Origin of the sequence: Clostridium sp. M62/1, from assembly GCF_020736365.1 — a bacterium.
GTDB classification, from domain to species: domain Bacteria; phylum Bacillota; class Clostridia; order Lachnospirales; family Lachnospiraceae; genus Otoolea; species Otoolea saccharolyticum_A.
In genome coordinates this window covers 3,829,579-3,885,647 of sequence record NZ_CP085988.1, presented here as the reverse complement: position 1 = coordinate 3,885,647, position 56,069 = coordinate 3,829,579, and the positions used below count along the sequence as shown (strand labels likewise).

The following is a 56,069-nucleotide window of genomic DNA, read 5'->3' as shown; positions in this document are numbered from 1 at the left end:
CGCGCCCGGTGCTTTCCGGACTCCGCCACACTATGACGGCAGAAGGAAACGGAGCTGCGTCCTCGCCGTTTCCGTCCTCGTCGGTGAATTTCAGGCGGCCGCGGAGGAATCTCACCTCGCTGGCCTTGCCGAAGATCCAGTCGTGAAAATATGCCGTGTCAGTCCGCGAAGGAATGAGCATAACCACGGTGGTGCCGGGCTTCCGGCTTTCTTCGTAGCCTTTGCGTACCCAGTCGGCGATTGCTCGGCCGTATGGCGGATTGCAAAACACGCAATACCCCCCCCAGTCTTGCTTTAGGCCGTCGTCGTCCGGCGTGAAGTGTTTCGCGCACTTGGCGCTTTTGTCGGTGCTGGCCGGATCCAGTTCAAAATGAAACTCGCGATCCAGTTCCGCGAAAAAATCCGGCGGAGTGCACCAGCACATGTTTTTACTGCTCAGCAGTGCGTCGTTCATTGGCTTGATCTCCTTTCTGTGATTTGTAGAGCCCGCAGCCGTTCCCGTTGTTCATACACGGATCCGGGGAGGCCATGTGGTGCATACAAATTTTTAACGGTTCGCCCGTCTGTTTGTTTATGAGCTTTCCGCTCAGCATGGCGCAGGCTTTTGAAATTACAAAAGGCCCGACTCTGCGGAGCTCGCAGTATTCGCATTTCATGGCGTGCCTCCTTCCTCGGTGTAGTCGATCTCCACACCTTCCAGCAGTTTGAGGATCCCGGCGATATATTGCACGCGGTACGGTTCCAGATCTTCGAGCTTCATGTGTTTGCGCCCGTAGATCTGCTTCATGTCTCGCCATACTTCCCACGGTACCCGGTAGAAGTTTTCCAGCCCCACGCTCACCATGATGAAGGCAGCAGCTCCGAGCTTGTGGTGCAGTGTCAGACTTTCCACCTGCTCAGGAGTGAGGCGGCTCTGGTCGATCTTGTCGCTGTCGGTGTGTTTCGCCTCAAATACCACGGCCCGGCCACCGGTGAGCGTTCCCTTGAAGTCCGGCTGTCCGGCTTTGGTGTAGCAAGCAAGGAAACGGCCCTGTCGGTCTGGCTTCCTGAGTGGCTTCATGGGCTCCGGAGTCTTTTCAACGAAGGCCACGCCCTTGTCGCAGTACCAGTTCAGGCTTGCGGTGATCATATTCTCGAAGTGTTCACCGGCTCGCTTGCTCTGGAGTCCTTTCTGGCTATGCTGCACCCGTGCAAGGGCGGTGCTTGCTGTTGGATCCGGGTAGCCTTCGCCATTTCTTCCCGGAACCGTGTCCCAGCTCATTGATCTACCTCCGAGTCTGCGCCTTTGTCGGCCTCCAGCGTGATGTCGTGGCCGGGGTGTCGTCTGAGCTCGATCGCAAGGTCTAAGATCATTTCGCCATTGATCCGCACGGTGGTGGATTCAATCGCGGCGACGCCGTTCAGGTGCCCGACGTGAGAAGGGAGAACGATCAGTGCGTCACCGATCGGAAGTGTTTCGGCTTCGCGGTTTCTGTAAAGCTCGGCAGCGTCCCGGATCGGGATCTGGTGCTGCTTTGCGTATTCGATCTCGCTCCTCATGCCCTCACTCGGATTCTCGATACCGTAAACCCAGAGCTCGTCACACATGGCCAGAAGTGAGAGGCCCATGTCCATGCCCGCGGCGCGTTCCTCCTGCTTGGTGTCGTCAAGAAACTGGGTAAAATATACATGAGGCGCGATCGGGATCACGTCGTCCCAGAGCTCGACGGCTTCGCGACAGTAGCGCTGGGCTTTTTCTATGTTCTTTTCAACGTCCCCGCGGCACGGGGAGCAGATGTAAACCAGTTTTTTTCTCATGCACTTGCTCCTTTCATGGTTTTGCTCAGCAGCTCATTGTATAAATTCCGGTAGAGATCGCGCTCAGTTTCGAGCTTGATCTTTTCAACGTCTGGATCCTGCTGGACGATCCGGAGTGGCTGCTTGCTTATTTCTTCCAGTAAATGCTCCGCTTCTTTGGCTGCGGGCTTCGGATCCATGAAGTCGATCCCCAGAGAGATTGCCAGAGCAGAGTCCACGGCTGTGAGCTCGCTCTTTGTCAATTTTCCGATCAGCGTCCCGATCCTTTTCACGCTTACGCTGTTTACCTGTTCGCATAAGACGGTAGAAGGGGAGAGTGCGCTCCGGATAAATACATGAGTTGGGAGGTCGTTTTTTGGTTTGGTGGTCATGTATACCACTTCCACAACCTCGCTGTTTTCGTTGTTCTTGTCATTGGAGACGATCACCGCAGGACGGCCGCCTCTCTGCTCGCTTCCGGTTTCCCGGTATGTGCTTTCGATATAATAAATTTCACCGCGTTTCATGGTTTGGCTCCTTCCTGAGCAGCCTCAGCGAGTCGCTGCTCTTGTATTTTGCAGGTGTCGGGGTTAATCTCTATCCCGATATAGTTCCGCCCTTCTTTGAGGGCTGCGGCTCCTGTGGTTCCACTTCCTGAGAATGGATCCAGAACCGTGTCGCCCGGTTTGCTCCCGGCCAGTATGCAGATCTTGGCCAGTTCCTCCGGGAACGTGGAGAGGTGGGCGCCCTTATATGGCCGTGTGGCGATCGTCCAGACGTCCCGGCGGTTTCGTTTGCCGGTTTCATTTCTCTGGAGCCCGTGGCTGCCTCGATCCACCTCGGCGCTGTTGGCTTTGGCCTGATCGTGAGTGTAGGCAGTGCCGCCGCGGAAGGTTTTCGCGTTGCCGCGCTTCCGGCCGGGCTTTTTCGGATCGTACCCGACGGCCAGCTCCTTGACGGCCTCGGCGTCGTAGTAATAGGCGGCCGCTTTGCTGAGTAAAAAAACATACTCGTGAGATCTTGCCGGTCTGTCTTTGGCGCTTTCTGGCATGGCGTTGGGCTTGTTCCAGATAATGTCCGCCCGGAGGTACCAGCCGTCACTTCTGAGAGCCAGAGCCAGCAGCCACGGGATCCCGATCAGATCCTTGCGCTTGATCCCTCCGTCCTCGATATGCCTCGCGTAGCTGTCGCCGATATTCAGCCAGAGGGTGCCGTCGTCTTTCAGGACTCTGGCGACTTCCCGGAAGGCTTCCACCAGCTTGCGGGTGTATTCCTCCGGAGAGCTTTCGGTTCCGAGCTGATCGGCAGCTCCGTAGTCTCTGGCGTTGTAGTAGGGTGGTGAAGTTACGCAGACGCTGCAGCATTTGTCCGGCAGCTTTCTGAGTTCCTCCAGTGCGTCACCTTGTAGGATCATCCTAGCACCTCCCCTCTGAGTTCGAGCTTCGTTTGTTCGACGATCTGGCTCTCCAGTCGGAGGGCACCGCGGGTGATAGCCTCCATTTCCTGCTCTTTCCTGCGGCGTTCGCTTTCCCTGTACTCTATCAGGCGTTGGCCTTTGTCCGGAAGGGATCCGGCCGCGTTGTCGATCTTCTCGGTTAATTGTGCCGGTGTCATGCTGCGAGACTTTTCCCGTTCGTACATTGGCGTGTACTGTTGCATGAAGGCTACCCGATCCATGCCGGGCTTGCCGCCTATGTATGCGCTGCGGTGCATTTCCCAGAGGGAAGTCCAGCCGATTGACTCAACGGCCCGCGCCACCAGAGGCGGGAGCTGGCGGGAGAGATCTCCGTGGTTGAATTGTCCGGCGCTGTACATGAGGTCGCTCACGGCCAGCCATGCCTTGTCCGGCTCTATGAGTTCCGGGTGCTGGATCTCCAGCATGATCTCCCGGACTTCGGCCACACTCGGCGGCCATTTGTTTGTTGCAATGTGTTTTTTTACTGCCAGCGCTACGATCCCGGATTCGTCTTGCTCAAACATCATGGCCCAGAGATTCACCGTGGCCTCGATTGCTTTCGCGTCCTTGAACTTGTCAAAATTCGGGTAGGCGGTGACGACGATCGCCACCAGTCGAGCCGCGTCTGCTTTTGTCATATCTCGAAGCCTCCTTCCTCGTTTGCGATTATCCCCGCGAGCACGTCCATGGTGTCAGGTTTTCCACAATTTCCACCCGGTCGCTGTTGATAGCTTCCGGATCCGGCAGGTGGGAGAGGTTCGTCGTCCCAGCGTCCCTGATTGATCCATGTTGACGGGTTGGGAATGAAGCGGCCACCTTCTCGCAGCCATTGTTCCGAGGTTTTAGCTGTTGCCACTGCCTGCATGATCTTCTCGAACAGTTCAGCGTCGGGCTTTGCCTTTTCCCATGCCTTCTGTGCTGCTTTCTTGCCGACTTTCTTCGGGTATGCAGTCCAGAACTCTGCGAAACGTCGTTCCTGAGCGCTTGGCTGCTTCTCGGCTGCGGGGGTTATGGGGGTATCCCCCTTATTTTCTGGTCTACTCTGGTCTACTCTGGTCTGGTCTACTCTACCTGCGGTCTTTTTCTGGTCGCTCTTGCTTGCGTCCGCAGACTGTCCGGCGGTCGTCCTCCGGTCGTTTGACTTAGCAGCAGCGCGGCGGGCTCTCGAACGGTTTTTCTCATTTTCTCGTTGTTCGATCAGCTTTCCGGTGTACTCGCTCCAGTCGTGGATCTCCAGAACGCCGTCCTCCGTTACGTCCAGCAGAGACGCAGAGGTCAGGGCGGCCACAAATTCCTCCGGATCTTTGTCCCACTGGGCCGCTCTTGCGATCATTCTGTCGGATATTCCAGCGAGGGATCCGTCCGGTGCGTTATCAATGGCCCAGAGCCAGAACGAGATCAGCAGGCCGAGCATGTGAGCCGGTTCAATGTCGAGCTCGTCAGCAGCAGCCAGCACCTTGCGGTGGTCTTTCAGTTGTTGGTGAATTTGGATCCATGCCACTGTCGGCACCTCCTTTCGTGGTTTGTTTCTGGTTTGGCCGTAGAGTTCCGCCGGTCTGTCCGGCGGTCGTCCTTCGGTCGGTGTTATTAGTTAAAAGGAAGCTGTCCGTCGTCCGGTATGTCCATGAATCCGTCGTTGTTGGCGGGCTGAGGATTGCCATTTGCGTTGCCTCCGTTGCTGTCTGCGAAGTAAATGTTTGAGGCCACAACTTCCACGGCCTTGCGGTTCTGCCCGGTTTTCTCGTCCTTCCATTTACGGGTGGAGATCCGGCCCTCAACTACGATCTGGCGGCCTTTGGAGAGGTAGCGGCCGCAAAACTCGGCGCGTTCTCTCCAGCACACGATCGGGATATAGTCCGGAGCGGCGTCTTTGTTCTTACTCGGTACCTGCACGGCGAGGTCGAAGCTCGCCACTGGTGTGCCGCTCTGTGTGTATCTGATTTCAGGCTCCTGAGCCAGACGGCCCAGAAGCTCCACATGATTAAGCATTGTTTTGTCCTCCTTGCTGCTTTGCGTTGTCCATAGCGGCGCAGGCTTCGTCGTACTGGGCCCGCGTCAGGTTATGTGGATCCTGCTGTCCGTATTTTTTCAGGATCCATTCGTTGATCGACTGCTGAGAGTACCCGGCGTCCTCGCCTTTACGGTAGAGGTGGGAGAGCTGAGCGTCTGAGAGTGGTCGTGCGGCGCCTGAGCGCCCCGTCTGGCCATTTTGTGCCTGCGGCTGGGTGTTTCCCTGCCGGTTCCCGTTCTGAGCTCCTGTGTGCTGTTTCTGGCTCTGCTGAGGGGGTTCGCTGCTGTGGTCGCTCATGTCTGGATCGTCGTCGCCCTGATCAATGCCGAACTTCTCAAACAGGTAGTATTTGAGGCAGTACGTCCACGCGGAGCCTTTGGCCTTGTCCGGGCCTCCGTCGTTCGTTCCGATTGCGTGGAGAGTAACTTCCAGAGTCTCGTCCGGGTTGTCTGCGTTTGTCCAGCGGATCGTGAGGTCGGCCTCGTACACCCAGACAATGCGGTCGCCGTTTCTGGTGTGCTGCGTGAAGTTGGAGTAGTAGATCGGATCCCCGTTTTCACTGTGCCGGGTGGCCTGCTCGCCTACAATGTCAAAATTGACGCCGAACTCATTCATGGCTGGAGTGAGAAGCTGGTACACGTCGAAGATCTTCGCGAACTTGTACTTTACGCCGTCGCTGTGGGCCTTCTGGGTGATAGAGGGAACGGCTTCGCGCAACTTGATGAACTTCTGCTGCAGCGTCAGCGGTACCGGTGGGGTGGTGGCCGCCTTTGCGGCCGCCGTTTCCTTGGTTGTTGCCATGTGCTACCTCCTTACACGTCCACCGTGAAGGTGTCCGGTTTCTCAATGATCTGCACGCCCTCCACCAGCTCGCCGGTGGTTTTGTCTACGATCTGGCCGCCTACAATTTCGAGGCGTTTCTTGAACTCGCCCCACTTCGGCTTTTCAGTGTTCTGGATCATATCCTCATTGCCGGAGGCTTTCAGATAGGCCAGCAGTGTGTCGTCGTCCTGTTTCATGGTGCTGCCGCCGAGTTTCTTCACCAGAGTGCCGGAGAGAAGGCGGTAGCTGTGTTTTGTCTTGGTTGTCTTGTGTGGGACTGTCTCGAAGTATTCCGCGAGCTTTCCGGTGAGAAAACGGGTGCCGTTTTCATATCTGCGCTGAGCAGCGTCGATTCTCTGCTGGATCTTCTCGATCTGGCTTTCGCCCAGTGCGGTGATTCGGTCGAGCTCGGTCTTTTCTTCTGCGATTTTTCGGCAGGCCCAGTCGGCGCAGCCGTCGTCAGTGATACGCCATGCCGGGCGCGGAGCGCTTTCGGTTTCCTCTGCGTCGAACATGTTCATGTCCATGTTTTCCAGCTCGTCCAGTGTTACGGCCGGAGTTTCCGGCTCTGTGGTGGGTGCTGCGATTGCTTCTTTGATTTCTGCGGCCTGCTCAGCCTCAGCTATTGCTTTCTTTGTCGTTGCCATGGTTCTGTTCTCCTTCCTTTGCTTCCAGAGCCTTGCGGGCTTTCTGGAGTTCTGCCTGCGTGTCTCTCAGTTCCTTGTCCTTGCTGGTGAAAAACTGGTACCACTCGCCTGAGCTTTTCTTGTACTGCTCGGCTTCGGCCTCAGCAGCGGCGGCGCGTTCCGCCATGCTGGCAAGTGCAGCCGTGAGCTCTGCGATCACGCTTGGCTTGTTTTCGTTATTCATTCGGTTGCCTCCTTAAAAAATCGGTGTCCGTTAATGGTCATTACATAGATCTGGGACTCGTGCCACTCGCTGTCCGTGAGAGCGGGAGCGTAAAAGTATTTGATCGGCTCGGTCGTTGCCACGATCCCGAAGTCGAACACGTCCTGCACGGCTTCGAGGGCTTCCTGAGTCGGTTCCGGGCGGCGCTTGCTATATGCGTACACGCGCAGCACTTCGTCCGGTCGGATCCCTTCGTCCTCGCAGGTCTGGAGAATACACTGAGCTACTGCGATCTTTCCGGCGAAGGGTTCGCCTCCAGCTTCGGCCGTGAGCACCTGAGCGATCTCCAGTCGCTCGGCGTCAGTGAGAGCGTAGCGCTTCTGGATCCCTGCCTCTTCGGCCCATGCGTCTGTGACGTCCTCCCAGCTTACGGCTTGCCCGTCCTTGTAGTAAAAAACGTAGGGCTGAGATTCCTCGGCCGCCGGGCTGCTGGTTGTGATCGGGGCTGTTTTTGTCTGGGTGTGTTCTGAGAACATACCCACGACGCCGCGCACTGCGAACACGATCACCACTGTGGTGACTGCCAGCCCGCCGATCCCTTTCCAGTTCAGGCGCTTGCAAAAACGGCGCAGCCGGTATAAAATAGGCTTAGGCTTTCGCGTGGTTTTTCGATTGCCTGTGCGGCTTCCCGGTTCCGACGGGTGGCCGCTTCTTTTTTCTTTGTACCCGGTGTATTCCACCGGGCTGTATACTTTCAGCGAGCTGCTTCGCATTTCTGTTACCTCCTTCTTTGTCTGAGTTTGGCCGGGAGCGTATAGCTCGGAGCCTGCATGTATTTGTTGAAATTCTGTGGCCAGTAGGCCACCTTTTCGATCCGTTTCCCACTTACTCCATACTTCGGGTTATATCCGAACACGTTCACATAGCTGAGAAGATCGGAGCGTTCCGCGTCCATGGCCTTGCACACCTCAAACAGTGCCGCCACGTCGTCGATCGCTCTGTGGGAGTTCTGAACCTTGTCCTCCAGCTTATAGGTGAGGATCGCGTTCGCCAGCTTGTGAGGATATGCCCGGCGGTCTTTGTAAACGGTTAGGCTGTCCAGATAGTCGGCAGCTTTCAGGACTTCCGGGCCACCGTTTCCGTGTCTCCGGAGCATTTCAGCAGTAAACAGGAGATCAAACTGTGCATTGTGGGCTACCAGAAGGACGCGGCCGCCGCCGATCAACTCAGTGAAGCGAGCGGCAGCCTCAGTCTCGGTAATTCCTTCGTTTTCGAGCTGCTCGTCTGTGATCCCTGTTAGCTCGACGATCTTCTGAGGGATCCGCTCACCTTCCGGCAGTTTCACGAACACGTCGGCGCTGTCGGCCATGCGGAGGGTGCCCCGTTCGGTTTTCTCGACTCTGATTGCTGCCAGTTCAATGATCTGGCAGCTTTCAGCTTCGAGCCCGGTTGTCTCAGTGTCAAAAAATACGACTGCTTTGTATTTCGCGAATATGTCCCGGAGCTCATTCATGGTCGTTCACCTCCGTTTTGATTGTGATCGAGGTTGTGGCTGCGAGCTTTAACTGCTTAGCGGTCAGCTCGTACATGTCCACGGCTGCGTTCACCTGAGCCAGTGTGGCGCTGAGTTTTGCAGCCTTGGCAAGTTCTTCGTCTGTTGCCTTCTCGGCCAGTTCAGTGAAGCCTTCCGGATCCTCGCCGTGCGCGGCTTCGTAGAGCTTCTGAAACTGCCGGGCGAGTGCCTGCTTGATCCGTCCGATAAAGTCCGGAGCTAAAATGCTACGCTTTTTCGGTTCTGGCTGCTTCTTATCAGAGTCCAGATCGTCCAGAGTGTCAGAGTCGCAGATAAACCGAACGCAAGCGGCACGGAAGCCGAGGCCCGTGCCCACAAGGCCGCGGGAGCCGTTGCCGTAGAGGGAGAACACACCAGCGTTCGCACCGTCGCTCCAGTCGCCCCCGCGAAAAATAACCCGCTCGCCGTTAGAGTCGAGCCAGAAGTATTCGTCGCTTTCGTAGCCGTCGGCAGGATAGAGGCCGAGATCTTTCAGCTTGTCCGGCACGTCCATGTCGCTGCGAGCTTCCAGATCCGTGAACTTTACGCCGTCGTAGTCGGTGCCGTCCGGGTGTACCGGCTGGAGGGTGATCTCTCCGTCGTGTACGTTGTAGTAAACCGGATCGCCGTCCTCGGTGTAGATTGCCTCCCACTCCGGCGAGTCTTTGGACTGATCCGCGCCATAGGCTGCGCCGTTGTTCGGGATCACCTGCGGCATACCGTCCATAAATCGAACGCCGCCGACGTGTTCCCAGATGTTACCGCACATGTCAGCTACACCGTAGGCCGTGCCGTCATGGTTCCACTGAACCGGGCCGGATCCGGTCAAGGTCTTGCCGCAGCCTCCTTCGTATGTAGTGCCGGTCTGCTCCGGGTGGCTGTGACTCTTGCCGCTTGCGGTGTTTCCGGTCGGCATGGTGTCGTTGTCCCAGCTCCAGAAGCCGAGAGCCACCCACTCGTCGTTAGTGATCAGGTGCCAGCCTTCACCCTTGCTCTCGCAGAGGCGGATTGCTTCGTCGTGGCTGATATTCACAGCCGGTTTCATAAATGGGAGAGAGTACGGAACGCCGTCGATCAATGTGTTCTGGTACTTGCTGATCGCGTATTCCTTAACCTTGCGGCCTCTCAGGGTGTCAGGGAGTCCCAGCTCGGACGGGGTAAAAACCACCATAATGTCCGGGCGCCCGTTTTTGTCGTAAATTACTTCGTTTCTCATGGTTTTGCTCCTTTTCTGTATTTGCTGCGGCAGATCGGGCACTTGTAGCCGTACCACGGGATCACCGCCTGCTTGCTTACATTCCAGTCCAGCCCGCACTCTTGGCATACTTCATAGCGGCAGCCGTCGCGCCGGGCATGAGTACGGGCCCGCTTAGGTTTCGCGAGTCGTTCATGGGATCACCTCCTATCCAGCGGCCAGCCTGCTGCATAGCTGCCTCATAAGTAGTCGCTTGTATTTCTTCCGGGTTCTCCATTTCCGTGCGTGTTTGTATAGGTGCCACCATTTCGGGTGGGTGTTGGCTCTATATAGTAGGGAGTCCACAAAAGTGTCCACGGCTTTTCGCGCGTATTGCTGGAACTTCTGGAACCGATCCGCGAGCTCGTCCATGAGTTGTCGGACTGCGCGAGCTGCTGCCTTCATTGCGTCGGCGAGAGCGTCGAGCAGGGCAGTGGCGGCAGGTGGGCCGATCTGGATCGTGAGCTCTGTGTGCTGAGGTTCTGGTGGCGACTCGTCCGGGAGTGGATCGCTTCGCGCCTGATCCGCAGCTATGAGCTGCTGGCGTTTCTCGTAGTCCTCGACGCTCATGTAGCCGTCGAATATATATGGATCCGGTTCCTCGGTGGTTTCCTTGCCGTACCATGGCATATCTGCCGGGAGATTTTCCGGGCGTGGTATCGGCTCAGGAGGGAAGGCCGTCGAGTTTTTCAGGAGATTGCAGCCGCCTTCGTAGTGCCAGAGAATACCGGCCTCCAGTTCTGCGATCGTCATGTTCTCGCCGAAGTGCCCGCAGTAGTAGCCGTTCACCATGACAGCGTTCGGATCCTGTTCCAAAATTTCGGTGGCAGTGCTCAGATCCTCCAGCTCGAAGGTGTCAGAGTCTTGGTTGAGCCAGACGCTTTCCGCGTGCCAGCTTCGGCCAGTTTTCCATATAATCACCCACGCTATACCGTCGCGGATTTCTTCGGCGTACTGCCGAGCTATTTCGTGTAATGCTGCCATGTTGTCGCTCCTTTCTTTTTTATATAGTGGGGGATTTTCGCCCGCGGCACTTAAAGCTCTCAATGAGTCGGCGCTGGGCGAGTTCGGCGCTATACTCTCGGCGCATGTTCTTGTCGAGCTGGCCGGTGTCGCCTCTTTTCAGTTCTTTATAGATAGTCGCCACATGGACGCCGAGGTCGATCGCAATGTCGGCCGGACGTCCTCCGGCTGCGTATTCCGTCTCGATTTTCTCGCGGTCGCCGAATGTCAAATATCGGTAGTTTCGCACGTTCTCACCTCTCTTTCTGTGCTTTTCAGGTAAAAAAATAATGCGTCCGGAGGCTTTCGCTTCCTTTCGCATTTAATATTATCTTTTCCGAAGGCGGGAAAAACTTGAAAAAGAGCTTGATTTTATCAGGGTTCTCTGGTAAGATAATTATTCGTGATATATTATAGAAATTCCTTACTCTCTGTTAAAAGTCAGGGAGTCAGAGACCACAAGGAGGTTTAAGCAGCATGAACAAGTATGAGTTAGCAGTTGTTCTTAGCATGAAGCTGGAAGACGAAGAGAGAGCAGCAGCCATCGAGAAAGTAAAAGGTTACATTACACGTTTCGGCGGTACTGTTACAAACGTTGATGAATGGGGTAAGAAGAGATTAGCTTACGAGATTCAGAAGATGAAAGAGGGCTTCTACTACTTCATCCAGTTTGAGTCTGATTCCGTATGCCCGAACGAGGTTGAGGCACACGTTCGCATCATGGAGCCGGTAATCAGATACTTATGCGTAAGGCAGGATGCATAAATAAAGAAAGTGTGATCGTATGAATAAAGTAATTCTGATGGGTAGACTTACCAGAGATCCGGAGGTTAGATATTCTCAGGGAGAGCGCGCTATGGCAATCGCCAGATATACGCTGGCAGTTGACAGAAGAGGCCGCAGAAGCCAGGATGACGGAGCACAGACAGCAGACTTCATCCAGTGTGTTGCATTTGACAGAGCCGGCGAGTTCGCCGAGAAGTATTTCCATCAGGGAACGAAGGTTCTTGTGACAGGAAGAATCCAGACAGGAAGCTACACAAACAGAGACGGTCAGAAGGTTTATACAACAGATGTAATCGTTGAGGATCAGGAGTTTGCTGAGAGCAAGAACGCTTCCGCAGGCCACGACGGCGGCTACCAGGCCGCACAGCGTCCGGCTCCTGCAAGCGCAATCGGCGACGGCTTTATGAATATCCCCGACGGAGTAGAAGACGAAGGACTTCCGTTCAACTAAGGACGGGAAAAGCGATAGAGAGCGGAGAGTGAACGAAGAGTTCAGACAGTCCGGCAGTCGGATGAAAGGCAGCAAAGCTGCTGTGTTGTTTTGAGTATCAGGAAACTCAAAATGTGGATTGAATAAGGAGGTAGCACCAATGGCATTCAATAAAGGTGATAAGGCAGACGCTTCCAAAGTAAGAAGAGGCGGCATGCGCAGAAGAAAAAAAGTTTGCGTTTTCTGTGGAGAGAAGAACGGAACAATCGACTACAAGGATACAAACAAGTTAAAGAGATACGTATCTGAGAGAGGAAAAATCCTTCCGAGAAGAATCACAGGAAACTGTGCAAAGCATCAGAGAGCTTTAACAGTAGCTATCAAGAGAGCACGTCACATCGCTCTTATGCCGTATACCTGCGACTAATCAGGCGGAGTCAGGCCCGGAAACCGAGAGGTTTCCGGGCCTTTTTTAGGTGGTGCGCCTGGCGGCATTCCTGCTTTACATTTTTTACATTTCTTTCCCAAACCCATTGAACCCCGGATCCCTTTTGCTTATAATATCCCTATGTAGAGATTAAAAACAAAAAGGAAAGACTAACTATTAAAAGTCAAGTCTAAAATGAAGACTTTTGAATGAATTGCGGGAACGCATTTCATAGATCGTTGTACCTTGAAAATCGCACGACAAACAGAGCATCGGATATCGGTGCTCTAAAAGAGTGTTATAGGGCAGAAAAAGTTATGCCGTTTTTATGTAAGGTTTGCCGGATTTTTCCATTGCGTAAATTAACCGTACAAGTTTCTTTGCGGCGTGGGTGATGGCGACGTTGTAGTGTTTCCCTTCAGAAATCTTCTTCTGAAGGTATGCACCGAAAGTTTCATCCCATTGGCAGACGTATTTGGTGGCATTGATCAGAGCAAAACGTAAATAGCGCGATCCCCGTTTCTCCATGTGGGAATAAGAGGATTCCATCTGCCCGGATTGATAGGTAGATGGAGAAGCTCCGGCATATGCCAGGATCTTATCCGGCGAATCAAAGCGGGAGAAATCTCCAATCTCTGCCAGGATCATGGCGCCCATGCGGTAGCCTATTCCTGGAATGGTCAGGATGGGAGAATGGATTTCATCCATGATCCGTTTGATTTCGGATTCAATTTCTGAGATTTCGGAATCCAGTTCACCAATTAGCCGGAGTGTGTGCTTTAATTCCAGAGATTTGGCAGGCATGTTGGAACCGATGGAGGCTCTGGCAGCATTCCGTATTTCAATCGCTTTCTCCCGGCTGTAACGGCCTTTTGAAGCGTTTTCCAACCGCTTCGTCAGGTGTGTCAAATGGCAGGAGGCAATCGTTCCGGCAGAAGGAAACTCGGAAAGAAGGGCGTAGATAGAAGCGATATGAAGCGAAGGAACAAGTTTTTCCAATTCTGGAAAGAGAATGGTAACAAGCCTGGAAACAGACTGTCTAAGCTGAGCGCGTTCCTGAACCTTACGAAAACGATAACGGGTGAGTGACTTTAACTCCTCGTTATGGTATGATGTATCTGAGTAGGACTTCAGGTTCACGTCAGACATGAGCATCAAAGCAATGGTTCGGGCATCAACCTTATCTGTTTTCGTCTTTCTAAGGCTGAGACTTTTTCTGTAAAGATTTGTGTGGAGCGGATTGATAACGAAGGTGTGGAGACCTTTGTCAATAAGATAACCGAGCAGGTTGTAAGAGTAGTGTCCAGTGGCCTCCAGTCCTACTTTTATATTGGACACATCTGAAGAAGAGGATTGAATCCTGGAAAAAAGAACATCAAATCCATCCCGGTTATTCTGAATGGTAAAAACCGGAAAAAGGACTTTGCCATCTGAATTGGTGATAAAGCAGTCATGCTTATCCTTAGCGACATCAATTCCAACGTAGATCATAAGAACACTCCTTAGTAATAGATTTAGATACTGTTTAGGACCACAGAGCTCTCTGCGCTTGTAACCTCGTTCTAAATCAACCGTCATGCGGTATCTAACTGATTAACAACGATACAAAGAGACTGTGGTTGGAGCCTTTCCGTAACCATCAAGTGGTAGGAAAATGAAACCAATCCACAGTATCTCCAAACAGTATAGCATACAGACCTTGGAGAGGGTCTATAAACACTACTACTATATAATACGAGGAAAACAGGGAAGATGAATAAGACCTATGAGATGGACATGTGCAATGGCCCTGTCCTGAAAAAAATTTTGATTTTCTCAATTCCGCTGATGCTTTCCGGCGTTCTGCAGCTTCTGTTCAACGCAGCGGACATTATTGTGGTGGGAAGGTTTGCCGGAAGCCAGTCGCTGGCGGCGGTGGGCTCCACGACGGCATTAATCAATCTTCTGATCAATATTTTTATCGGTCTCTCAGTGGGAGCCAACGTGGTAGTCGCCAGGGCCTACGGAGGCCGGCGCGACAAGGATGTGAGTGAGGCAGTACACACGGCAATCGCTGTCAGCATTGTCAGCGGCGTGATACTGATTGTAATGGGTTTTGTTTTTTCCAAGCTCATGCTGGAACTGATGGGGACACCGGATGATGTAATCGACAAGGCAGTCCTCTATATGCGGATTTATTTCGCGGGAATGCCTGTTGTCATGCTGTACAACTTCGGAAGCGCGATTTTAAGGGCAGTGGGAGATACGAGGAGGCCTCTCTACTTTCTGACAATTGCAGGAGTGGTGAACATTGTGCTGAATCTCTTCTTCGTTATTGTGATGAACCTGGATGTGGCAGGAGTGGCCCTGGCGACCGTGCTCTCCCAGTGTATTTCAGCCGGACTTGTACTGCGCTGTCTGGCAAAGAGTGAGGGCGGGCTGAAGCTAGAGCTCTCCAAGATTAAGATTCACAGGAAAAAAATGTTTCAGATTTTCAAAATCGGCCTTCCGGCCGGAATGCAGGGAGCGATTTTCTCAGTTTCCAACGTTCTGATCCAGTCTTCTGTCAACTCCTTCGGATCGATTGCCATGGCAGGAAACGCGGCCTCAGCCAATATAGAGGGCTTTGTCTACAATGCGATGAACGCTGTCTACCAGACAAATCTCAGTTTTACCAGCCAGAACATCGGCGGAAAAAAGTACACGAGAGTGAACAAAATCCTCTTTACCTGCCTCGGAACCGTGACGGCAGTGGGAATGATTCTCGGCTTTGGAGCCTATGCGATAGGAGAGGAGCTTTTACGCATTTACTCAACGGATCCTGAGGTGATCCGCTATGGAATGCTGCGTATGAGCATTATTGCGACTACATACTTTACCTGCGGATGGATGGATACGCTTGTGGGAAGTCTGAGAGGCATAGGCTATTCGGTGCTTCCGATGATCGTGTCTCTGACGGGAGCGTGCGGTCTCAGAATTCTCTGGATCTTCACAATCTTTGCACAGCAGAAAACGCTGACTTCCCTCTACATCTCCTATCCGGTGAGCTGGGTTATCACAGCGAGCGTACATATGCTCTGCTACTTCCTCATTAAGAGGAAGATGCCTAAAAAGGATGGGATTGTATAGCGGTAATCCTTCTTACAGATGAAAAGGACAGAAAATTTTTGAAAAATAAGATGAATAAATTGATAATTTTTCGCATGTATGATAAAATACAGGTAGAAATAAATCGTGGTATTCAGCGGGAAGCTGTCATATATATGCACAGCTAAAAGCTTTCAGCCGTGAGAGGAGGCCTGTATTATGAGTAAAAGGATTGTTACGATCAGCCGTGAATATGGAAGCGGAGGACGCCAGGTTGGGCAGATGGTGGCCAAAAATCTGGGAATGGAGTTCTATGACAAGAAACTGATTGATCTGGCCGCCAAGGAAATTGGATTTTCGCCGGAACTGATTGCTGACAAGGAGCAGAGGGTGACAAACAGCCTGCTCTATAACTTTGCCATGGGAAGTTTATACGGGATTGCCTATCCGAGAACACCCAAGCCTGAAGAGCTTCCGCTGACGGAGCAGATTTTTATTGCCCAGAAAAAAATCATTGAGGATGCGGCCAGGAGAAGCCCCTGTGTGTTTGTAGGGCGCTGTGCAGACTACATTTTGAAGGATCGGGACGATGTGCTGAAGGTCTTTATCTACTGCGACAGGGAGATCAGACGCCAGAGGGCACTGGCTGAGTACGGCGAGATTGAGGAGTACATCGACGAATTCATGCATCAGACGGACAAGAAGAGGCGGATTCACTACGAAACCTTTACAAACCAGAAGTGGGGTCGCAGGGAGAATTACGATCTGATGCTGAACAGCGGCGCGCTGGGAATTGATTCCTGCGTACAGCTGATCTGCGACGCTGCAAAGCGGGGATAACGGCTGTAAAAGGGCCATTATCCCTGTGCATACCGGTTTCAGACTGTGCTGCTGAAAGCCGGAAGCTGAATTCCGCCGCAGAATGCGAAATAGTGAAACGTAAAGACAGGCAGGGCTCTGCAGGGAGCCCTGCCTGTTTTTGAAAAATAAAATGCGTCCTGAGAAAAGGCTGCGCCTGGTTTGGGCGGCAGCCTTTCACACTCAGGGCGCTTTTTTATTCATCAAAGATGGAGACAATCTCCCCGTCGAGAATCCGGTTCATGTTTTTGACGGCGCAGAAATTTCCGCACATGGAGCAGGTATCCTCCTTTTCCGGCCTGGCGGCTGCACGGTAGCGTCTGGCCTTCTCGGGATCAATGGAGAGGCGAAACATTTCTTCCCAGTCCAGCTGCTTTCTGGCGGTGCTCATTTTTCTGTCCCAGTCCTCGGCACCGGGTATGCCCTTTGCGATGTCGGCTGCATGGGCTGCAATGCGCGAGGCGATGATGCCCTCTTTTACGTCGTCCCTGTCAGGAAGGCGAAGATGCTCTGCAGGGGTCACATAGCAGAGGAAGGAAGCGCCGGCTGCCGCTGCTATGGCGCCGCCGATAGCTGCCGTAATGTGGTCGTAGCCGGGGGCTATGTCTGTGACAAGAGGCCCCAGCACATAGAAGGGAGCGCCCTTGCAGAGGGTCTGCTGAATTTTCATATTGGCTGCAATCTGACCCAGGGGCATGTGGCCGGGGCCCTCGATCATGACCTGGACATCTTTCTCCCAGGCGCGTCTGGTCAGCTCTCCCAGAGTGACAAGCTCCTCTATCTGAGAAATGTCGGAGGCATCGGCAAGGCAGCCGGGCCGGCAGGCATCGCCGAGACTTAAGGTGACATCGTATTCCCGGCAGATGTCGAGGATTTCATCAAAATGCTCATAGAATGGATTTTCAAGCCCGGTCATCTCCATCCAGGCAAAGATAATGGACCCTCCTCTGGAGACGATGTTGGTCAGACGCTTTGCGTCTTTAAAGCGCCCTGCGGTATTTTTGTTGATTCCCACATGGATTGTCAGGAAATCCACGCCGTCGCGGGCATGCATCCGGACAATGTCCAGCCATTCCTCAGTGGTGATCTCCTTTAAGGGCTTGTGGTAATAGACTACCGCGTCATAGATGGGGACCGTCCCGATGATGGCGGGACATTCCGCTGTGAGCTTTCTGCGGAATTTCCGGGTGTCGCCGAAGGAGCTCAGATCCATAATGGATTCTGCCCCCAGGGCCACTGCGTCGTTTACCTTTGAAAGCTCCATGTCCAGATCCATGCAGTCCCTGGACGTTCCCAGGTTTACATTGATTTTGGTGCGCAGCATGGAGCCGATTCCGTTTGGTTTAAGGCAGGTGTGAAGACGGTTGGCCGGAATGACAGCCTTTCCCTCTGCCACCAGCTTTCTGAGAGCCTCCGGTTCAAACTGTTCCTTTTCTGCCACACACCTCATCTCTTTCGTGACAATTCCCTTTCTGGCGGCGTCCATCTGGGTGGTATAGGGCCGCGAGGATGGTGTGATCCCTGATTGCACCTGTGTTTTTTCCATGATAAAACTCCTTTCCTGGGAGGGAACAAGAGGCTGCTGAACTGATACGGGGAAATACTGTCAGGGAAGCCGGCATAAGACAGCTTCTGAAAAGAAAAAGATCTGAACCCAAAGGTACAGATCTGAGAATGACAGAAGAATCAAAATAAAACCCTGTAAAAACAAATGTCACATCTATGATCCCTACGTTGGCATTACCCAAATCAGGTTATAAAGGTCGAAGTTCGGTTACTTCCTCTCAGCCCGCCTACGAGCTCCCTCTTTTCAGCGAAAGTATAGCACCCGGAGGCGGGGGTGTCAAATATTTTCTTTGCAGTCAGGCGCAGAGCTTCCATGCTTAGGGGCGGCGGGTGTCTATGCTTTTGCCTGCTGATTCCCACTGAGTACCGCCTAGACGAACGCCCCCCTTTATGCTATAATCTGATACGATAGGCGAATTATATTTATCAATTCTGCACCGTCCGGTACATACGGCAGGTGCGCGAAAGGGACGAACAGACGGCAGCCGCCGGGGATTTTGGCGGCTGTCCCTTCAGGGGGGGAGATGTTCGATATGAAACAGGAGAGAGAAATGAAAGAGGATATCAGAATACAGGGACAGCTTCGGGTCTATCTGCAGTGGCCGCTTTTTATGGCGGTGATTCTGATGGCGGCGAATGTGGTGATAGGCCTTGTGGATTTAAAGGCCGGCATTGTCATGACGGGCTTTACCCTCGTCTATGCAGTGTTCTGCGCCTGGCTGTATCTGTATAAGAGAAAGCGGCTGCTCGGCGGGCTTCTGGACTTTTCTGCCGAATATGCCAGACTTCAGCAAAACATGCTGGCTGACATGGAATTTCCCTATGCGGTGGCTGATGAGAACGGCCTGCTGCTGTGGATGAATGAGGGATTTTCCGATATTGTCAGGGACGACAGAAAGAACAGGACTCTTTTCGGCCTGTTCCCAGAGCTGACAAGGGAGACTCTGGACGGGATTGACAAGGAGGACACGATCCATGTGACCTATGGAGACAGCTTTTACCGCATGGAGATCCGCCATATCTGTGTGGATGAAAGAGACGGCATTAAGCTGGATACACCGTCCAACGGCGAGGAGGAGGTGCTCTGGGCTGTTTACCTGTTTGACGAAACGGAGATCCTGACTCTGAAGAAGGCCATCACCGATCAGAACCTGGTGGCAGGACTCATCTATCTGGACAACTACGATGAGGCCCTGGAGAGTGTGGAGGAGGTGCGCCGCTCCCTTCTGGTGGCCCTCATTGACAGAAAGATCAACAAGTATATCTCCAATCTGAACGGCATCGTGAAAAAGATGGAGAAGGACAAATACTTCTTTGTCATTAAACAGAAGTATACGAAGGAGATCGAGGAGGAGCGGTTTTCCCTTCTCGAGGAGGTCAAGACAGTCAACATAGGAAATGAGATGGCTGTCACCCTGAGCATTGGTATGGGAATGAACGGGGAGTCCTATATAAGAAATTATGAGTATGCCAGGACAGCCATCGACATGGCCCTGGGACGGGGCGGCGATCAGGCTGTGGTGAAGGATGGAGAGAAGATCACCTACTACGGCGGCAAGTCCCAGCAGCTGGAGAAGACCACCCGTGTGAAGGCCAGAGTCAAGGCCCACGCCATGAGAGAGCTGATGGAGACCAAGGATAAGCTCTTAATCATGGGCCACCGGATCGGGGATCCGGATTCCTTCGGAGCGACTATCGGTATCTACAGAATTGCAGCTGCCTTCAACAAGAAGGCTCATATTGTCATTAACAGCGTCAATTCCTCTGTGCGGCCCATGATGGACCGGTTTAAGGACAATCCCGATTACCCGGAGGATCTGTTCCTGACCGGCGAGGAGGCTGCCCAGCGGGCAGATGCAAACACCATGCTTGTGGTGGTGGATGTAAACCGGCCCAGCATCACCGAGGCGCCTGAGCTGTTAAAGCTGGTCAAGACGATCATGGTGCTTGATCACCACAGGCAGAGCAGCGAGATTATCGAAAATGCCGTGCTCTCCTACGTGGAGCCCTATGCGTCATCGGCCTGCGAGATGGTGGCTGAGATTCTTCAGTATGTGGGTGACGGAATCAAGATGAAATCCGTGGAGGCGGATGCCATGTATGCGGGTATCGTCATTGATACAAACAACTTTATGAACCAGGCGGGAGTCAGAACCTTTGAGGCGGCGGCCTTCCTGAGGCGAAACGGAGCGGATGTGGTGAGAGTCAGAAAACTGTTCCGCGACCGGGTGGAGGATTACCGCGCAAGGGCTGAGGCCGTGAGAAGAGCTGAGATCTTTGAGAAAGAGTTTGCCATCTCCGAGTGCCCGTCCGAGGGGCTTGAGAGCCCGACTGTGATCGGCGCCCAGGCGGCCAATGAGCTCTTAAACATTATTGGAATCAAGGCGTCCTTTGTGATGACGCAGGTGAAAGATACGATCTTTTTCAGTGCCCGTTCCATCGATGAGGTCAATGTGCAGGTGATGATGGAGAAGCTGGGCGGCGGAGGACACAGGACCATCGCCGGTGCTCAGCTGAAGGATACCACACTTGAGCAGGCCAGAGAGAGGCTGAAAGAGATGCTCCTGCAGATGAAAGAGAAAGGAGAAATTTAAAATGGAAGTAGTATTATTAGAGGATGTGAAGTCCCTGGGAAAGAAGGGACAGGTAGTAAAGGTAAATGACGGCTATGCGAGAAACTTTATCTTAAAGAAAAACCTGGGTGTGGAGGCTACGGCCAAAAACTTAAACGATCTGAAGCTGCAGAAGGCCAACGAGGCTAAGATTGCCGCCGAGCAGCTGGCCGCCGCAAAGGAGATGGCCAAATTCCTGGAGGATAAGTCCGTAACCTTATCGATCCGCGCCGGCGAGGGAGGAAGAGCCTTCGGCTCTGTGTCGGGAAAGGAAATTGCAAAGGCCGTTTTCGAGCAGCTGAAGGTAGAGATCGATAAGAAAAAGCTGGTGCTTCCTGAACCACTGAAAACCTTTGGAACTCATGAGGTTCCTGTTAAGCTCCACAAGGAGGTAACAGGCACGCTGCGCGTAAAGGTGACGGAGGCTTAACAGATGGATGAAGCGCTGATTAAGCGCGTGCTTCCTCACAGTACAGAGGCGGAGCAGTCCGTCATCGGCTCCATGCTGATGGACCGCGAAGCGATTATTTCGGCGTCTGAGATTGTCACAGGCGCCGATTTTTACCAGCATCAGTATGGCGTGATGTTTGAGGCCATGGTGGAGCTGTTTAACGAGGGAAAGCCGGTGGATCTGGTGACGCTCCAGGACCGCCTGAAGGAGAAGGATGTTCCCCCGGAGATCAGCAGCCTGGATTTTGTCAGAGATATTATGACGACAGTCCCCACCTCGGTCAATGTGAAGTCCTACGCCAATATTGTGCGTGAGAAGGCAGTGCTGAGAAGACTGATCAAAATAAACGAGGAGATTGCCAATACCTGCTATGCGGGGAAGGACAAGCTGGATGATATTCTGGCTCACACGGAGAAGGCGGTATTCGATCTGCTTCAGAGCAAGGGAAGCGGGGATTTCGTGCCTATCCGCCAGGTGGCCTTAAACGTGCTGGAAAAGATTGAGGCAGCCTCGAAAAACCAGGGCTCGGTCACGGGGATTCCCAGCGGGTTTCATGATCTGGACTACAGGACCTCGGGCTTTCAGCCCTCCGATTTTATCCTGATCGCCGCCAGGCCGTCCATGGGAAAGACAGCCTTTGTGCTGAATGTGGTGGATCACATTGCAGTGAGAAAAAATCTTCCCTGCATGGTGTTCAGTCTGGAGATGTCCAAGGAGCAGCTGGTGAACCGAATGCTCTCCATGGAGTCCAGGGTGGATTCCCAGAAGCTGAGGACGGGAACCCTGTCCGACTCAGACTGGGATGCCGTTGTGGAGGGAATCGGCGTGATCGGAAACTCCAGGCTGATTATAGACGACACGCCTGGAATTTCCATTATGGAGCTGCGCTCCAAGTGCCGGAAAATGAAGCTGGAGCACGGACTGTCCATCGTAATTATCGACTACCTTCAGCTTATGAGCGGAAGCGGGAAGGGAGGGGAAAACAGGCAGCAGGAGATCTCGGAGATTTCCCGTTCCCTGAAGGCTCTTGCCAGGGAGCTGAATGCGCCGGTCATCGCTCTGTCCCAGCTCTCCCGCGCCTGCGAGACGAGGCCGGATCACAGGCCCATGCTGTCTGACCTTCGAGAGTCGGGAGCCATCGAGCAGGACGCGGACATGGTTATGTTCCTCTACAGGGACGACTATTACCACAAAGATACAGAAAATCCGAATATTGCAGAGGTAATCATTGCCAAGCAGAGAAACGGTCCCATCGGAACCGTGAATCTTCTCTGGAGACCGGAGCTCACGAAATTTGAGAATCTGGCGAAGGAGAGGTAGAGAGGGTGGGGTGGCAAAAAAGCCAGTTTTTTCGTTCCAGCGAAGTCACGAAAAAACTGGCTTTTTTGCTGGAGTGAAGTTAATGAAAAAACTGGCTTTTTTGTTGGAGTGAAGTTATGAAAGAACTAGCTTTTTTGCTGGAGTGAAGTTTACGAATAAACTGGTTTTTTTGCTGGAGGAAGGAAATTACAGGGGAAAGGAGGGGGATAAGGGGAGGCGGGATGTGGATGGAGGGGTGAGATTTTTTCTGAACTGTGGATAAGGCTTTTCGAGGGAGATTCTGTTATTTTTGAGGGTTATTTTGACATAATTGGAATTTGGTTTGCATATAGTATAAGTAAGCTACGAAATATTGTGAACCAAAGGAGAGGATTGAATCATGGCTGAGGTACATTATCTGATATCAGACGCTTCCAGGAAGGTGGATGTGGAAGCGCATGTGCTGAGATACTGGGAGGATGAGCTGGAGCTTAAGATACCCAGAAATGAGATGGGACATCGTTTTTATACAGAGTTTCATATCCGTCTGTTTAAGCAGGTGAAAATGCTCAAGGACAAGGGGTACCAGCTCAAGGCGATTAAGACGGCTCTCGCTAAGTCGCTGGAGTCGGACGGCAAGGTGATCATTCCAAATGAAGTGCTGGAGGAGGATGTGCTGGCGGCGCTCAGGGAAGCGGGGGCTTCACAGGGCGGAGAAATTCAGGAAGAAGGGGGACAGGCTGCAATGGACGGGCAGGCTGAGTACAGGAAACAGGGGCAGGAGATTCCGGCTGCAGGCGGACAGGATGGACAGGCTCTCCAGAAAGACGGCGAGGGAGAGGTGACGCTGGCAGCAGAAACCGGCATAAACCGGCAGGAGCCCCAGGTGGGACTTGAGGAGATTCTGGAAAATGGAAAGATGGAGCAGTTCCAGCGGCTCATGAACCACATCATCGGCCGCGCGGTGGAGGAAAACTGCGAAAAACTGAGCCAGGACATCGCCTATATGGTCCATGAGAAGCTCTTAAAGGAGATGGACTACCTGATGCGGGTGGCTGATGAGAAGGAGGAGGAACGGTTTAAACGGCTCGATGAGATTATCCGCATCTACCAGAGGGATAACCAGAGCCGCCTGGAGGCTGCTGCTACGAAGCTTCCGTTTTTCCCGTTCAGAAAAAGAAAGTTTGGGAGGAATGGGAATAAGCTGTAGGGGGCAGAGAAGCGGGAAGCTAAGAGGACAGGGAGGGAGGCCCATGAGCTTCAGTTTATGAATGGCCTCCAGCTCCAGAGGGACAGAAAGAAAATATAGATTCGTGAAAAAGAGGAGAGAATGCTGAGAAGGTGCGCTCTCCTCTTTTGGTTTCTTAGTTTCATCTGTTATATCACCAGATTTCTCTATTATTAGCTGTCCCTCAGGCATATAATTTTCTGCGCCTTTCATGGCAGAGCCCGGAAAACCTGAGAGACTCCTGTGCGGAAATGGTATTATCCTGTCTGTTTTTAATATATTATTCCAAGAAAAATATTTTTGTACAATAAAATAGAAATGAAAAGAAGCATTACCTGATAATAGACAAACAAAACAAATTGTTGTATAATTGATTCAAATGTGCGAAATGCTAATGGTTGATTTTATTTAAAGAATCTGTATTTTATGAATCTGTATTTTATGAATGAAGAGAAGGAGGCCGCATTATACTAAAGTGAGAACGGCTAGAGAGCGGGAAGGGAAGCTTTCTTTTGGCTGTGAGAGGCATTTTGCATGAAGACGGAGCTATTAAAACGGCGCCGGAGGCGCCAGGGTCAGGCAGAAGCCGTGCTTTGCAGGAGAACAGGTGGTGATTAGATGGTGCAGGAGACAATAGAAGCTGTAAAAAAAGCAGAGGCCGAGGCGGAGGAAATGATCAGAAGGGCTTCTGAGGAGGGGCGGCAGCTTGTAAGCAATGCGAGAAGCGAGGCGGAGGCTGAAAGAGAGAAATTCAAGCAGGAGGTTTCTGCAAGGAATTCCAGGTCAGAACTGGATTACGCCAGGGAGGCTGAGGAGCTGATGAGGGAAGCCGAAAGGGAGGCCGGAGAAGAGGCGGCTGCCATGAAGGATAAGGCGGCAGAGAAAACCCCTGAGGCAGTGAAACTTATCATAGAAAGGCTGGTATAAGAGCTGCCGGTCAGGAACAGACAGACACCGTTTAACCCATGCTTCATTTGAGAGTCAGACACAGGTCTGGGGCCTGGAAAGTGAGAGACAGTTCAAGCAGAAGGATGGTCTTGTAAAGACAGGAGGGATGTTTACATGGCAGTTCTGCAGATGAGGAAAATAACCATCTGCGCACTTTTAAAAGATCGGAAACCCGTTTTAGAGCTCCTGCAGGGAGCCGGAGTGGTGGAGCTGTTGAGGACAGAAACAGAGGAGGACAGTGTTTTTAAGCGGCCTGACACGATTTCAGAGCGTCAGTCATGCGAGAGAAATGCGCTCACTGCGGAACAGGCTCTGGAAGCGCTGGGACAGTATGTCCCGGAGCAGACCTCGATCTTTTCAGCTCTCGAGGGAAAGAAGCAGGCGTCGGGAGAGGCCTTCCAGACGCTCAGTGAGAGCCATGACAAGGTGCTTGGGGATGCGAAGCAGATTCTGGACTACAGCCGTCAGATTGCTGAGGACAAGGCCTCTATCGCCAAGCTGCAGGCACAGAAGGAAACCCTCGTCCCTTGGCTGGGCCTAGACGTTTCCATGAAAGCAGCCGGCACAGAGCGGACAGCCCTGTTTATAGGCGCGGTGGGAGGAGAGCTGACTCTGGACCTGCTCTGTGAGAAGCTGGCGCAGAGAGCTCCCGAGACAGATGTCCATGTGGAAATCGTAGGAAGAGACAGAGATCAGACCTGCATAGCAGTTCTGTGTCTGAAGGAAGAGGCCGCTCAGGTGGAGGAGGCCCTTCGGGCCATAGGTTTCGCCCGGCCGGCCCAGGCAGTGGATGAGATTCCCGCTGTGTACAGGGAGGAGCTGGAAGATGAGATTAAAAAGCTGGACGAGAACATCAGGGCCACGGCAGGAAAGCTAAAAGCCTACAGCACAAGCAGAGATAATTTAAAGATGCTCTCGGATTTTTACAGAGTGCGCGCAGAAAAATACAGGGCACTGGGGGAGATGCTTCAGTCGAAACAGACGATCCTGATTACGGGCTATGTGCCGGAGAGGGAGGCAGAAAGGCTGGCAGACAGGCTGAACAGCCGCTTTGAGATTTTTGTACAGACACAGGAGATCCCCGAGGACGAGGAGGCCCCGGTTCTCTTAAAAAACGGTACGCTGGCAGAGTCGGCAGAGGGAGTGACTGCCTCCTTCGGGCTTCCTGCTAAGGGGGAGATCGATCCCACATCGGTGATGTCCCTCTGCTATATTTTCTTTTTCGGACTGATGCTTTCAGATGCAGCCTATGGGCTGATCGTATTTATCGCCTGCTTTGCAGCATTAAAGAAATTTCCGCGGATGGACAGCGGGCTGAGAAAATCTGTCCGGCTCTTTATGTACTGCGGAATTTCCACCCTGTTCTGGGGCGTCATGTTCGGAGGCTATTTCGGAGATGCAGTAGACGTGGTATCCAGAACCTTTTTTGGACGCGAGATAACGATTCCGGCAGTCTGGTTCGTGCCTTTAAACGATCCCATGAAAATGCTGGTGATGTCCATGCTGTTCGGCGTGCTTCATCTGTTCCTGGGACTTGGAATCAAGGGGTACATGCTCCTTCGCGATAAAAAGGTTCTCGACTTTTTCTGCGATGTGGTGCTGTGGTACTGCCTGCTAATCGGGCTGATCCTGATTCTGATTCCATCTGAACTGTTCGCATCCATGGCGCAGATGAACATCGTGTTCCCGGAGCCTGTGAATATGCTGGCAAAGGTGCTTGCCGCTTTCGGAGCCTTGGGAATCCTTCTCATGTCGGGGCGAAGCAGCAGGAATCCGGCTCTCAGACTTGCACTGGGTGCCTACGATCTCTACAACATTACAGGATGGCTGTCAGACGTGCTGTCCTACTCAAGACTTCTGGCACTGGGACTTGCAACAGGAGTTATCGCCTCGGTTATCAACCAGATGGGGAGCATGGCGGGAGACGGAATCCTGGGGGCAGTGGTGTTTATCCTGGTGTTCCTGGTAGGGCATGTGTTCAATCTGGCGATCAACCTTCTGGGAGCCTATGTACACACCTGCCGTCTGCAGTATGTGGAATTTTTCGGAAAATTTTATGAGGGCGGAGGCCGCATGTTCGAGCCGTTTCGCAGAACTACGAAATATGTAGATATTAAGGAGGATTAATTATGAGCAGTATGGGTATTGTATTTGCATTGTTGGGCGCAGCGGTAGCGGTAGGACTTGCGGGCATCGGCTCCGCCATCGGCGTAGGCATGGCAGGACAGGCTGCTGCAGGCGTTGTGACGGAGGACCCGTCCAAGTTTGCCAAGGTACTTATCTTACAGCTTCTTCCTGGAACGCAGGGTATCTATGGACTTTTGGTAGGCTTCCTGGTACTCTCCGGCATCGGACTGTTAGGCGGCGGAGCGGACATGGATATGTCTCTGGCTCAGGGACTTCTCTACTTCCTGGCCTGCCTTCCAATCGGCATCGTGGGACTGATCTCTGCCATTCACCAGGGCAAGACAGCTGTGGCCTCCATCGGCATTGTCGCAAAGAAACCGGAGCAGTTTGGAAAGGCCATGCTGTTTCCGGCCATGGTTGAGACCTACGCCATCCTGGCACTCCTCGTATCCATTCTGGCAGTCAGCGCGCTGTAATGTAATAGGGTAAACAAAAACACGCAGTTTGGCCGGACATGGAGGGAGAGGCAGTATGACGGGACTGGAAAAAATAACGAACCGGATCCTTGAGGATGCCGGGCGGCAGGCCGGGGAAATCCGGGCCGCAGCAGAGGCTGAGGCAGAGGAAATCCTTCGGGAGACGAGGGACAGCCTTGAAAAAATGAGAGAAGAGGCGGACGAGAGTTTGCAGCTTGAACAGAAGAACAGACGAGCCAGGGCAGAGTCCTCGGCCGCACTGAAAAAACGCCAGATGCTTCTCGCTGCGAAACAGGAGATGATAAGCGGCCTTATCGAAAAGGCCCGTGAAACTCTTCTGAATATGGAGGACAGAGAATATTTTGCACTGATAGAAAAAATGGCGGAGTGCTTTCTGCTTTCAGGAGAAGGGGAGATCTGCTTTTCCGAAAAGGATTTAGGGCGTCTGCCAAAGGACTTTGAGGACACGCTTCAAAAGGCAGCAGGGAAAAAGGGCGGAACTATAAAACTTTCCCAACACCCGGTTTCCATCAGCGGCGGCTTTGTGCTGGTCTACGGAGGGGTGGAGGAGAACTGCTCCTTTGAGGCACTGTTTGCAGCCAGGAGGGATGAGCTTTCTGACCAGGTTTCCGGATTGCTGTTTGGAAAGGCGCAGAAAGAGAGTCGGTGACAGGCAGAACTCTGAACATGACAGAACATGACAGTCCCGGCTGACGCTGCGAGGGAAAGCCGGGGCGTGAGAGCATTGAAAGGGCATTGAAGGAGGACAGCGAATGTCTGACAAAAATTACACATATGCAGTTGCGCGCATCCGCGCCATGGAAATGACGCTCTTTTCCGCCTCTGTCATAGAACAGCTGATGGCTGTGAAAACCTATGAGGGCTGCCTGGCCTTCCTGGCTGAGAAGGGATGGGGGAACGGAAATCCCTCCCAGACGGCGGAGGAGATTCTGGAAGCTGAGCGGGAAAAGGCCCAGAAAACGGTAAAGGAGCTTCTGAGAGGGGAGGATCAGATTCTTTCGGTTCTGACCTACCAGAGTCTCTACCACAATCTGAAGGCCGCCATCAAGGGGGCTGTGAACTCCGGTTTTCACGGTTCTGTCTACTATGATGACTGTGCAGTAGACGGAAAGGAAATGGAGCGGATCGTGGCGGAAAAGGACTTTGACGCTCTCCCGGAACATATGAGGGAGGCGGCCAGGGAGGCCTGCGAAACCTTTCTTCATACAGGAGACGGGCAGGCCTGCGACGTGATCGTGGACCGGGCGGCTCTGGAGGCCATTTACAGCGAAGGGAAAAAAAGCAAAGAGCCGGTGATTATGGCCTACGCTGAATCGGTGACGGCGGTAGCCGACATCAAGATTGCCGTCCGCTCCCAGAAAACGGGGAAGGAGCTGGAATTTATGCGCCGGGCTATGGCTCCCTGCGACAGTCTGGACGTGGAGAAGCTGGCCATGGCGGCCCTGTCCGGCGTTCCTGCTATCTGTGAATACCTGGGGGAAACGTCCTACAGAGACGGGGCAGAGGCATTAAAGGAGTCAGCCTCAGCCTTTGAGCGGTGGTGCGACAACCAGCTGATAGAGTCTATCAAGCCGCAGAAATACAATCCGTTTTCAGCGGGCCCTCTGGTGGCCTACCTGCTTGCCAGGGAAAATGAGATTAAAACTGTGCGGATCATCCTGACAGGAAAGCTGAACGGCCTGCCGGATGAGAGCATCAGGGAAAGGATCAGGGAAATGTATGTATAAGATAGCGGTCATCGGAGATTACGACAGCATTTACGGCTTTGCTGCCCTGGGGCTTGACACATTTCCCGTAAAGGAAGCAGAGGAAGCGGAAGAGCTGTTTTACCGCCTGGCCTCCGGGGATTACGCCGTCATCTATATTACGGAGGCGGCAGCCGCCGGTATCGGCCATGCGATCGAAAAGTTTAAGGAGAGTCTGCTCCCGTCCGTCATCCTGATTCCCGGTGTTTCCGGGAATACGGGCAAGGGGATCGAGAGAGTCAAGAGCTCCGTGGAGCAGGCAGTGGGTTCGGATATATTGTTCGGCACAGTTTAGCCGGGCTGACAGGGAAAAGATTAGAAGAAAGGTGGGTGAAGCCTTCCAATGAGCAAAGGTGTGATTAAAAAGGTAGCAGGCCCGCTGGTCATTGCAGAGGGGATGCGGGATGCAAATATGTACGACGTAGTCCGGGTCAGCAGCCAGCGGCTGATTGGAGAGATCATTGAGATACACGGGGATCAGGCGTATATCCAGGTTTACGAGGAGACCTCGGGACTGGGGCCGGGGGAGCCGGTGGAGTCCATGGATATGCCGCTGTCCGCTGAGCTGGGACCGGGACTCATCACGAGTATTTACGACGGAATCCAGCGTCCTCTGGACGATATTATGAAGATAACAGGGAGCAATAACCTGAAGAGAGGCGTGGAGGTTCCCTCCTTAAAGCGTGACCTGAAATGGAATTTCGTTCCCACAGTGAAGGCCGGCGATGAGGTAGAGGCCGGAGATATTATCGGAACCGTGCAGGAGACCATTGTGGTCGTACACAGGATCATGGTTCCAAACGGCGTAAAGGGCACCGTAAAGGAGATCCGGTCAGGAGAGTTTACAGTGGAGGAGACAGTGGCTGTCATATCAACGGAAAACGGAGACAGGGAGCTGACCCTGATGCAGAGATGGCCCGTCAGACAGGGGCGGCCCTACCAGAAAAAGCTGCCGCCTGAGATGCCTCTTGTGACAGGCCAGAGGGTCATCGACGCCTTCTTTCCTATCGCCAAGGGCGGCGTGGCCGCAGTTCCGGGGCCGTTTGGAAGCGGCAAGACCGTGATCCAGCACCAGCTGGCCAAGTGGGCGGAGGCCGATATCGTGGTCTATATCGGCTGCGGCGAGCGCGGAAATGAGATGACAGATGTATTAAACGAGTTTCCGGAGTTAAAGGATCCCAAGACAGGCCACTCGCTGATGCAGAGGACGGTGTTAATCGCCAATACCTCCGATATGCCTGTGGCTGCCAGGGAGGCTTCCATTTACACGGGAATTACCATTGCGGAGTATTTCAGGGACATGGGCTACTCGGTGGCCCTGATGGCCGATTCCACCTCCCGCTGGGCCGAGGCTCTCAGAGAGATGTCAGGCCGTCTGGAGGAGATGCCCGGCGAGGAGGGCTACCCGGCTTACCTGGGAAGCCGTCTGGCTCAGTTCTACGAGAGGGCAGGCCATGTGATCTGCAAAGGAAAGGACGGCAGAGAGGGAGCTCTGTCCGCCATCGGAGCCGTTTCCCCTCCGGGAGGCGACATTTCCGAGCCTGTTTCCCAGGCGACGCTGCGCATCGTGAAGGTATTCTGGGGACTCGACTCGTCCCTGGCCTACAAGAGGCATTTCCCGGCTATCAACTGGCTGACCAGCTATTCGCTCTATGTGGACAACATGGGCAAGTGGTTCAACGAGCACGTTTCATCGGAATGGATGACCTGCCGTCAGGGCATGATGAGCCTTCTGCAGGAGGAGGCAGAGTTGGAGGAGATTGTAAAGATGGTAGGCATGGATGCGCTGTCGCCTTCTGATCGCCTTAAGATGGAAGCGGCCCGCTCCATCCGCGAGGACTTTCTGCACCAGAACTCCTTCCACGAGATTGACACCTATACGTCCCTGAGAAAGCAGTTCCTCATGATGAAGCTGGTGCTCGCCTTCTACGATGAGTCAAGGAAGGCCCTGGAAAACGGGGCAAACGTGCAGGGGTTAATCAAGATGGCTGTGCGGGAGAAGATCGGCCGTTTCAAATACGTGACGGACGATGAGATTGAGAGGGAATACGAGGCAGTTAAAGAGGAGCTTGGGAAGGAAATTGACGACGTGCTCAGAAGGGAGGACTTCTAATGCCAAAGGAATACAGAACCATACAGGAGGTTGCAGGTCCTCTGATGCTGGTGCGGGGCGTTGAGAATGTGACCTACGACGAGCTGGGAGAGATTGAGCTGGCAAACGGAGAGACAAGGCGCTGCAAGGTCCTTGAGATCGACGGGGGCAATGCCCTGGTACAGCTGTTTGAGAACTCCACAGGAATTAACCTTTCCAACAGCAAGGTGCGTTTTCTGGGAAGGACCATGGAGCTTGGGGTGTCTGAGGACATGCTGGGACGCGTCTTTGACGGACTGGGACGCCCCATCGACGGAGGGCCTGAGATCCTTCCGGACGAGAGAAGGGACATTAACGGACTTCCCATGAACCCGGCTGCCAGAAGCTACCCCCAGGAGTTTATCCAGACAGGAGTTTCTGCCATCGACGGACTGAACACTCTGGTAAGAGGACAGAAGCTGCCCATCTTCTCGGCTTCCGGCCTTCCCCACGCAAACCTGGCGGCCCAGATTGCAAGACAGGCCAAGGTGCGGGGGACAGATGAGCAGTTTGCCGTTGTCTTTGCAGCCATGGGAATTACCTTCGAGGAGTCCCACTTCTTTACGGAGAGCTTTAAGGAGACGGGAGCCATCGACCGGACCGTGCTCTTTATCAATCTGGCAAACGATCCGGCCGTAGAGCGAATCGCCACCCCGAAGATGGCGCTGACGGCGGCGGAGTACCTGGCCTTTGAAAAAAATATGCACGTGCTGGTTATTCTGACGGATATTACAAACTATGCCGATGCCCTGAGAGAGATCTCCGCGGCCAGGAAGGAGGTTCCGGGCCGCCGCGGCTATCCGGGATACATGTATACGGATCTGGCCTCCATCTATGAGAGAGCAGGGCGGCAGAACGGGAAAACTGGCTCCATTACCATGATCCCGATCCTTACCATGCCCGAGGATGATAAAACCCATCCGATCCCGGACCTGACGGGCTACATCACAGAGGGGCAGATCATCCTGAGCCGTGAGCTCTACAGAAAGGGAGTTATGCCGCCTATCGACGTGCTTCCGTCCCTGTCCCGTCTGAAGGATAAGGGAATCGGCGAGGGAAAGACGAGAGCCGACCACTCCAACACCATGAACCAGCTCTTTGCAGCCTACGCAAGGGGCAAGGAGGCCAAGGAGCTGATGGTTATTCTGGGTGAGGCGGCCTTGTCCGACGTGGATCTGATTTACGCGAAATTTGCCGACGCCTTTGAGAAGGAGTACGTTTCCCAGGGCTATGAGACAGACAGGAGCATTGAGGAAACCTTAAAGATTGGCTGGAAGCTGCTCTCCATCCTTCCGAGAAGCGAGCTGAAGAGAATCGACGACAAGTTCCTGGATATGTACTACGGGAAGGAATAGGGGAGGTGTGAAGCATGGCTCAGGCCCAGGTGAACCCCACCAGAATGGAGCTTACAAGGCTCAAAAAAAAGCTGACCACAGCTGTCAGAGGCCACAAGCTCTTAAAAGACAAGCGAGATGAGCTGATGCGCCAGTTCCTCGATTTGGTCAGGGAAAATATGGCTCTCAGACAGAAAGTGGAGGACGGAATACGGAGCGCGAATTTAAACTTTGTCATTGCCAGGGCGGGAATGAGCGAACAGGCCCTGAACACCGCTCTGATGGCGCCGAAGCAGGAGGTGTATCTGGAAGCCGGGAAAAAGAATATCATGAGCGTGGACATACCCGTGTTTGAGTACAAGACCAGGACGGCCAGCGAACATGATATTTATCCCTACGGCTTCGCCTTTACGTCCAGCGATCTGGACGGAGCTGTAAAGTCTCTGCAGGACGTGCTGCCGGAGATGCTGAAGCTTGCACAGACCGAGAAAGCCTGCCAGCTTATGGCGGCGGAGATTGAAAAAACCAGACGAAGGGTAAATGCCCTGGAACATGTCATCATCCCGGAAACCCAGAGGAATATCAAATATATTACCATGAAGCTGGATGAGAATGAGAGGAGTACCCAGATCCGGCTCATGAAGGTGAAGGATATGATGCTGGAGGAGGCACATCATTATAAAGATAGGGCATAAAAGTAGGGCATAAAAGTAGGCCATAAAAGCAAAAACTCAGAAACCGAGGGAACGGTTTCTGAGTTTTTCTTTTATGGCGGGGGGAGGAGTGTCGGGCGGGGGAGGGAGTGTAAGCGAGGGGGCTTTTGTGGAGGGGAAGGGAGTGTCAGGCGGAGGAGGGTGTAAGCGAGAATTTCTTTGATGGAGGGAATGGAAGGGGAGGGCAGATGGGGGAATGGTGATTAATATTTGACACGGCTTCTGATACGTGCTACTATGTAGTAGAAAAATCTGTTTCAGGGCGAGGTGAAATTCCTCACTGGCGGTGATGAGCTTTGGCTTCGAGTCCGCGAGCTTTCCTTTGGAGGGCAGAATGGGTGGGAACCCCATACCAACGGTACAGTCCGGATGAAAGAAACAAAAATACGGTTATGTATTTTTCTGGTCTTGAAATTTATTTTCAGGACCTTTTTGTTTCCTGTCAGATTCTTTTCTATATTCACAGCATTCAGGGCCGACGGCCCGGCAGGTCTGTTTTTGTGAAGGATAACCTGTGTGAAGGTGCTTCAGGGTGTCAGCAGAGAGCAGATATGAGGTATCAGGAGACGCCCGGGAGGAAAACGGAGAGTCAATCACAGAAACGGAAACTGCAGGCATACTTTTCTATCAGGAGGAATTTGAAGATGAACAAAACGATGACCCGCTATTCTCAGACAGGCAGGGATCAGACTCTGCGCCTTGTAAAGATGGGCTCCCTTGTGGCAGTTTCCATTGTGCTTGTGTACCTTATCCATTTTCCGCTGTTTCCGGCGGTTGCGTTTCTGGAGTACGATCCGGCTGATATTCCGATTTTAATAGGAACCTTTACCTTTGGACCGGCTGCGGGCCTTGCGCTCACCCTTGTGACCTCGGTGATCCAGGGCGTCACAGTCAGCGCAGGAAGCGGACTCTACGGGATTCTTATGCACCTGATCGCTACGGGAACACTTGTCGTGGCGGCTGGAACCATCTATCACAGGAAAAAGACAAAAACCTTTGCCGTGATCGGGCTGGCGGCGGGCACAGCGGCCATGGCTGCTGTCATGGTAGGGGCAAACCTGATTATCACACCTCTGTTTATGGGTGTGACCAGGGAAGTGGTATGGGATCTGATGGCCTTTATCATAGGCTTTAATGTTATCAAGGCGGGAATCAACGGCCTTGTCACCTTTATCCTGTACAAGCGGATCTCCAATTTCCTGAAACGGAATTAAATGCGTTCCAAGCAGAGAACGGAGGATGACAGCAGAACAGGTGAATGACGGAAGGAAGGGGTGGAGATGAAACTCAACGAGGCATGGCTCCATGCAAAGCCGGCAGGCTGCGACGCTTGCATGGAGATATAATAGTCGCAGAATGAGATGCCGGCTTTGCCTCCTGGCGATTATTTCAAGGAGGAAGCCTGCATGAAGTATATCAATGCGAGAGTGCTTCTGCCAGAACCGTTAGTCAGGGAGCTGCAGAGATATATCCAGGAAGGATATATCTACGTTCCAACCGATCAGACACAGCAAAAGCGGTGGGGAGAAGTATCCGGGTACCGGCAGGAACTGCAGCAGCGAAACAGCCGTATCACAGCGGAGTACCGAAATGGGGTCTCTGCGGAGGAACTGGCTGAAAAATACTGTCTGTCTGTACATGCCATACGAAAAATCATTTATCAGAAATAACCGGCAGGGGCCTCGATGACGGGCCCCTGTCTTTTTGATCTGTTGCAAAGATTTAAAGATTTTGTCCCTTTCAAAAGACACGGCGCCTCTCAAAAATAAGGGCACTCCCCGAGTACACACATACCCGGCCGCAGGAGAGCTTGACGGCTCCGGCGGCCCCGCGCCGGCAAGCCTCCCACCGGCGGGGAAGGTATGAGAACGGGCTTCCTCATTTGGGGACTTTTGATCTGGTACAGTTTCATTCTGTAAAGTCCCGTGTCTTGTTCTGCGCATGCAGACAGAGTATGATAAAAAGAAAAACAGTGAGGAGGAAGGATATGTGTACCAGATTTGTCTATCGGGGAGATGAGGTGATCACCGGGTTTAATTTTGATATAGATCCCGCTGTCTGGGATTATCAGATAATGGAGGAAGAGGACAGATTCTATATTGGAATTCTGCGCCCTGACGGAGCGCGGCATGCCTATCACGGTGTTCACCGAAACGGCAATGCCGGAACACTGCTGTATGTCCATGGAAATCCCGCAGGGACCTATGAGGACAGGGAAGGCTGTGTGACAGTGGCAGATCTGACGGAGCAGTTTATCCGGGCACAGATCACATTCGACGAGGCCTGTTCCATCGCCGGGACAAAGAAGATTGTCTATGCACCGGACGCGACTATGCAGGCCGTGCTGTCCGACAAAGGAGGGCGCACGCTGGTGATTGAGCCTGGAATCGGCTGCAGGGAAGATACGGGGAGGTATTCTCTCATGACAAATTATTCCCTGCTCTCCCCGGAAAGTACTCGCCCTTTCCTGGTTCCGGGTGATGACCGATACGAAAGAGCTGGGAGGATTCTGAGTCAATACGGAAATACCTTTGGGGTATCAGACGCATTTTCTCTCCTCCATGCCGTCCGGCAGGAGGGACCCTGGGCTACCAGAGTTTCTTTCGTTTTCTCCGCCAGGGAGCAGGCCGTCTGCTATGTGGAGAATAATCATTTTGAGCAGGTCAGAACCTTCAGGTTTCCGGCGGCCGGATAAAAAAGGACCGGGATGCATATTACAGCAGACTCGCTTCATCACCATGTGCACCTGTACAGGGGAGCGGTCTGCAGCTCTCCCTCTCTGCCATGTGGTGGGGCACGATGGTTTTAGTGGCCAGCAGGTTCGGGTTTTCAATGTGACTGATCATCTGTGCGGCGGCTTCGGTGCCCAGCTGCAGGGAGTGGACGTCAACAGAGGTAAGCTGAGGTCTTGTCAGCTTTGCAAAGATGGAGTTATTGAAGGAGACGACGGAAAGCTCCTCCGGGATCTGAATCCCGATATCCGTGCAGAGGCGTTCCAGCCAGGTGGCCAGAATATCGTCGCTGACGATGATGCCGGTAGGCCGCTCAGGACTTTTTAAAAGGGCCTCAAGCTGACAGCGCCCGGCCTCGGAGGAGATGGAGGCTTCGATAAAGTATTCCTGCCGCACTGGCAGCCCGTTTTCTGTCAGCGCCAGCATACAGCCGGCCTTTCTGTCGCCCACAAAGAGCTGGGAGTGATCGCCGGACAGGTAGGCGATGCGCCTGTGCCCCAGAGAGATCAGATACTGGGCAGCCTCCCTGCCGGCCAGGACATTGTCGTTGTCCACATAGATAGTCTGATTGGCATTTCTGAAAGCCTTTCCCACCAGCACATAGAGAAGCCCCTCGTCGAACAGATAGCTGATAATCGGATCCTTCTCCCTGGAGTAGAGGACAATAAAGCCCTCCGCCATGCCGTTTTTCGCCATGGTTTTGACGGCTTTCAGGATCTCCTCCTCGTCCTTTCCGGTGATCACAGTATTGATATACTGCTTTTGATTGCACAAAAGGCTGATGCCCCGGATGACCTCCAGGAAAAACGAGTTTTCATAAGTCTCACGCTCAGACGGCGGGAGGATGATCCCGATGGTTCTGGAGTTCTGGGAGGCCAGACTGCTGGCCTGAAAATTTGGCTCATAGCCCAGGATATCCATGGCCTTTCTCACCTTTTCCTTTGTCTGGCGGCTGATGGACGGATGATCCTTGCAGGTTCTGGACACAGTGGAGGGAGATACGCCGGCAAGTGCGGCTACGTCTTTTATGGTAACTGGCATGAATAAACCTCCTTTGCGCTGCTTTGCTGTTTTGGCAGTTCCCCAAACGTCTGTTTAAAGAGGGGGAAAACAGCTCAGATGCTTTTTTATCTAGTTTAAATGTGGCGGGAGAGAATGTCAAACTGTTTTGCAAATTTTGCGCAATCGTTTGCAAAAGTATGCGTAATTTTGCACAAAAAGGCAGATGGTTATTTGTAAAAAAGGGAGAAAGAGAAAAAAATATGACGAAAGTATTGATTTTGCATGATAGCGGATTTATATTTAATGCAAACGATTGCACTAAATAATGCAAACATAGCGGGCGAGAGCAGACTGACAGGAAGGCACAGGAGAAGGCCGAAAAGGAAAAGCGGCTGTAAATAATCGGTTTGCATCAGGCCTGCCGGTAAAAACAGGAGGAGAGTATATATGAAAGAGCAGACAGCAGGAGGATGTACGGGAATTATCCTGAAGGCTCCCGTCACCGGAACAGCAGTTCCCATCGAGCAGGTCCCGGATCCGGTATTTTCCCAGAAGATTATCGGGGAGGGAGCAGCCATTGAGCCCACAGACGGGCGGATTGTGAGCCCGGTAGACGGGGAGGTGGTGTCGGTGGCGCCCACACTCCACGCCTATGGTTTCAGGACAGAGGAAGGCGTAGAGGTGCTGGTTCACTTCGGATTGGAGACAGTGGGGCTGAAGGGCGAGTGCTTCCAGGCGTACGTGAAGCCGGGAGATAAGGTGAAGGCAGGAGAGCTGGTGGCAGAGGCCGATCTGAAGGCGCTGTCGGAGAAAAAGATCAATGCAGTCACCCCTGTTCTGGTCTGCGGCGGGCTGGGAGGGCGCAGCATGAATATCTTCCACGGGCCGGTAAAGGCAGGAGAGACAGAGCTGATTGCCATTTTTGACGACTGCCTGGAGGGCGCAGAGCAGAGTGATGCAGCGGGCGCAGGCAGCACCGATTCACCGGCTGTGGGCAGGGCAGAGTCAGTGGAGATAGGAAGCACGAAGGCAGAGGAGACGACTGCCCCGGAGAGCAGGCCAGAGCCTGGCAGCAGGAAAGAGACGAAAAAAGCTCAGAAAAAGCGTTTCCCCATTAACTTTGATTTCCTCCAGAAGCTGGGCAAGGTGCTGATGACGGTTATTGCCGTCATGCCGGCGGCAGGGCTGATGATAAGCCTTGGAAAGCTGGTGCAGATGGCAGGCGGCGATATGGGAGCTGTCATGACAATCGGAAGCACCATGGAAAACATCGGATGGGCGGTAATCAACAATCTGCATATCCTGTTTGCAGCTGCCATCGGCGGCTCCTGGGCGAAGGAGAAGGCAGGCGGCGCCTTTGCTGCCCTCATTGCGTTTATTCTGATCAACATGATTACGGGCTCTGTTTTTGGGGTGACTGCAGAGATGCTGGAAACGGAAGGCGCTGTGACCCACACTCTGTTCGGGCGTGAGATCGCAGTGGACGGATATTTCACCTCTGTGCTGGGCGCACCTGCCCTGAATATGGGCGTGTTTGTGGGCATCATTGCAGGATTTGCAGGAGGAACCATTTACAACCGGTATTACAATTACAGGAAGCTGCCGGACGCGCTGGCCTTCTTTAACGGAAAGCGCTTCGTACCTCTGGTGGTAATCGCCTGGTCCGTGATTATCTCTCTGGTGCTGGCGGTTGTGTGGCCGGTTGTTCAGACGGGAATTAACGCTTTCGGCGTCTGGATTGCCAACTCTTCTTCCACCTCGCCGGTGCTGGCTCCGTTTATCTACGGAACCCTGGAGCGTCTGCTCATCCCCTTCGGACTGCACCACATGCTGACGATTCCGATGAACTACACCTCCTTTGGAGGAACCTACACGATCCTCACAGGAGCCAACGCAGGCTCCCAGGTATTCGGACAGGATCCGCTCTGGCTGGCCTGGGTAACGGATCTGATTAACCTGAAGGGAGCCGGTGACATGGCCGGCTACCAGGAACTGCTGACAACGGTTACACCTGCCCGCTTTAAGGTAGGACAGATGATAGGAGCTACCGGACTGATTCTGGGCATTGCCCTGGCCATGTACAGAAGAGTAGAGCCGGAGCGCAGAAAGAGCTACCGCTCCATGTTCTTTTCAACCGGTCTGGCCGTTTTCCTGACAGGAGTTACAGAACCTCTTGAATTTATGTTCATGTTCTGCGCCCTTCCGCTGTATGTGGTGTATGCGGTGCTTCAGGGATGTGCCTTTGCCATGGCGGGAATCATCAACCTGAGACTCCATTCCTTCGGAAATCTGGAATTGTTCACAAGACTGCCCATGTCGGTACAGGCAGGGCTTACAGGGGATATTATCAACTTTGTCATCTGTGTGGCGGCGTTCTTTGTGATCGGCTATGCAGTGGCCTACTTCATGATAGGAAAATTTCATTTTGCAACGCCGGGCCGTCTTGGAAACTATACGGATGAGAATGCCGGGGAGGATGAGGGAGAGTCCAAAGCTGCCTTCACAGGAAATGGGGCAGCAGGAGGAGACAGTCAGGCAGAGCGGATTATAGCGCTTCTCGGAGGCAGAGAGAACATTTCCCTGGTGGATGCCTGTATGACAAGACTGAGGGTTACGGTGAAGGACATGGACAAGGTGGCATCCCTGCCGGCCTGGAAGGCAGAGGGAGCTATGGGGCTGATCAAGAAGGATGGAGGCATTCAGGCAGTATATGGGCCCAAGGCAGATGTGCTGAAATCAGATATTAACGATATCCTGTAGCGCCCGGCAAGCTGTGACAGAAAAGAACGCAGGAAGGCAGGCCCTGACAGGGGCTTTCAAAGAGCCGTATGCCGTTTAAAATTTTGAAAAACAGAAGGAGGCAGAAAGAGGGATGAAGCTTTTAACTCTCAACACACACAGCCTGGAAGAGAGGGACTATGAGAAAAAGCTGAAGATTTTTACAGAGGAAATCCTGAAGGAAAAACCTGACGTGATCGCTCTCCAGGAAGTCAATCAGCCTCTGGACGGGGAGGAGGCTGACGGGGAGGTGCTGAAAAAAAGCGGCTTCATCCCCTGCCCGTCAGAGCCTCCTTCCTGTGCTGTCCCTGTCCGGCTGGGGAACCACGGACTTCGCGCGGCTCAGCTTCTGCGCCGGTCGGGCTTTCCTGTTTTCTGGACGTGGACTTCAGCCAAAGTAGGATATGGAAAGTACGATGAGGGGATGGCTCTTATGAGCCGCAGACCCATTGCAGAGGTGTCTCAGCTGTTTCTGACAGACGGAAGAGATTATAATAACTGGAAAACCAGAAAGGCTCTGGCGATTACTTTAAATATAGGGAAAGGGGAGGAACCTGTCAGCTTTGTCACGGCCCACATGGGATGGTGGAAGGATGAGGAGGAGCCCTTCTCCAGACAGTGGGAGCGGTTGGACGCCTTCGCCTCCTCCCTGCGCAGGCGCGCAGATGTGTGGCTTATGGGAGATTTCAACACTCAGGACAGTGTGAGGGGAGAGGGTTACGATCGGATCACCGCCTCAGGCTGGACAGACGCATACCGCGCCGCCGGGAAGCGGGATGGCGGCATCACTGTCCCGGGGGCTATCGACGGCTGGCGGGAAGACGGGGAAGTTCCCGGAATGCGGATCGATTACATCTGGTATGGAAGAAAGCATGACTCCGGGGACAGAAAAAGCAGAGGAGACGTCCTGATTGAAGAGGTGAGGACTGTCTTTAACGGAAGTGACTGTCCGGTTGTATCGGATCACTTCGGTGTTTTAGCTGAGTGCAGGACACCCTGGGACGAGAGCGCAGCAACAGAGGAGTCAGAGCTGTCAAGAAAAGAAACAAGTCAGAAGTTCAGGAGATAATAGATTATGAAGCGAGAGAGCGGAATTTTGCTTCCTGTTTCCAGTCTGCCGTCCAGGTACGGCATTGGATGCTTTTCCAAGGAAGCCTATGAGTTTGTGGATCATCTGAGTGAGGCAGGCCAGTCCTACTGGCAGATTCTGCCTCTGGGGCCTACCAGCTACGGGGACTCGCCCTACCAGTCTTTTTCTACCTTTGCAGGCAATCCCTATTTCATCAGCCTGGAGGATCTGATTGAGGAGGGAGTCCTCACCAGGGAGGAGTGCGACAGCGCAGATTTTGGAAAAAAGCAGGACAGCATTGATTATGCGAAGCTGTACAGACACCGTTTTCCTCTTCTCAGAAAAGCCTATGAGAGGAGCAATATCAGCGAGAACAGAGAGTTTCTCCGGTTCCAGGCAGAAAACAGGTGGTGGCTCAGAGACTATGCCATCTATATGGCAGTAAAAGCCAGATTTGAGCAGAAGGCATGGACAGAGTGGGCGGAGGATATCCGCCTGCGCTGGGACAATGCCATGGATTACTACCAGAGAGAGCTCTACTTTGATATTGAGTTCCACGAGTATCTGCAGTTTAAGTTTATGGAGCAGTGGAGAAGACTGAAAAGCTACGCCAACAGCAGGGGCATCCGCATTGTCGGAGACATTCCCATCTACGTTGCCATGGACAGCGCAGACACCTGGGCCAATCCGCAGCTCTTCCAGCTTGACAGCGAAAACAGGCCCACAGCGGTGGCAGGATGCCCCCCTGACGGATTTTCAGCCACAGGACAGCTGTGGGGAAACCCTCTTTATAACTGGGAATACCACAGAAATACCGGTTATCAGTGGTGGATCAGCCGTCTGGCTCACTGCTATCAGCTCTACGACGTGGTGCGCATCGATCATTTCCGGGGATTTGATGAGTATTTTTCCATACCGGCAGACGCAGACACCGCGATCACGGGACACTGGGAGAAGGGACCGGGAATCGACTTTTTCCACAGGGTCCGACAGGCTCTGGGCGAAAAGGAGATTATCGCCGAGGATCTGGGCTATGTGACGGACTCTGTGCGCTGGCTGGTAAAGGAGACGGGGTATCCGGGAATGAAGGTGCTGGAGTTTGCCTTCGATTCCAGGGATTCCGGCTGCGCCGGCGATTACCTTCCCCACAATTACCCGGAAAACTGCGTGGTCTACACGGGAACTCACGACAATGAGACCATCTCCGGCTGGTTCCACTCCATCAAGAAGGAGGAGAGGGAGCTGGCCAGAGATTACCTGTGCGATCACTACACGCCGGATAAAAAACTCCACCTGGCCTTTATCAGCCTCGCCATGCGAAGCCAGGCCAGAATGTGCATCATTCCTCTTCAGGATTACATGGGACTTCCCAACCGATGCCGGATCAATACGCCCTCCACAGTGGGGACAAACTGGAAATGGCGCTTTCTGCCGGAGCAGATGACAGAGGAGCTGATTTCTCTCATTGGAAAGACCACGCTTCGGTTCGGCAGATGGAACTGGAGATAAGCTGTGTTTGTATCTGTGTGACCAGGTCACAGACAGAAATCAGGTTTGTGCGTATAATGAAAACAGATGGAAACAACAGACAGAAACAGCAGGCAGCGGCGGAGGCAGGACAGCTGCTAGAAATATGAAAAAAGGGCATACTGTATAAAAGAATTACAGAGCCCCGGCCGCCAAAGCACAGCTGAAGGGCGTCTTAAGAAGGCGCCGTCTCTAGGCGTTCAGGCAGAAAGGAAGAGAGAGATGGAGAAAATTCTGACAGACAAAAATTTCGATGAGGAGTTAAAAAATATAGGAGAAGGCAGCCCCATGTTAGTAGACTTCTGGGCTCCCTGGTGCGCTCCGTGCCGGATGCAGCTTCCCATTGTGGAAAAAATGGCGGAGGAAGGATACCATGTGGGCAAGGTCAACATTGACGAGCAGATGGGTCTGGCCGGCCGGTTCGGCGTCATGTCCATTCCGACTCTGATCGTGTTTAAGGACGGAAAGGAGCAGCAGCGCTTTGTGGGAGTGCAGTCCAGACAGGTGCTGGAGGACGCCATGAAATAGGAGACCGGACATCGTATACCTGCGGCAGCCCGTGAAAAGTGCATAAGGCTGCACAGGAAAGGATGGAAGTGGCCGGAAAAGGCCTGAGAAAAGAGCGATAAGAGAGAAAAAGGGAAGGATTTACAGTTCCAGCGAAGTCACTGTAAACCCTTCCCTTTTTCCATCGGAGAGCAGTTTTTCGCTCATCTTTCGCTGGTTCGCAGGAGTGTGCTATAATATAATTGAATGAGTCTGTCCGGGAGGTGTTGTAATTGCTGCGGCAAATCAGATATTTTCAGGCCGTTGTGCGCAATAACAGTTTTTCAGAGGCCGCTGAGGAGTGCCATATTTCTCAGTCTGCCATTTCACAGCAAATTAAGGCGCTGGAAACGGAATTGGGCTTTTCTTTGCTGGAGAGAAAAAACAGGAAGTTTGCTCTGACGCCTGCGGGAGAGCATTTTTATAGAAAGAGTCTGATTTTACTGGCTGATTATGAACAGATTTGCAGTGAGGCGGCTAAGATAGCCCGCGGGGATGAGGTGATTTTAAGAATTGTTTGCTCTGCTGCGAAACGGCGGCGCGGATCTGGTGCTGAACGACCAGCGCAGGGCTTTTTCAGATGAATATGTCAATCTGGTATTATCGGTCAGCGGCATGTATATCGAAATAGCAGCCAGAAATCCAATCGCCGCCCTTCCCGCTGTCACCACACAGGAATTAAAAAACATTCCCTGTATTTTGATTGCATCCAAAGAGCAGAGACAAACGGAACAGGAATACTATCAGACGGTGATTGGCATCCAGGGGGATTTCCTGTACGCGGAAAATCTGGAAGAAGCCCGCCTGCTTGTCACCAGCGGACAAGGCTTCATGCCTGTGGAGGGAAACAGCCAGACCGTGAATTTCGGGACTTCTGTCTGCCGTATTCCCCTCTATCGGGGGGAGGAGCAGATTACCCGGAAGTACTGCCTGTTCTGGAAAAAGGATAATTCCGGTTACTATATAGAGGAATTTGCCGATATTCTGAAACAGAAATTTGTATAACAGCCCGTTTTTTCACAAGGCTGCTCTCGCAATCGGAGGGCAGCCTTGTTCTATTAGAAAAACTTATGCGACAGCTTTATAACTCGAATTGATTGGGCGCCTGCACAATTTTATAATGGAGATACAGAATAAAAGAAGCCAGGAAGGAAACGGCCGTGAACCAGATACGGAACACAGCAGGAAGGTTTCTTTCAGCTGATTTAAAGCAGATTTGAAGAAAGGAAGCCAGCTATGAAAAAAGATGTGATGATTTTAGCAGGCGCGGGACAGATCGGTATGGCCATTGCCCGCCGCATGGGATACGGGAAAAAGATTATTGTCGGAGATAAGAAGGCAGAAAATGCCCGGATGGCTGCAGAGACCATGAATGGGGCGGGCTTTGACGCTCTGCCTGTGGAGATGGATCTGTCGTCAAGGCCCTCTGTCCTGTCAATGATTGCCGAGGCGCAAAAGCATGGAGAAATCACCATGCTGGTCAACGCTGCCGGTGTGTCTCCAAGCCAGGCCTCTGTGGAGGCCATTTTGAAAGTGGACTTGTATGGGACGGCTGTTCTTCTGGAAGAAGTGGGAAACGTGATTGCGCCGGGAGGTGTGGGTGTAACCATTTCAAGCCAGTCCGGACACCGGATGAAACAGCTTACCCCCGAGGAGGATGAGCAGCTCGCCTGCACTCCCGCAGAGGAACTCCTGTCGCTTGCCATTTTACAGCCGGAGTATATCAGGGATACGCTTCACGCCTATCAGCTTGCGAAGCGCTGCAACGAAAAGCGTGTCATGGCAGAATCTGTAAAATGGGGCCGGAGGGGAGCGCGTATCAACTCGATTTCTCCCGGAATTATCGTCACCCCTCTTGCCCTGGACGAACTGAACGGTCCCCGGGGAGACTTTTACAGGAATATGTTTGCTAAATGCCCTGCCGGCAGACCAGGCACGGCAGACGAGGTGGCAAATGTGGCGGAGCTTCTTATGAGTGACAGGGGTGCCTTTATCACGGGAGCCGATTTTCTCATAGACGGAGGTGCCACAGCTTCCTACTTCTATGGACCGCTGAAACTATAATGCTGAACCGTAAAACAAAAGGCAGCCGGATGGCTGCCTGCAAAGACTATTTCTGCTGCTGGACGGCAGCGTAGAGGGCGGGCTTATTCAGAATACAGATCTGGCCTCTGGACACCTGGATCAGTCCTTCGGAACCCATCTGTTTCAAATTGCGGCTGACAGCTTCCCTGGCGCTTCCGATGGCTCTGGCCAGCTGTTCCTGGGTAAGGGACAGGCAGTCCTGCCTCTGGGCGGCCGCCTCGTCTAAAAGGAAGGCAGCGATGCGCTGCCTGAGGCTCATGAAGAACATCCGCTCCATGGCCGCCACCACGTCAGAAAACCGTTCGGTCATGGATTTGTAGGCGAAATTTTCTACAAAGATGTTGGCGTTCATCAGAATGGCGAAAGCAGAGGAGGGGATGATATAGAGCTCGCAGTCTGTTTCTGCCTCGATCTGTACATCGAAAGTGACGGCAGACATCAGGCAGGAGGCGGACAGAAGGCATACCTCCCCGTCGCGCAGGCGGCAGATGGTGGCCTCTCTCCCGTCGCCGGAGAGCAGGTACAGGCGCAGGATCCCCTTTTTGACAAAGACAGTGCCAAGGCACTGGGCTTCCAGGGAGCAGATAGAGCTGCCGGCCGGATAGCGGGAGAGGAGGAGGCGCTCTGATAGCAGCGCCCTCTCATTGCCGGACAGACGGCTGTAAAAGGGGAGGGAAGCCAGAAAGGCCTGCTTTTCTTCGTCGGACAGATAGATGTTTGCATCACTCATAATATCAATATCAACCTCCTGATACGGACTGTAAAACGGCACTTTTGGGGATGGCTGCCTCCGAAATGAAAGACGGCTCTTATTTAATCCTCAACCCGGTCCAGAGACTTCCACCCAAACCGAAAGACGGAAATGACCAGAGAAATTTCAGTCACTATCTCGTCAAGGATACCCGCCAGAGAACCGGACATGAAATTGTAGATAATCCAGAGGGGTGAGTTGATAAACATACCCACTACTCTGATTTTGCGGGGATTATGTGAATATCCTGCAATTGTCGACGCAATATTTGCAGCAATCGGCAAAATGGATATCCATCCCGACCACGTAAAAACAAGGGCTAGAAACTGAAGGACACAGATTCCAATACACATCCCCCAGCCTTTGGCAAACTTCCACCTTCCTCCCAGGCACAGAGAACGGAAGGTATTGATGATATAGCTCACCCCTCCTGTCATGGCACCCAGAAGTATCAGGTGAACTGTATAAATAAAATAAGATAGGAACTGTACACGGAACAGGTTGCGGTTGCTCTTGCACTGGTAAGAAAAAAAGAACAGCAAAGTTCCGGCAAATCCAATCAACTGTATAAGCATATATTTCGTAGTCATACTGTCTGCCCCCTTCTCTTCGGTTTGACCAGGCGTCTGCCCGGCTCTCAGCAGTAAATGCTGAAACAGGAATGCGCAGGTATAATGCCCGCTCCGCGGTCATTATGCCATCTCGACTAGCGTCTCGATGGGCCGCTCGGCAAATGCATGCTCATGCAAGCATGGCATGCGCTTTCCTCGCTATTGTACCATATCCTCCGGATATGTATCTCTCCGAGGGATGCGCACTCGCCGCAATAGTGTTTTGGCTCCCTTCGGGCGCCAGCGGCTCGGCGCAGGTATAATAACCGCTCCGCGGTTATTATACCATACGCTCCATTTTCTTTGGCAGATTATTTTTCTGACTTTCAAAATAAATTTAAGAATAGAAACAGGAGCTTCGTTCTTTTCGTGCAGATTTCTGCATCTAGTGCCGGCGGGCAAGATTTCCGGGAATAATCAGACACGGCTAAGGACAAAAGGGAGCAGAAAGATGCAGATAAAGGGGTGGAAATAAAGAGAACGATGTGCTAAACTGTCCATAATATAAGGCTGCTTACGTGCAGGAAGAAAACAAGCAGAACACAGGAGAGGGATTATGAGAGAAACATCACTGGTAATTATGGCAGCGGGTATTGGGAGCCGCTTCGGAGGAGGGATCAAGCAGCTGGAGCCTGTGGGGCCCGGCGGTGAAATTATTATGGATTATTCCATCCACGACGCCCTTGAGGCAGGCTTTAACCGGATCATATTTATCATAAGGAAGGACCTGGAGAAGGATTTCAGAGAGATTATAGGAAACAGGATAGAGAAAATTGCGCCTGTCTCCTACGCATTTCAGGAGCTTTCTGATCTTCCGGAGGGATATCGTCTTCCGGAGGGAAGGACGAAGCCCTGGGGAACCGGACAGGCGGTGCTTTGCGCAAAGGAGCTGGTAAGGGAGCCGTTTCTTGTTATCAATGCAGATGACTATTACGGAAAAGAGGCCTTCCGCCTGATCCATGATTATCTGGTGAATGCCAGGGAGGACAGGGGGGACGTCTACGATATCTGCATGGCAGGCTTTATTCTCTCAAACACGCTCAGCGAGAACGGGGGAGTTACCCGCGGAGTCTGCCGCGTGGGAGAGGACGGAATCTTAAAAAGCGTGACGGAAACCTATAACATAGAAAAAAGAGACGGGATTCTCACTGCTTCCGACAGAGAGGGCAATCCGGTCAGGGTTTCAGGAAGCCAGCACGTCTCCATGAATATGTGGGGGCTGACCCCGGACTTTATGGGAGCTCTCGAAAAGGGCTTTCCGAAGTTCCTGTCAGACCTTAAGGAAGGGGACCTGAAATCGGAGTATCTGCTTCCGACGATTATTGACCAGATGATTCGTGAAGGAAGGGCAAAGGTGAGAGTGCTGGAGACGAGAGACCGGTGGTTCGGTGTTACCTACAGGGAAGACAGGGAGTCTGTGAGCCGTGAGATCCGCAGGCTCTGCGAGAGCGGTGTCTATCCGGAACACCTGTTTTAAAGCCTGGAAAACAGTTTCACAGTAAGAAAACGGAAAAAACAGCAGAGATTCTGCATATGATACCATATAACTCTATGTAAACAGGAGGAGCCGTATCATATGCAGAATTTTTTTGACAGCCGTCCGTCCGGCTCTGCCCCGATTTCGGAAGAGAGCGGCGGCGGGGCTGACGGGCAGCAGCAGGCGGGACCCTTTGAGCCAAAGGAGAATGGGCTTATGGAAACGCTGAGAGATTATGAGTACTTTTCCGGTTTTTATCCCGCAGGACTCAGAGAGCTGAGAGCCAGAGTGAGGGAGGCCTGTGACCGCCTGGATTATCAGGGCAGTCTGATCTACGATGAATTTCCGGATCGGGTTGCCATAGAACGGATCTGCCGTGATATCGCGCAGAGCATAGCAGGAGAGAACACAGTGACAGAGGAGTACAGAGATTCAGGTGAGGAGCCTAAAAACGGAAATATTCTGTCCTTTCCGGAAAACAGGGGCTATGGCTCTGAGAAACAGGAGACTCAGGACGACAAGAGGGAAGGGAGAGGGCTCAGGGCCGCCTCGGCTCAGAGAGATGAAATGCTGGAGACATATGAACTTCCAAGGTATGGGGCCGGACAGAAACCGCTGCTTAGCTCCTTTGATGCCAGCTTAAGCCCATACAGTGGGACAGTAATCACGGGAAATCCGGGAACATATGGCCGTGGGAAAACCGGGCAGGACAACTTTTCCGGTACAGCTGTTTCGGAGGTGCCTCTTCACACGATGGAGACGGAAAGAGGGGAGGAGAGCAGACAGGAGGAGTCAGTCAGGGCAGAGAACCTGAATCGCGGACGCCGCCCATGGGGTCCGCCGCCACCGCCCAATCGTCCATGGGGTCCGCCGCCGCCCAATCGTCCATGGGGTCCGCCGCCACCGCCCAACCGTCCATGGGGTCCGCCGCCGCCCAATCGCCCATGGGGTCCGCCGCCACCGCCCAATCGCCCATGGGGTCCGCCGCCACCGCCCAATCGGCCGTGGGGTCCGCCGCCACCGCCGGATCGGCCGTGGGGTCCGCCGCCAAGCCAGCCTGGAAAAAGGGGAGAGGTTGAGCTTTCTGACATCATTATGCTTCTCCTGCTGGGAGATGTTCAGCACAGAAGATGCCTGCATAGAAACTGCGGCTGACAGGCCAAACCAAATCAGTCTCCGGAAAACAGATAAATATGGCATAAGCCATGGTGTTCAAAGGGTGCCGATACTGTCGGCGCCCTTTGACCGCGTTCTACGGCACAGGGGGAAACGCTGCCTTTTCCTTGTTAAAAGACTGAAAAATATGCTATAATGGGCCCAAAGGCATTCAAAGCAATAAAAGGTGCCGACAGCAGCCGGGATGGAAGCGGGCGGACAGCTGATTATCAGTGTGCGCTGCCTCTGTTTGCAGGCTCAAAGGAAGGTAGAAGCACGATACAGGAAAACCGATCATTGAGGATGAAGATAAATGAAGAGATTCAGCAAAAAACTTTGGATTATATGTGCGGCAGTTCTGCTGGCAGCGGCTGCGGGAGCGGCTTACTTAGCCCTGCCTCTGCGGGGAGAAAGGAAGGAGGAAACTGCCTATACGCCGATGGAGGACGCAGATTTGCCTGTAGCCTATATGGAGATGTGCGGCCGGCAGATGAATCCCCTTTACGGATTCAGGGAGGATGACAGGGACTGCGCCGGAAGGGGAAATCTGACTGTGCTTCCCCAGGATCGCCGCCTGACGGTGGATTTTTATAACCTGGACAGCAGAATTACGGGCGTGCAGTACGAGATCAGGAGTTTGGAAGACGAGAGACTGATCGAGAGAACAGTGGTACAGAACTGGCACCAGGACGAAGGTTCACAGGAGGCGGTGACGATTCTGCCCATTCAGAACCTGATTGACAAGGATAAGGAGTACATCCTGACGCTGGCGATTGCCACGGAAAATCAGCCGGCCATCTATTACTATACGAGGATTGTCTGGACAGACAATACCTTCCTTGGGGACATGCTCTCCCTGGCGGAAACCTTTTCCGACAATACGTTCCACTATGAGAATGCTTCGGATCTGACTACCTATCTGGAGACAGACGCTGCGGCAGACAACAGCTCCCTGGGCAATGTGACTCTGAAGAATAGCTTTGACCAGATTACGTGGGGCAGTCTGGAGATGGAGAAGGCCGGAAATGTGGAGGTAGAGCTGAAAGAGATGCAGGGCATTATGGCCAGTGTAAGACTCAGCTATTTGGCGGCCCGCATGGAGAACGGAGAAGCTGCGGAGTACTATGATGTCTGCGAGGATTTCACAATGAAGTGGAATGCACAGAGAATCTACATGATGGACTATAACAGAACTGTAAACCAGGTGTTTGACGGGGATCCGGCTCTCTATTCGGGAAAGCGGATTATGCTTGGCATCTCCGACGGAACGGGCCTTCAGGAGATAACCTCCCCAAATGGAAGATTTCACGGATTCGTGACGAACGGAGAGCTGTGGCTGTATGACGGGGAAAGCCAGGTAAATACAAGGGTATTCTCGTTCAGACAGAGTGAAACCGATCCGCTCATCGATGTGACAGGATACGGCCTGAAAATTCTTTCGGTGAGCGATGAGGGGGAAGTGGATTTTCTGGTAAACGGCTATATGAGCAGAGGCAGCCACGAGGGAAGTGTTGGCGTTGCCCTGTGGAGATACAGGATGGAGGGCAATTCCCTGACAGAGAGGCTCTATCTGCCTGCGGACGAGGGGAGCGAGGAGCTTCAGCTTGGCATTGACAGGCTCAGCTACCTGGGAGAAAATGGAATCCTCTATCTGATGATGGGAAATTCTGTCTACTCTGTCAACATGGAAACAAGGGAGTCCCGTATTCTGGCTGAGGGACTGACGGAGGAGAATTTTGCAGTGGGAGCAGGGCAGTCCAGGATCGCCTGGCAGGACGGCACGGATGCCTACGACGCATCTACCGTGCATGTGATGGATCTGAAGACCGGAAGAAGCGATCAGATCCATGCGCCGGAGGGAAAAAATATCAGGATTCTGGGCTTTGTGGGAAGCGATCTCGTCTACGGCCTTGCGGAGGAAAACACAGGTGCCGTCATCAATGGAAGGACGGCGCAGGTGCCCATGTACGCTCTGGAAATCGCCGGGGAGGATATGCAGATTCAGACCCGGTATGAGAAGGAGGGCATCTATATCACAGACGTGGAGATCCGGGACAGCCGCGTGCATCTGGAAAAGCTCTCCCGCGCAGGGGACAGCTATACGTCAGCCGGAAACGACACCCTTGTGTGCAATGAGGAGATGGAGGAGGACACGCTGGCGGGAATCGGGTATCTGGCATCGGAGGAAAAGGGCAGGGTGTATTTTGTCCAGCTGGATGAATCTGTTTCCGGTTCCGAAATCCGCCTTAAGGTGCCGGAAAAGGTGATGGCGGAGGAAAACAATACGGTATCCGTCACAGAAAGCACGCCTCTTGAGAAAAAGCAGTATTATGCCTACAGCGAGGGAAGGCTGCGGGGAAGGTTTGTGCATTTTGCGGATGCGGTGACAGCGGCTTACGACGGTATGGGAATTGTCACAGATGAGGCAGGCCGCGTGTTCTGGGCCAGAGCGGACAGGCCGGACATCAGGACAATCCGGGATCCCCAGAGTCTGGTGACGGATATTGAGCGATACCTCAGGGAATTTGCAGACGGAGAGCTGGAGACCTCAGACGGAGGGGCGATTATTGATGCAGGAGGGCTGAGCCTGAACCAGGTTCTCTACTTTGTGGGAAGAGGCTATCCGGTGGCGGCCTACACGGGAGACGGCTCATATATGCTGATTTACGGGTATGATCCGTATAATATTTCCTGTCTCTGGAACCCCGGAACGGAAAACGCCAATACAGACAAAATGGGGCTTAACGATGGGGCTGACTGGTTTGATTCCAATGGAGGCAATGATTTTGTAGCCTTTCTGACAGATTTGTAGGGGGCAGATCCGGCGGCGCCTTACTGGCTGTTTTCGGGGGGCTTTGCGAAATAAATGGGCATTAACCTTTACAAATTCTGCTGATATGTTATAATCAGTTAATAAAAAGTCAAGAAAATGTAAGAATCAGCAGAGGTCAGAGACCTGGCATTTGTGTTTTTCAATTATAGATAGAGGTGCAAGATGGAACAGTATATCATGAAAGGCGGCAATCCCCTGGTCGGTGAGGTCACCATCAGCGGAGCGAAAAATGCCGCCCTGGGAATATTAGCTGCATCAATAATGACCGACGAAGAAGTGATCATAGAAAACCTGCCGGATGTGCGGGATATCAATGTACTCTTGGAGGCCATCGAGGAGATCGGGGCGAGGGTGGACCGCATTGACCGCCACACGGCGAGGATTAATGCCAGACACATTAAGGAAGTCAGCGTGGACGATGAGTACATAAGAAAGATCCGCGCTTCCTACTATTTTATCGGGGCGCTCCTCGGAAAGTACAAGAGCGCCGAGGTTCCCCTGCCGGGCGGCTGCAATATCGGAAGCCGTCCCATTGACCAGCACATCAAGGGCTTTCGGGCTCTGGGCGCCGAGGTGGAGGTAAAGAGGGGAGCCGTTGTGGCTCACGCCATTGATCTGGTGGGAAGCCATATCTATCTCGACGTAGTCAGCGTAGGGGCGACTATCAATGTGATGATGGCCGCTACTCTGGCAGAGGGAGAGACGATTATCGAGAACGCGGCCAAGGAGCCTCACGTGGTGGATGTGGCCAACTTCTTAAACAGCATGGGAGCCAATGTCAAGGGAGCAGGTACGGATATTATCCGAATCAGAGGAGTCAGGAAGCTTCACGGAACTGAGTATTCCATTATTCCGGATCAGATTGAGGCTGGTACATTTATGTGCGCAGCTGCCATTACCCGCGGCGACATTATGGTACAGAATGTGATCCCCAAGCATCTGGAGGCCATCACAGCCAAGCTGATCGAGATGGGCTGCGAGGTGACAGAGTTTGACGAGGCTGTGCGGGTGGTTGGAAAGCCCCGCCAGAAGCATATGGATATTAAGACCCTGCCCTATCCGGGATTTCCCACTGACATGCAGCCGCAGATTACAGTGACTCTGGCCCTTGCAGAGGGAACCAGTGTGGTGACAGAGAGTATTTTTGAAAACAGGTTTAAATATGTGGATGAGCTGTCCCGCATGGGCGGAAATATCAAGGTAGAGGGAAATGTGGCCATTATCGACGGCGTGAAGGGCTTTACGGGAGCTACGGTCAATGCGCCGGATCTGAGAGCAGGAGCCGCCCTCGTTATCGCAGGCCTGGCTGCCGAGGGCTACACGGTGGTAGACGAGATCGGCTACATCCAGAGAGGCTATGAGAACTTCGAGGAGAAGCTGAGAGGCCTGGGAGCTATGATTGAGAAGGTCGACTCCGAGAAGGAAGCCCAGAAATTCAGACTCAAGGTGGGCTGATGGAGGAAGGCGCCAACTTCTTAAAGAGGAGGGTACCTGAAGATTCAGACAGCGGAAAAACATGAAAATTTCATAAATTCTCTTGACAGCAGAGAGAGAGTAGGCTATCATACATATCGCAGCAAATTCATAGAGTGCGTAATATCCCTTATTCAGAGTGATGGAGATACAAAGGATCTGAGAAGTCACGGCAACCCCGCAGAAACGGAAGGTGCCAGCCTGAGCGAGGAACCGCATGAGCGGCAAATCGAGCAATAAGAGGAATTGATAGAAATGAGATCAAGTCCGTATTGCTACGGACTTTTTTCTTTGCCTGCAAAGAGGCCAAAGCGGTTTCCTGTCCCGGAAAGAGCATGGAGACAGGGGAGACAGGGCGGTGCAGAGAGCAGGCATAACAGGAGATGGGAGATACGCCCTGGGAAATCAAAGAAGGAGGAACAACGTGGAGAAATTACTTTTTACATCCGAATCAGTTACAGAAGGCCATCCGGACAAAATGTGCGATCAGATCTCCGATGCGATTCTGGACGCTCTCATAGAGAAGGATCCTATGAGCCGCGTGGCCTGCGAGACGGCAGTGACCACAGGCCTTGTGATGGTAATGGGTGAGATTACAACAAATGCCTACGTAGATATTCAGAAAATTGTCAGGGAGACCGTGCGCGAGATTGGCTATGACCGTGCCAAGTACGGCTTCGACTGTGATACCTGCGGTGTGCTGACTGCCATTGACGAGCAGTCTGCCGACATTGCTCTGGGAGTTGACAAGGCTCTGGAGGCCAAGGAGCACAGAATGTCTGAGGAGGAGATCGATGCCATCGGAGCAGGCGACCAGGGAATGATGTTCGGCTTTGCCACAAACGAGACAGAGGAGTATATGCCATACCCTATCTCTCTGGCTCACAAGCTGGCACGCCGTCTGACAGAGGTCAGAAAGAACGGCACCATGCCGTATCTGCGTCCTGACGGAAAGACACAGGTTACGGTGGAGTACGATGAGGCAGGAAAACCGTTCCGCCTGGATGCGGTTGTCCTCTCCACACAGCACGATGAGAAGGTGACCCAGGAACAGATCCATAAGGATGTGAAGCGCTATGTCTTTGATCCGGTGCTTCCGGCCGGTATGATCGACACAAATACCAAGTTCTTCATCAACCCTACAGGCCGCTTCGTTATCGGAGGCCCCCACGGAGACAGCGGACTGACCGGAAGAAAGATCATCGTGGACACCTACGGCGGATATGCCCGTCACGGCGGCGGAGCATTCTCCGGAAAGGACTGCACAAAGGTGGATCGCTCTGCAGCTTACGCAGCCCGCTATGTGGCAAAGAACATTGTGGCCGCAGGGCTGGCTGACAAGTGCGAGATTCAGCTCTCCTACGCCATCGGCGTGGCTCATCCTACCTCCATCATGGCGGATACGTTCGGAACGGGAAAGCTCTCCGACAATGAGCTGGTGGAGATTATCAGAAAGCATTTTGACCTGCGCCCGGCAGGCATCATCAAGATGCTGGATCTGCGCCGTCCGATTTACAAGCAGACAGCGGCTTACGGACATTTCGGAAGAAATGATCTGGACTTGCCGTGGGAGAAGTTAGACAAGGCGGATATGCTGAAGGAGTACCTTCCGAAATAGCAGAAAGCTCATTGCCCGCTTGAAATTCTGACCCTGACCATAAACGCCATGGACAGACTTTGGCGGCAGCCGTTTGGATCATAGGGAATTTCCCTTGTGACTGGACGGGCTGCCGCCCTTTTTATTCTCCCAGAATATCGCTCAGACAGTCTGTGCAATAGAAAACCTCGCCCAGGCAGGGGTACCCTGCGGTTAAATATTTCATAATTTTCTGATTAATTATTTTAGATATAAAATTAAACCAATTATTTTCAAAAAATTTTGAAAATATCTTGAATTTTTGGCGTGAAAGGTATATGCCCTTTATATAAGCAGCAGAGGATAAGACAGAAGAAGGACTTTTGCGAAAGATGAAAGCGGGGTTTTAAGATGATTGAAAAAACAATCGGCAGGATGCCGGCCCCAGGAGAAGCAGTAACGTCCGGAACAGGCAGAAAAAATTCTGCGGGCACCTATATTGTCAGGAAAGCGGTAAAATATATTCAGGAGAACTACAGAAATCGTCTGACACTAGCGGTGGTGGCGGAGCAGCTCTTTGTGAGCCAGTGGCATTTGAGCAAGCTGATCAACCGGTATACGGGAAACAGCTTTTCGGAGCTCCTGAATCAGGTGAGGATTGAGGAGGCCAGAAAGCTGCTGAAAGATCCAAAGAGGCGGGTTGGGGATATCGCCGTGGAGGTGGGCTTTTCAGACAGCGCCCATTTCTGCCACGTCTTTAAACGTCAGATCGGCATATCAGCGGGGGAGTACAGGAACAGGGTGATGAAAGGCCTGATAGATGAGGAAAGTGAGGAGGTCTGAGGAAAAGTATCTGTCGGGAAAAAGTTTAGATAACTTTTAGAAACGGAAGTCTTAAAATATGGTATACTTAAAAGAGCTTAAAAGAGTATGAGAAAACCGTGTGGAGCAGGGGCATCCGGTTTTCTCATATTTTTGTAAAGGAGAAAGTATGAAGATCAAAACGCGTCTGGCTATTGCCTTTATCACAATTACAGTGGTGCCGATTTTCCTCATCTATGCGGCGATTACGGCTCTGAGCAATTATCAGATTCGTTCTTTCCAGAAAACCTACGGCCTGAGCGAGCAGGTAGATCTGCTGTCGGGAAATTCCATGCAGGTGTTCAATCGCCTCACCATAAATACGGAGAAAAAAATCCGGGAGGTGGCGGGGACGGAGCCGGAGAAGCTGGAAACGCCGGAATATTTGGACAGAGTGAACAAGGTTCTGGAGGACAAGTATTCCTTTCTCATGGTGCGCAAGGGAGACCGCATTATCTATCAGGGAGCTTTGGACGGGGAGGATCTGGTCGACGGTCTTCCCGCCTACGGCGATTATAATGGAAACGGGCTGTCGGGAGGAGTTTACCTGGACGGTGAAGAGCAGCATCTGCTAAAACAGATTGATTTCCGGTTTGACGACGGCAGTGAGGGAAGCGCATTCATTGTCACAAATGTAGGCGAGTATATGCCGGAGATTAAATCCATGCTCATG

At 52.8% G+C, this 56,069-nt stretch carries 57 protein-coding genes and 3 riboswitches (2 of these 60 only partly in view); of the genes, 35 read left to right on the top strand and 22 right to left on the bottom strand.

Annotation, left to right across the window (positions count from 1 at the left end):
* The 17 genes from LK436_RS18060 to LK436_RS17980 form a co-directional block, all read right to left on the bottom strand.
* Window positions 1–454, bottom strand: the 5' portion of a protein-coding gene (locus LK436_RS18060) for a DNA N-6-adenine-methyltransferase (protein ID WP_005933228.1). It extends 23 nt beyond the left edge of the window; the window shows 454 of its 477 coding nt (coding positions 1–454); the start codon lies at window positions 452–454; its stop codon lies beyond the left edge, outside the window.
* Entirely contained in the window at window positions 429–656 is a 228-nt protein-coding gene (locus LK436_RS18055) for a hypothetical protein (protein WP_004220593.1), read from the bottom strand. The genes LK436_RS18060 and LK436_RS18055 overlap by 26 nt, the downstream gene beginning before the upstream one ends.
* Entirely contained in the window at window positions 653–1,261 is a 609-nt protein-coding gene (locus LK436_RS18050; RefSeq protein ID WP_004220590.1) for a Holliday junction resolvase RecU, read from the bottom strand. The genes LK436_RS18055 and LK436_RS18050 overlap by 4 nt, the downstream gene beginning before the upstream one ends.
* Complete coding sequence (locus LK436_RS18045; RefSeq protein WP_004220587.1) at window positions 1,258–1,797, bottom strand: DUF4406 domain-containing protein; 540 nt, start codon at window positions 1,795–1,797, stop codon at window positions 1,258–1,260. Before LK436_RS18045 ends, LK436_RS18050 begins: the two co-directional genes overlap by 4 nt.
* Window positions 1,794–2,303: a type II toxin-antitoxin system PemK/MazF family toxin gene (locus LK436_RS18040; RefSeq protein ID WP_008398640.1), complete on the bottom strand. Its 510-nt coding sequence runs from the start codon at window positions 2,301–2,303 to the stop codon at window positions 1,794–1,796. Before LK436_RS18040 ends, LK436_RS18045 begins: the two co-directional genes overlap by 4 nt.
* Window positions 2,300–3,190, bottom strand: a complete 891-nt coding sequence (locus tag LK436_RS18035) for a DNA-methyltransferase (RefSeq protein WP_004220574.1) — start codon at window positions 3,188–3,190, stop codon at window positions 2,300–2,302. The genes LK436_RS18040 and LK436_RS18035 overlap by 4 nt, the downstream gene beginning before the upstream one ends.
* The gene (locus LK436_RS18030; RefSeq protein WP_008398642.1) at window positions 3,187–3,870 is read right to left on the bottom strand and encodes a replicative helicase loader/inhibitor; all 684 of its coding nucleotides are present in this window, start codon (window positions 3,868–3,870) and stop codon (window positions 3,187–3,189) included. Before LK436_RS18030 ends, LK436_RS18035 begins: the two co-directional genes overlap by 4 nt.
* A complete protein-coding gene (locus LK436_RS18025; protein WP_008398644.1) occupies window positions 3,867–4,733 on the bottom strand; it encodes a hypothetical protein in 867 nt (288 codons plus the stop codon). The genes LK436_RS18030 and LK436_RS18025 overlap by 4 nt, the downstream gene beginning before the upstream one ends.
* An 86-nt stretch (window positions 4,734–4,819) precedes the next feature.
* The gene (locus tag LK436_RS18020; RefSeq protein WP_004220570.1) at window positions 4,820–5,221 is read right to left on the bottom strand and encodes a single-stranded DNA-binding protein; all 402 of its coding nucleotides are present in this window, start codon (window positions 5,219–5,221) and stop codon (window positions 4,820–4,822) included.
* Window positions 5,214–6,044, bottom strand: a complete 831-nt coding sequence (locus tag LK436_RS18015; RefSeq protein WP_008398645.1) for an ERF family protein — start codon at window positions 6,042–6,044, stop codon at window positions 5,214–5,216. The genes LK436_RS18020 and LK436_RS18015 overlap by 8 nt, the downstream gene beginning before the upstream one ends.
* An 11-nt stretch (window positions 6,045–6,055) precedes the next feature.
* Window positions 6,056–6,712, bottom strand: a complete 657-nt coding sequence (locus LK436_RS18010) for a host-nuclease inhibitor Gam family protein (RefSeq protein WP_008398647.1) — start codon at window positions 6,710–6,712, stop codon at window positions 6,056–6,058.
* On the bottom strand, window positions 6,684–6,935 hold the full coding sequence (locus LK436_RS18005) for a hypothetical protein (protein ID WP_004220566.1): 252 nt from the start codon (window positions 6,933–6,935) through the stop codon (window positions 6,684–6,686). Before LK436_RS18005 ends, LK436_RS18010 begins: the two co-directional genes overlap by 29 nt.
* Entirely contained in the window at window positions 6,932–7,687 is a 756-nt protein-coding gene (locus LK436_RS18000; RefSeq protein WP_008398649.1) for a spore cortex-lytic protein, read from the bottom strand. Before LK436_RS18000 ends, LK436_RS18005 begins: the two co-directional genes overlap by 4 nt.
* A 5-nt stretch (window positions 7,688–7,692) precedes the next feature.
* Window positions 7,693–8,427 (bottom strand): PolC-type DNA polymerase III, encoded by a 735-nt coding sequence (locus LK436_RS17995; RefSeq protein WP_008398652.1) that lies wholly within the window; start codon window positions 8,425–8,427, stop codon window positions 7,693–7,695.
* Complete coding sequence (locus LK436_RS17990; RefSeq protein ID WP_227910118.1) at window positions 8,420–9,682, bottom strand: SUMF1/EgtB/PvdO family nonheme iron enzyme; 1,263 nt, start codon at window positions 9,680–9,682, stop codon at window positions 8,420–8,422. Before LK436_RS17990 ends, LK436_RS17995 begins: the two co-directional genes overlap by 8 nt.
* Window positions 9,683–9,868: 186 nt before the next feature.
* Window positions 9,869–10,684: a hypothetical protein gene (locus LK436_RS17985; RefSeq protein ID WP_008398655.1), complete on the bottom strand. Its 816-nt coding sequence runs from the start codon at window positions 10,682–10,684 to the stop codon at window positions 9,869–9,871.
* A 19-nt stretch (window positions 10,685–10,703) separates the two neighbouring features.
* Window positions 10,704–11,024: a helix-turn-helix domain-containing protein gene (locus LK436_RS17980; protein ID WP_005933190.1), complete on the bottom strand. Its 321-nt coding sequence runs from the start codon at window positions 11,022–11,024 to the stop codon at window positions 10,704–10,706.
* A gap of 155 nt (window positions 11,025–11,179) precedes the next feature.
* Here LK436_RS17980 and rpsF point away from each other — a divergent pair, with 155 nt between their 5' ends.
* The 3 genes from rpsF (at window position 11,180) to rpsR (ending at window position 12,345) form a co-directional block, all read left to right on the top strand.
* Window positions 11,180–11,467: a 30S ribosomal protein S6 gene (gene rpsF / locus LK436_RS17975; RefSeq protein WP_008398657.1), complete on the top strand. Its 288-nt coding sequence runs from the start codon at window positions 11,180–11,182 to the stop codon at window positions 11,465–11,467.
* 19 nt (window positions 11,468–11,486) lie between these two features.
* Window positions 11,487–11,939, top strand: coding sequence for a single-stranded DNA-binding protein (locus tag LK436_RS17970; RefSeq protein WP_008398658.1), 453 nt, complete (start codon window positions 11,487–11,489; stop codon window positions 11,937–11,939).
* Between the two features lie 139 nt (window positions 11,940–12,078).
* Window positions 12,079–12,345 carry a 30S ribosomal protein S18 gene (rpsR, locus tag LK436_RS17965; protein ID WP_008398659.1) on the top strand — a complete coding sequence of 89 codons (267 nt, stop codon included), beginning with the start codon at window positions 12,079–12,081 and terminating at the stop codon, window positions 12,343–12,345.
* A gap of 315 nt (window positions 12,346–12,660) precedes the next feature.
* On the opposite strand, the gene LK436_RS17960 is transcribed toward rpsR, so the two are convergent.
* On the bottom strand, window positions 12,661–13,836 hold the full coding sequence (locus LK436_RS17960) for an IS110 family transposase (protein WP_044930339.1): 1,176 nt from the start codon (window positions 13,834–13,836) through the stop codon (window positions 12,661–12,663).
* Window positions 13,837–14,097: 261 nt separating this feature from the next.
* On the opposite strand from LK436_RS17960, the gene LK436_RS17955 reads away from it, so the two are divergent.
* Window positions 14,098–15,453, top strand: a complete 1,356-nt coding sequence (locus tag LK436_RS17955; protein WP_008399049.1) for an MATE family efflux transporter — start codon at window positions 14,098–14,100, stop codon at window positions 15,451–15,453.
* 177 nt (window positions 15,454–15,630) lie between these two features.
* Complete coding sequence (locus tag LK436_RS17950) at window positions 15,631–16,251, top strand: AAA family ATPase (RefSeq protein WP_008399050.1); 621 nt, start codon at window positions 15,631–15,633, stop codon at window positions 16,249–16,251.
* A gap of 214 nt (window positions 16,252–16,465) precedes the next feature.
* Here the strand turns inward: LK436_RS17950 and thiC are convergent, their stop codons facing one another.
* Window positions 16,466–17,815 carry a phosphomethylpyrimidine synthase ThiC gene (gene thiC, locus LK436_RS17945; protein WP_044931788.1) on the bottom strand — a complete coding sequence of 450 codons (1,350 nt, stop codon included), beginning with the start codon at window positions 17,813–17,815 and terminating at the stop codon, window positions 16,466–16,468.
* Window positions 17,816–17,978: 163 nt separating this feature from the next.
* Window positions 17,979–18,086, bottom strand: a riboswitch (TPP riboswitch).
* A 282-nt stretch (window positions 18,087–18,368) separates the two neighbouring features.
* Between thiC and LK436_RS17940 the strand changes: the two genes are divergently transcribed.
* The 16 genes from LK436_RS17940 (at window position 18,369) to LK436_RS17865 (ending at window position 35,615) form a co-directional block, all read left to right on the top strand.
* Window positions 18,369–20,429, top strand: coding sequence for a DHH family phosphoesterase (locus LK436_RS17940; RefSeq protein ID WP_015573352.1), 2,061 nt, complete (start codon window positions 18,369–18,371; stop codon window positions 20,427–20,429).
* A gap of 1 nt (window position 20,430) precedes the next feature.
* The gene (rplI, locus tag LK436_RS17935) at window positions 20,431–20,877 is read left to right on the top strand and encodes a 50S ribosomal protein L9 (RefSeq protein WP_008399055.1); all 447 of its coding nucleotides are present in this window, start codon (window positions 20,431–20,433) and stop codon (window positions 20,875–20,877) included.
* A 3-nt stretch (window positions 20,878–20,880) separates the two neighbouring features.
* The gene (gene dnaB / locus LK436_RS17930; protein ID WP_008399057.1) at window positions 20,881–22,218 is read left to right on the top strand and encodes a replicative DNA helicase; all 1,338 of its coding nucleotides are present in this window, start codon (window positions 20,881–20,883) and stop codon (window positions 22,216–22,218) included.
* A 379-nt stretch (window positions 22,219–22,597) separates the two neighbouring features.
* On the top strand, window positions 22,598–23,407 hold the full coding sequence (locus LK436_RS17925) for a helix-turn-helix domain-containing protein (RefSeq protein WP_008399061.1): 810 nt from the start codon (window positions 22,598–22,600) through the stop codon (window positions 23,405–23,407).
* A 636-nt stretch (window positions 23,408–24,043) separates the two neighbouring features.
* Window positions 24,044–24,352, top strand: a complete 309-nt coding sequence (locus tag LK436_RS17920) for a H+-transporting two-sector ATPase subunit H.a (RefSeq protein WP_008399062.1) — start codon at window positions 24,044–24,046, stop codon at window positions 24,350–24,352.
* Window positions 24,353–24,487: 135 nt separating this feature from the next.
* Window positions 24,488–26,500, top strand: a complete 2,013-nt coding sequence (locus tag LK436_RS17915) for a V-type ATP synthase subunit I (protein WP_008399064.1) — start codon at window positions 24,488–24,490, stop codon at window positions 26,498–26,500.
* A 2-nt stretch (window positions 26,501–26,502) separates the two neighbouring features.
* A complete protein-coding gene (locus LK436_RS17910) occupies window positions 26,503–26,976 on the top strand; it encodes a V-type ATP synthase subunit K (protein ID WP_008399065.1) in 474 nt (157 codons plus the stop codon).
* Window positions 26,977–27,031: 55 nt separating this feature from the next.
* Window positions 27,032–27,646, top strand: coding sequence for a V-type ATP synthase subunit E (locus LK436_RS17905; protein ID WP_008399066.1), 615 nt, complete (start codon window positions 27,032–27,034; stop codon window positions 27,644–27,646).
* Window positions 27,647–27,749: 103 nt separating this feature from the next.
* Window positions 27,750–28,724 (top strand): V0D/AC39 family V-type ATPase subunit, encoded by a 975-nt coding sequence (locus tag LK436_RS17900; protein ID WP_008399067.1) that lies wholly within the window; start codon window positions 27,750–27,752, stop codon window positions 28,722–28,724.
* Window positions 28,717–29,037 (top strand): V-type ATP synthase subunit F, encoded by a 321-nt coding sequence (locus tag LK436_RS17895; RefSeq protein WP_008399068.1) that lies wholly within the window; start codon window positions 28,717–28,719, stop codon window positions 29,035–29,037. The genes LK436_RS17900 and LK436_RS17895 overlap by 8 nt, the downstream gene beginning before the upstream one ends.
* A gap of 48 nt (window positions 29,038–29,085) precedes the next feature.
* Window positions 29,086–30,855 (top strand): V-type ATP synthase subunit A, encoded by a 1,770-nt coding sequence (locus LK436_RS17890; protein WP_008399069.1) that lies wholly within the window; start codon window positions 29,086–29,088, stop codon window positions 30,853–30,855.
* Window positions 30,855–32,228: a V-type ATP synthase subunit B gene (locus LK436_RS17885; RefSeq protein WP_008399070.1), complete on the top strand. Its 1,374-nt coding sequence runs from the start codon at window positions 30,855–30,857 to the stop codon at window positions 32,226–32,228. Before LK436_RS17890 ends, LK436_RS17885 begins: the two co-directional genes overlap by 1 nt.
* Window positions 32,229–32,242: 14 nt before the next feature.
* On the top strand, window positions 32,243–32,902 hold the full coding sequence (locus LK436_RS17880) for a V-type ATP synthase subunit D (protein ID WP_008399071.1): 660 nt from the start codon (window positions 32,243–32,245) through the stop codon (window positions 32,900–32,902).
* A gap of 267 nt (window positions 32,903–33,169) precedes the next feature.
* Window positions 33,170–33,305: riboswitch (FMN riboswitch) on the top strand.
* A 259-nt stretch (window positions 33,306–33,564) separates the two neighbouring features.
* The gene (locus LK436_RS17875; protein ID WP_083794789.1) at window positions 33,565–34,134 is read left to right on the top strand and encodes an ECF transporter S component; all 570 of its coding nucleotides are present in this window, start codon (window positions 33,565–33,567) and stop codon (window positions 34,132–34,134) included.
* Between the two features lie 192 nt (window positions 34,135–34,326).
* Window positions 34,327–34,590 carry a CD3324 family protein gene (locus LK436_RS17870; RefSeq protein ID WP_147594819.1) on the top strand — a complete coding sequence of 88 codons (264 nt, stop codon included), beginning with the start codon at window positions 34,327–34,329 and terminating at the stop codon, window positions 34,588–34,590.
* Between the two features lie 317 nt (window positions 34,591–34,907).
* The gene (locus LK436_RS17865) at window positions 34,908–35,615 is read left to right on the top strand and encodes a hypothetical protein (protein WP_021966747.1); all 708 of its coding nucleotides are present in this window, start codon (window positions 34,908–34,910) and stop codon (window positions 35,613–35,615) included.
* A 19-nt stretch (window positions 35,616–35,634) separates the two neighbouring features.
* Here the strand turns inward: LK436_RS17865 and LK436_RS17860 are convergent, their stop codons facing one another.
* On the bottom strand, window positions 35,635–36,693 hold the full coding sequence (locus tag LK436_RS17860) for a LacI family DNA-binding transcriptional regulator (RefSeq protein ID WP_008399077.1): 1,059 nt from the start codon (window positions 36,691–36,693) through the stop codon (window positions 35,635–35,637).
* 408 nt (window positions 36,694–37,101) lie between these two features.
* Between LK436_RS17860 and LK436_RS17855 the strand changes: the two genes are divergently transcribed.
* The 7 genes from LK436_RS17855 (at window position 37,102) to LK436_RS17825 (ending at window position 44,638) form a co-directional block, all read left to right on the top strand.
* Window positions 37,102–39,414, top strand: a complete 2,313-nt coding sequence (locus LK436_RS17855) for a PTS transporter subunit IIBC (protein ID WP_008399082.1) — start codon at window positions 37,102–37,104, stop codon at window positions 39,412–39,414.
* Between the two features lie 112 nt (window positions 39,415–39,526).
* Window positions 39,527–40,501: an endonuclease/exonuclease/phosphatase family protein gene (locus tag LK436_RS17850; RefSeq protein ID WP_008399084.1), complete on the top strand. Its 975-nt coding sequence runs from the start codon at window positions 39,527–39,529 to the stop codon at window positions 40,499–40,501.
* A gap of 6 nt (window positions 40,502–40,507) precedes the next feature.
* A complete protein-coding gene (malQ, locus tag LK436_RS17845) occupies window positions 40,508–42,010 on the top strand; it encodes a 4-alpha-glucanotransferase (RefSeq protein ID WP_008399085.1) in 1,503 nt (500 codons plus the stop codon).
* Window positions 42,011–42,154: 144 nt separating this feature from the next.
* Window positions 42,155–42,556, top strand: a complete 402-nt coding sequence (gene trxA, locus LK436_RS17840; protein WP_347476103.1) for a thioredoxin — start codon at window positions 42,155–42,157, stop codon at window positions 42,554–42,556.
* Between the two features lie 284 nt (window positions 42,557–42,840).
* Entirely contained in the window at window positions 42,841–43,158 is a 318-nt protein-coding gene (locus tag LK436_RS17835; RefSeq protein WP_242648927.1) for a LysR family transcriptional regulator, read from the top strand.
* Window positions 43,088–43,579: a hypothetical protein gene (locus LK436_RS17830; RefSeq protein WP_021966745.1), complete on the top strand. Its 492-nt coding sequence runs from the start codon at window positions 43,088–43,090 to the stop codon at window positions 43,577–43,579. The genes LK436_RS17835 and LK436_RS17830 overlap by 71 nt, the downstream gene beginning before the upstream one ends.
* A 231-nt stretch (window positions 43,580–43,810) precedes the next feature.
* Entirely contained in the window at window positions 43,811–44,638 is an 828-nt protein-coding gene (locus LK436_RS17825) for an SDR family oxidoreductase (protein ID WP_008399091.1), read from the top strand.
* Between the two features lie 46 nt (window positions 44,639–44,684).
* Here the strand turns inward: LK436_RS17825 and LK436_RS17820 are convergent, their stop codons facing one another.
* Entirely contained in the window at window positions 44,685–45,389 is a 705-nt protein-coding gene (locus LK436_RS17820) for a Crp/Fnr family transcriptional regulator (protein ID WP_044931789.1), read from the bottom strand.
* An 83-nt stretch (window positions 45,390–45,472) separates the two neighbouring features.
* Window positions 45,473–46,000 carry a YgjV family protein gene (locus tag LK436_RS17815; protein WP_008399096.1) on the bottom strand — a complete coding sequence of 176 codons (528 nt, stop codon included), beginning with the start codon at window positions 45,998–46,000 and terminating at the stop codon, window positions 45,473–45,475.
* 577 nt (window positions 46,001–46,577) lie between these two features.
* Here LK436_RS17815 and LK436_RS17810 point away from each other — a divergent pair.
* The 7 genes from LK436_RS17810 to LK436_RS17780 all read left to right on the top strand — a co-directional run.
* Window positions 46,578–47,498, top strand: coding sequence for a nucleotidyltransferase family protein (locus LK436_RS17810; RefSeq protein ID WP_008399099.1), 921 nt, complete (start codon window positions 46,578–46,580; stop codon window positions 47,496–47,498).
* Window positions 47,499–47,597: 99 nt separating this feature from the next.
* Window positions 47,598–48,653 carry a hypothetical protein gene (locus LK436_RS17805; RefSeq protein WP_227910116.1) on the top strand — a complete coding sequence of 352 codons (1,056 nt, stop codon included), beginning with the start codon at window positions 47,598–47,600 and terminating at the stop codon, window positions 48,651–48,653.
* Between the two features lie 313 nt (window positions 48,654–48,966).
* The gene (locus LK436_RS17800) at window positions 48,967–51,465 is read left to right on the top strand and encodes a hypothetical protein (protein WP_008399106.1); all 2,499 of its coding nucleotides are present in this window, start codon (window positions 48,967–48,969) and stop codon (window positions 51,463–51,465) included.
* 183 nt (window positions 51,466–51,648) lie between these two features.
* The gene (locus LK436_RS17795) at window positions 51,649–52,941 is read left to right on the top strand and encodes a UDP-N-acetylglucosamine 1-carboxyvinyltransferase (RefSeq protein WP_008399108.1); all 1,293 of its coding nucleotides are present in this window, start codon (window positions 51,649–51,651) and stop codon (window positions 52,939–52,941) included.
* A 145-nt stretch (window positions 52,942–53,086) separates the two neighbouring features.
* A riboswitch (SAM riboswitch) is annotated at window positions 53,087–53,202 on the top strand.
* A gap of 181 nt (window positions 53,203–53,383) precedes the next feature.
* The gene (gene metK / locus LK436_RS17790; RefSeq protein WP_021965489.1) at window positions 53,384–54,577 is read left to right on the top strand and encodes a methionine adenosyltransferase; all 1,194 of its coding nucleotides are present in this window, start codon (window positions 53,384–53,386) and stop codon (window positions 54,575–54,577) included.
* A gap of 369 nt (window positions 54,578–54,946) precedes the next feature.
* Window positions 54,947–55,378 carry a helix-turn-helix transcriptional regulator gene (locus tag LK436_RS17785; RefSeq protein ID WP_008399112.1) on the top strand — a complete coding sequence of 144 codons (432 nt, stop codon included), beginning with the start codon at window positions 54,947–54,949 and terminating at the stop codon, window positions 55,376–55,378.
* Between the two features lie 148 nt (window positions 55,379–55,526).
* Window positions 55,527–56,069, top strand: the 5' end (the start) of a protein-coding gene (locus LK436_RS17780) for a sensor histidine kinase (RefSeq protein ID WP_008399114.1). Its footprint extends 948 nt past the window's final position; the window shows 543 of its 1,491 coding nt (coding positions 1–543); the start codon lies at window positions 55,527–55,529; the stop codon falls past the right edge of the window.

What these genes read in the sequence shown, in the direction of transcription:
- LK436_RS18055 (WP_004220593.1), bottom strand. Translation starts at nt 656, where the DNA reads ATGAAATGCGAATACTGCGAGCTCCGCAGAGTCGGGCCTTTTGTAATT.
- LK436_RS18050 (WP_004220590.1), bottom strand. Translation starts at nt 1,261, where the DNA reads ATGAGCTGGGACACGGTTCCGGGAAGAAATGGCGAAGGCTACCCGGAT.
- LK436_RS18045 (WP_004220587.1), bottom strand. Translation starts at nt 1,797, where the DNA reads ATGAGAAAAAAACTGGTTTACATCTGCTCCCCGTGCCGCGGGGACGTT.
- LK436_RS18040 (WP_008398640.1), bottom strand. Translation starts at nt 2,303, where the DNA reads ATGAAACGCGGTGAAATTTATTATATCGAAAGCACATACCGGGAAACC.
- LK436_RS18035 (WP_004220574.1), bottom strand. Translation starts at nt 3,190, where the DNA reads ATGATCCTACAAGGTGACGCACTGGAGGAACTCAGAAAGCTGCCGGAC.
- LK436_RS18030 (WP_008398642.1), bottom strand. Translation starts at nt 3,870, where the DNA reads ATGACAAAAGCAGACGCGGCTCGACTGGTGGCGATCGTCGTCACCGCC.
- LK436_RS18020 (WP_004220570.1), bottom strand. Translation starts at nt 5,221, where the DNA reads ATGCTTAATCATGTGGAGCTTCTGGGCCGTCTGGCTCAGGAGCCTGAA.
- LK436_RS18015 (WP_008398645.1), bottom strand. Translation starts at nt 6,044, where the DNA reads ATGGCAACAACCAAGGAAACGGCGGCCGCAAAGGCGGCCACCACCCCA.
- LK436_RS18010 (WP_008398647.1), bottom strand. Translation starts at nt 6,712, where the DNA reads ATGGCAACGACAAAGAAAGCAATAGCTGAGGCTGAGCAGGCCGCAGAA.
- LK436_RS18005 (WP_004220566.1), bottom strand. Translation starts at nt 6,935, where the DNA reads ATGAATAACGAAAACAAGCCAAGCGTGATCGCAGAGCTCACGGCTGCA.
- LK436_RS18000 (WP_008398649.1), bottom strand. Translation starts at nt 7,687, where the DNA reads ATGCGAAGCAGCTCGCTGAAAGTATACAGCCCGGTGGAATACACCGGG.
- LK436_RS17995 (WP_008398652.1), bottom strand. Translation starts at nt 8,427, where the DNA reads ATGAATGAGCTCCGGGACATATTCGCGAAATACAAAGCAGTCGTATTT.
- LK436_RS17990 (WP_227910118.1), bottom strand. Translation starts at nt 9,682, where the DNA reads ATGAGAAACGAAGTAATTTACGACAAAAACGGGCGCCCGGACATTATG.
- LK436_RS17985 (WP_008398655.1), bottom strand. Translation starts at nt 10,684, where the DNA reads ATGGCAGCATTACACGAAATAGCTCGGCAGTACGCCGAAGAAATCCGC.
- LK436_RS17980 (WP_005933190.1), bottom strand. Translation starts at nt 11,024, where the DNA reads ATGCGAAAGGAAGCGAAAGCCTCCGGACGCATTATTTTTTTACCTGAA.
- rpsF (WP_008398657.1), top strand. Translation starts at nt 11,180, where the DNA reads ATGAACAAGTATGAGTTAGCAGTTGTTCTTAGCATGAAGCTGGAAGAC.
- LK436_RS17970 (WP_008398658.1), top strand. Translation starts at nt 11,487, where the DNA reads ATGAATAAAGTAATTCTGATGGGTAGACTTACCAGAGATCCGGAGGTT.
- rpsR (WP_008398659.1), top strand. Translation starts at nt 12,079, where the DNA reads ATGGCATTCAATAAAGGTGATAAGGCAGACGCTTCCAAAGTAAGAAGA.
- LK436_RS17960 (WP_044930339.1), bottom strand. Translation starts at nt 13,836, where the DNA reads ATGATCTACGTTGGAATTGATGTCGCTAAGGATAAGCATGACTGCTTT.
- LK436_RS17955 (WP_008399049.1), top strand. Translation starts at nt 14,098, where the DNA reads ATGAATAAGACCTATGAGATGGACATGTGCAATGGCCCTGTCCTGAAA.
- LK436_RS17950 (WP_008399050.1), top strand. Translation starts at nt 15,631, where the DNA reads ATGAGTAAAAGGATTGTTACGATCAGCCGTGAATATGGAAGCGGAGGA.
- thiC (WP_044931788.1), bottom strand. Translation starts at nt 17,815, where the DNA reads ATGGAAAAAACACAGGTGCAATCAGGGATCACACCATCCTCGCGGCCC.
- LK436_RS17940 (WP_015573352.1), top strand. Translation starts at nt 18,369, where the DNA reads ATGAAACAGGAGAGAGAAATGAAAGAGGATATCAGAATACAGGGACAG.
- rplI (WP_008399055.1), top strand. Translation starts at nt 20,431, where the DNA reads ATGGAAGTAGTATTATTAGAGGATGTGAAGTCCCTGGGAAAGAAGGGA.
- dnaB (WP_008399057.1), top strand. Translation starts at nt 20,881, where the DNA reads ATGGATGAAGCGCTGATTAAGCGCGTGCTTCCTCACAGTACAGAGGCG.
- LK436_RS17925 (WP_008399061.1), top strand. Translation starts at nt 22,598, where the DNA reads ATGGCTGAGGTACATTATCTGATATCAGACGCTTCCAGGAAGGTGGAT.
- LK436_RS17920 (WP_008399062.1), top strand. Translation starts at nt 24,044, where the DNA reads ATGGTGCAGGAGACAATAGAAGCTGTAAAAAAAGCAGAGGCCGAGGCG.
- LK436_RS17915 (WP_008399064.1), top strand. Translation starts at nt 24,488, where the DNA reads ATGGCAGTTCTGCAGATGAGGAAAATAACCATCTGCGCACTTTTAAAA.
- LK436_RS17910 (WP_008399065.1), top strand. Translation starts at nt 26,503, where the DNA reads ATGAGCAGTATGGGTATTGTATTTGCATTGTTGGGCGCAGCGGTAGCG.
- LK436_RS17905 (WP_008399066.1), top strand. Translation starts at nt 27,032, where the DNA reads ATGACGGGACTGGAAAAAATAACGAACCGGATCCTTGAGGATGCCGGG.
- LK436_RS17900 (WP_008399067.1), top strand. Translation starts at nt 27,750, where the DNA reads ATGTCTGACAAAAATTACACATATGCAGTTGCGCGCATCCGCGCCATG.
- LK436_RS17895 (WP_008399068.1), top strand. Translation starts at nt 28,717, where the DNA reads ATGTATAAGATAGCGGTCATCGGAGATTACGACAGCATTTACGGCTTT.
- LK436_RS17890 (WP_008399069.1), top strand. Translation starts at nt 29,086, where the DNA reads ATGAGCAAAGGTGTGATTAAAAAGGTAGCAGGCCCGCTGGTCATTGCA.
- LK436_RS17885 (WP_008399070.1), top strand. Translation starts at nt 30,855, where the DNA reads ATGCCAAAGGAATACAGAACCATACAGGAGGTTGCAGGTCCTCTGATG.
- LK436_RS17880 (WP_008399071.1), top strand. Translation starts at nt 32,243, where the DNA reads ATGGCTCAGGCCCAGGTGAACCCCACCAGAATGGAGCTTACAAGGCTC.
- LK436_RS17875 (WP_083794789.1), top strand. Translation starts at nt 33,565, where the DNA reads ATGAACAAAACGATGACCCGCTATTCTCAGACAGGCAGGGATCAGACT.
- LK436_RS17870 (WP_147594819.1), top strand. Translation starts at nt 34,327, where the DNA reads ATGAAGTATATCAATGCGAGAGTGCTTCTGCCAGAACCGTTAGTCAGG.
- LK436_RS17865 (WP_021966747.1), top strand. Translation starts at nt 34,908, where the DNA reads ATGTGTACCAGATTTGTCTATCGGGGAGATGAGGTGATCACCGGGTTT.
- LK436_RS17860 (WP_008399077.1), bottom strand. Translation starts at nt 36,693, where the DNA reads ATGCCAGTTACCATAAAAGACGTAGCCGCACTTGCCGGCGTATCTCCC.
- LK436_RS17855 (WP_008399082.1), top strand. Translation starts at nt 37,102, where the DNA reads ATGAAAGAGCAGACAGCAGGAGGATGTACGGGAATTATCCTGAAGGCT.
- LK436_RS17850 (WP_008399084.1), top strand. Translation starts at nt 39,527, where the DNA reads ATGAAGCTTTTAACTCTCAACACACACAGCCTGGAAGAGAGGGACTAT.
- malQ (WP_008399085.1), top strand. Translation starts at nt 40,508, where the DNA reads ATGAAGCGAGAGAGCGGAATTTTGCTTCCTGTTTCCAGTCTGCCGTCC.
- LK436_RS17825 (WP_008399091.1), top strand. Translation starts at nt 43,811, where the DNA reads ATGAAAAAAGATGTGATGATTTTAGCAGGCGCGGGACAGATCGGTATG.
- LK436_RS17820 (WP_044931789.1), bottom strand. Translation starts at nt 45,389, where the DNA reads ATGAGTGATGCAAACATCTATCTGTCCGACGAAGAAAAGCAGGCCTTT.
- LK436_RS17815 (WP_008399096.1), bottom strand. Translation starts at nt 46,000, where the DNA reads ATGACTACGAAATATATGCTTATACAGTTGATTGGATTTGCCGGAACT.
- LK436_RS17810 (WP_008399099.1), top strand. Translation starts at nt 46,578, where the DNA reads ATGAGAGAAACATCACTGGTAATTATGGCAGCGGGTATTGGGAGCCGC.
- LK436_RS17805 (WP_227910116.1), top strand. Translation starts at nt 47,598, where the DNA reads ATGCAGAATTTTTTTGACAGCCGTCCGTCCGGCTCTGCCCCGATTTCG.
- LK436_RS17800 (WP_008399106.1), top strand. Translation starts at nt 48,967, where the DNA reads ATGAAGAGATTCAGCAAAAAACTTTGGATTATATGTGCGGCAGTTCTG.
- LK436_RS17795 (WP_008399108.1), top strand. Translation starts at nt 51,649, where the DNA reads ATGGAACAGTATATCATGAAAGGCGGCAATCCCCTGGTCGGTGAGGTC.
- LK436_RS17785 (WP_008399112.1), top strand. Translation starts at nt 54,947, where the DNA reads ATGATTGAAAAAACAATCGGCAGGATGCCGGCCCCAGGAGAAGCAGTA.